General features: G+C 73.5%; 51 protein-coding genes (2 of these 51 running past the window's edge). 33 read left to right on the top strand and 18 right to left on the bottom strand.

The window, feature by feature from the left end; genetic code table 11:
* The 4 genes in view from SMD20_RS10135 to SMD20_RS10120 are tightly spaced (at most 37 nt apart) and all read left to right on the top strand, a layout consistent with a single transcriptional unit that may run on beyond the window.
* Positions 1-1,104 carry the 3' portion of an ABC transporter substrate-binding protein gene (locus SMD20_RS10135; RefSeq protein ID WP_329578145.1) on the top strand. It extends 498 nt beyond the left edge of the window, so only the last 1,104 of its 1,602 coding nucleotides appear in the window; its start codon lies beyond the left edge, outside the window; the stop codon is at positions 1,102-1,104.
* Positions 1,101-2,006, top strand: a complete 906-nt coding sequence (locus tag SMD20_RS10130; RefSeq protein WP_329578142.1) for an ABC transporter permease — start codon at positions 1,101-1,103, stop codon at positions 2,004-2,006. The genes SMD20_RS10135 and SMD20_RS10130 overlap by 4 nt, the downstream gene beginning before the upstream one ends.
* 37 nt (positions 2,007-2,043) lie before the next feature.
* Complete coding sequence (locus SMD20_RS10125) at positions 2,044-2,883, top strand: ABC transporter permease (protein ID WP_329578139.1); 840 nt, start codon at positions 2,044-2,046, stop codon at positions 2,881-2,883.
* The gene (locus SMD20_RS10120; protein WP_329578137.1) at positions 2,880-4,466 is read left to right on the top strand and encodes an ABC transporter ATP-binding protein; all 1,587 of its coding nucleotides are present in this window, start codon (positions 2,880-2,882) and stop codon (positions 4,464-4,466) included. Before SMD20_RS10125 ends, SMD20_RS10120 begins: the two co-directional genes overlap by 4 nt.
* 66 nt (positions 4,467-4,532) lie before the next feature.
* Here the strand turns inward: SMD20_RS10120 and SMD20_RS10115 are convergent, their stop codons facing one another.
* Positions 4,533-5,456, bottom strand: coding sequence for an NmrA/HSCARG family protein (locus tag SMD20_RS10115; protein WP_329578135.1), 924 nt, complete (start codon positions 5,454-5,456; stop codon positions 4,533-4,535).
* An 84-nt stretch (positions 5,457-5,540) separates the two neighbouring features.
* On the opposite strand from SMD20_RS10115, the gene SMD20_RS10110 reads away from it, so the two are divergent.
* Positions 5,541-6,299, top strand: coding sequence for a TetR/AcrR family transcriptional regulator (locus SMD20_RS10110; RefSeq protein ID WP_329578132.1), 759 nt, complete (start codon positions 5,541-5,543; stop codon positions 6,297-6,299).
* On the opposite strand, the gene SMD20_RS10105 is transcribed toward SMD20_RS10110, so the two are convergent.
* Positions 6,296-7,180 (bottom strand): alpha/beta hydrolase, encoded by an 885-nt coding sequence (locus tag SMD20_RS10105; protein WP_329578129.1) that lies wholly within the window; start codon positions 7,178-7,180, stop codon positions 6,296-6,298. The two genes, SMD20_RS10110 and SMD20_RS10105, sit on opposite strands and share 4 nt — an antisense overlap.
* 96 nt (positions 7,181-7,276) lie before the next feature.
* On the opposite strand from SMD20_RS10105, the gene SMD20_RS10100 reads away from it, so the two are divergent.
* Positions 7,277-7,723, top strand: a complete 447-nt coding sequence (locus tag SMD20_RS10100; protein ID WP_329578127.1) for a MarR family winged helix-turn-helix transcriptional regulator — start codon at positions 7,277-7,279, stop codon at positions 7,721-7,723.
* Between the two features lie 58 nt (positions 7,724-7,781).
* Entirely contained in the window at positions 7,782-7,985 is a 204-nt protein-coding gene (locus SMD20_RS10095; RefSeq protein WP_329578125.1) for a hypothetical protein, read from the top strand.
* An 11-nt stretch (positions 7,986-7,996) separates the two neighbouring features.
* Here the strand turns inward: SMD20_RS10095 and SMD20_RS10090 are convergent, their stop codons facing one another.
* Positions 7,997-8,521, bottom strand: a complete 525-nt coding sequence (locus SMD20_RS10090; RefSeq protein WP_329578123.1) for a hypothetical protein — start codon at positions 8,519-8,521, stop codon at positions 7,997-7,999.
* 159 nt (positions 8,522-8,680) lie between these two features.
* On the opposite strand from SMD20_RS10090, the gene SMD20_RS10085 reads away from it, so the two are divergent.
* The gene (locus SMD20_RS10085) at positions 8,681-8,929 is read left to right on the top strand and encodes an exonuclease domain-containing protein (protein ID WP_329578120.1); all 249 of its coding nucleotides are present in this window, start codon (positions 8,681-8,683) and stop codon (positions 8,927-8,929) included.
* A gap of 126 nt (positions 8,930-9,055) precedes the next feature.
* Here SMD20_RS10085 and SMD20_RS10080 read toward each other — a convergent pair whose 3' ends face one another.
* The 4 genes from SMD20_RS10080 to SMD20_RS10065 form a co-directional block, all read right to left on the bottom strand.
* Positions 9,056-9,349: a hypothetical protein gene (locus SMD20_RS10080; protein WP_329578118.1), complete on the bottom strand. Its 294-nt coding sequence runs from the start codon at positions 9,347-9,349 to the stop codon at positions 9,056-9,058.
* 172 nt (positions 9,350-9,521) lie between these two features.
* Complete coding sequence (locus SMD20_RS10075) at positions 9,522-9,752, bottom strand: hypothetical protein (protein ID WP_329578116.1); 231 nt, start codon at positions 9,750-9,752, stop codon at positions 9,522-9,524.
* A 141-nt stretch (positions 9,753-9,893) separates the two neighbouring features.
* Positions 9,894-10,100: a cold-shock protein gene (locus SMD20_RS10070; RefSeq protein WP_091085183.1), complete on the bottom strand. Its 207-nt coding sequence runs from the start codon at positions 10,098-10,100 to the stop codon at positions 9,894-9,896.
* 189 nt (positions 10,101-10,289) lie between these two features.
* Positions 10,290-11,426, bottom strand: coding sequence for an aromatic ring-hydroxylating oxygenase subunit alpha (locus tag SMD20_RS10065; protein WP_329578108.1), 1,137 nt, complete (start codon positions 11,424-11,426; stop codon positions 10,290-10,292).
* A gap of 184 nt (positions 11,427-11,610) precedes the next feature.
* Here SMD20_RS10065 and SMD20_RS10060 point away from each other — a divergent pair, with 184 nt between their 5' ends.
* Positions 11,611-13,452, top strand: coding sequence for a SpoIIE family protein phosphatase (locus SMD20_RS10060; RefSeq protein WP_329578105.1), 1,842 nt, complete (start codon positions 11,611-11,613; stop codon positions 13,450-13,452).
* A gap of 6 nt (positions 13,453-13,458) precedes the next feature.
* Here SMD20_RS10060 and SMD20_RS10055 read toward each other — a convergent pair whose 3' ends face one another.
* Entirely contained in the window at positions 13,459-14,955 is a 1,497-nt protein-coding gene (locus SMD20_RS10055) for a sialidase family protein (protein ID WP_329578103.1), read from the bottom strand.
* A 143-nt stretch (positions 14,956-15,098) separates the two neighbouring features.
* Positions 15,099-15,821, bottom strand: a complete 723-nt coding sequence (locus SMD20_RS10050) for a FadR/GntR family transcriptional regulator (protein ID WP_329578100.1) — start codon at positions 15,819-15,821, stop codon at positions 15,099-15,101.
* A 131-nt stretch (positions 15,822-15,952) separates the two neighbouring features.
* On the opposite strand from SMD20_RS10050, the gene SMD20_RS10045 reads away from it, so the two are divergent.
* The 12 genes from SMD20_RS10045 to SMD20_RS09990 all read left to right on the top strand — a co-directional run bounded on the left by SMD20_RS10045 (position 15,953) and on the right by SMD20_RS09990 (position 28,027).
* Complete coding sequence (locus SMD20_RS10045) at positions 15,953-17,542, top strand: ABC transporter substrate-binding protein (protein ID WP_329578098.1); 1,590 nt, start codon at positions 15,953-15,955, stop codon at positions 17,540-17,542.
* Positions 17,543-17,566: 24 nt separating this feature from the next.
* Positions 17,567-18,517, top strand: coding sequence for an ABC transporter permease (locus SMD20_RS10040; RefSeq protein ID WP_329578095.1), 951 nt, complete (start codon positions 17,567-17,569; stop codon positions 18,515-18,517).
* Positions 18,518-18,520: 3 nt separating this feature from the next.
* Entirely contained in the window at positions 18,521-20,464 is a 1,944-nt protein-coding gene (locus SMD20_RS10035; RefSeq protein ID WP_329578093.1) for a dipeptide/oligopeptide/nickel ABC transporter permease/ATP-binding protein, read from the top strand.
* A complete protein-coding gene (locus tag SMD20_RS10030) occupies positions 20,461-21,450 on the top strand; it encodes an ABC transporter ATP-binding protein (RefSeq protein WP_329578090.1) in 990 nt (329 codons plus the stop codon). The genes SMD20_RS10035 and SMD20_RS10030 overlap by 4 nt, the downstream gene beginning before the upstream one ends.
* Positions 21,447-22,376: a dihydrodipicolinate synthase family protein gene (locus SMD20_RS10025; protein WP_329578087.1), complete on the top strand. Its 930-nt coding sequence runs from the start codon at positions 21,447-21,449 to the stop codon at positions 22,374-22,376. The genes SMD20_RS10030 and SMD20_RS10025 overlap by 4 nt, the downstream gene beginning before the upstream one ends.
* On the top strand, positions 22,373-23,323 hold the full coding sequence (locus SMD20_RS10020; protein ID WP_329578083.1) for an ROK family protein: 951 nt from the start codon (positions 22,373-22,375) through the stop codon (positions 23,321-23,323). Before SMD20_RS10025 ends, SMD20_RS10020 begins: the two co-directional genes overlap by 4 nt.
* Positions 23,320-24,024 (top strand): N-acetylmannosamine-6-phosphate 2-epimerase, encoded by a 705-nt coding sequence (locus SMD20_RS10015; RefSeq protein WP_329578080.1) that lies wholly within the window; start codon positions 23,320-23,322, stop codon positions 24,022-24,024. The genes SMD20_RS10020 and SMD20_RS10015 overlap by 4 nt, the downstream gene beginning before the upstream one ends.
* A 45-nt stretch (positions 24,025-24,069) precedes the next feature.
* Positions 24,070-24,747: a DUF6461 domain-containing protein gene (locus SMD20_RS10010; RefSeq protein ID WP_329578077.1), complete on the top strand. Its 678-nt coding sequence runs from the start codon at positions 24,070-24,072 to the stop codon at positions 24,745-24,747.
* Positions 24,748-24,901: 154 nt separating this feature from the next.
* Positions 24,902-25,312 carry a TOBE domain-containing protein gene (locus SMD20_RS10005; protein ID WP_329578075.1) on the top strand — a complete coding sequence of 137 codons (411 nt, stop codon included), beginning with the start codon at positions 24,902-24,904 and terminating at the stop codon, positions 25,310-25,312.
* Positions 25,313-25,325: 13 nt separating this feature from the next.
* A complete protein-coding gene (modA, locus tag SMD20_RS10000) occupies positions 25,326-26,129 on the top strand; it encodes a molybdate ABC transporter substrate-binding protein (RefSeq protein WP_442942467.1) in 804 nt (267 codons plus the stop codon).
* A gap of 6 nt (positions 26,130-26,135) precedes the next feature.
* Complete coding sequence (locus SMD20_RS09995) at positions 26,136-26,999, top strand: ABC transporter permease (protein WP_442942466.1); 864 nt, start codon at positions 26,136-26,138, stop codon at positions 26,997-26,999.
* On the top strand, positions 26,996-28,027 hold the full coding sequence (locus SMD20_RS09990) for an ABC transporter ATP-binding protein (RefSeq protein ID WP_329578070.1): 1,032 nt from the start codon (positions 26,996-26,998) through the stop codon (positions 28,025-28,027). Before SMD20_RS09995 ends, SMD20_RS09990 begins: the two co-directional genes overlap by 4 nt.
* Before the next feature lie 11 nt (positions 28,028-28,038).
* Here the strand turns inward: SMD20_RS09990 and SMD20_RS09985 are convergent, their stop codons facing one another.
* The 3 genes from SMD20_RS09985 to SMD20_RS09975 all read right to left on the bottom strand — a co-directional run bounded on the left by SMD20_RS09985 (position 28,039) and on the right by SMD20_RS09975 (position 32,039).
* A complete protein-coding gene (locus SMD20_RS09985; RefSeq protein WP_329578067.1) occupies positions 28,039-30,264 on the bottom strand; it encodes a polysaccharide lyase 8 family protein in 2,226 nt (741 codons plus the stop codon).
* Positions 30,265-30,432: 168 nt separating this feature from the next.
* Positions 30,433-31,533 carry a hypothetical protein gene (locus SMD20_RS09980; protein WP_329578065.1) on the bottom strand — a complete coding sequence of 367 codons (1,101 nt, stop codon included), beginning with the start codon at positions 31,531-31,533 and terminating at the stop codon, positions 30,433-30,435.
* Positions 31,530-32,039: a SigE family RNA polymerase sigma factor gene (locus tag SMD20_RS09975; RefSeq protein WP_329578062.1), complete on the bottom strand. Its 510-nt coding sequence runs from the start codon at positions 32,037-32,039 to the stop codon at positions 31,530-31,532. Before SMD20_RS09975 ends, SMD20_RS09980 begins: the two co-directional genes overlap by 4 nt.
* 166 nt (positions 32,040-32,205) lie before the next feature.
* Here SMD20_RS09975 and SMD20_RS09970 point away from each other — a divergent pair, with 166 nt between their 5' ends.
* Positions 32,206-32,733: a hypothetical protein gene (locus SMD20_RS09970; protein ID WP_329578059.1), complete on the top strand. Its 528-nt coding sequence runs from the start codon at positions 32,206-32,208 to the stop codon at positions 32,731-32,733.
* 167 nt (positions 32,734-32,900) lie between these two features.
* On the opposite strand, the gene SMD20_RS09965 is transcribed toward SMD20_RS09970, so the two are convergent.
* Positions 32,901-33,845 carry an N-acetylglucosamine kinase gene (locus tag SMD20_RS09965; protein ID WP_329578056.1) on the bottom strand — a complete coding sequence of 315 codons (945 nt, stop codon included), beginning with the start codon at positions 33,843-33,845 and terminating at the stop codon, positions 32,901-32,903.
* Between the two features lie 364 nt (positions 33,846-34,209).
* Here SMD20_RS09965 and SMD20_RS09960 point away from each other — a divergent pair, with 364 nt between their 5' ends.
* From SMD20_RS09960 to SMD20_RS09945, 4 genes are all read left to right on the top strand, one after another.
* Positions 34,210-35,877 (top strand): ricin-type beta-trefoil lectin domain protein, encoded by a 1,668-nt coding sequence (locus SMD20_RS09960; protein WP_329592490.1) that lies wholly within the window; start codon positions 34,210-34,212, stop codon positions 35,875-35,877.
* Positions 35,874-37,535: a sigma-70 family RNA polymerase sigma factor gene (locus tag SMD20_RS09955; RefSeq protein WP_329578054.1), complete on the top strand. Its 1,662-nt coding sequence runs from the start codon at positions 35,874-35,876 to the stop codon at positions 37,533-37,535. The genes SMD20_RS09960 and SMD20_RS09955 overlap by 4 nt, the downstream gene beginning before the upstream one ends.
* A 98-nt stretch (positions 37,536-37,633) precedes the next feature.
* Positions 37,634-39,025 carry a sensor histidine kinase gene (locus SMD20_RS09950; protein ID WP_329578051.1) on the top strand — a complete coding sequence of 464 codons (1,392 nt, stop codon included), beginning with the start codon at positions 37,634-37,636 and terminating at the stop codon, positions 39,023-39,025.
* Positions 39,026-39,104: 79 nt separating this feature from the next.
* The gene (locus tag SMD20_RS09945; protein WP_329578049.1) at positions 39,105-40,748 is read left to right on the top strand and encodes a potassium/proton antiporter; all 1,644 of its coding nucleotides are present in this window, start codon (positions 39,105-39,107) and stop codon (positions 40,746-40,748) included.
* Positions 40,749-40,756: 8 nt separating this feature from the next.
* On the opposite strand, the gene SMD20_RS09940 is transcribed toward SMD20_RS09945, so the two are convergent.
* Together SMD20_RS09940 and SMD20_RS09935 are read right to left on the bottom strand one after the other, a co-directional pair.
* Positions 40,757-41,374, bottom strand: a complete 618-nt coding sequence (locus SMD20_RS09940; protein ID WP_329578047.1) for a TetR/AcrR family transcriptional regulator — start codon at positions 41,372-41,374, stop codon at positions 40,757-40,759.
* 146 nt (positions 41,375-41,520) lie between these two features.
* The gene (locus SMD20_RS09935) at positions 41,521-42,978 is read right to left on the bottom strand and encodes an MFS transporter (RefSeq protein WP_329578044.1); all 1,458 of its coding nucleotides are present in this window, start codon (positions 42,976-42,978) and stop codon (positions 41,521-41,523) included.
* A 301-nt stretch (positions 42,979-43,279) separates the two neighbouring features.
* Between SMD20_RS09935 and SMD20_RS09930 the strand changes: the two genes are divergently transcribed.
* Together SMD20_RS09930 and SMD20_RS09925 are read left to right on the top strand one after the other, a co-directional pair.
* The gene (locus SMD20_RS09930; RefSeq protein WP_329578041.1) at positions 43,280-44,722 is read left to right on the top strand and encodes an MFS transporter; all 1,443 of its coding nucleotides are present in this window, start codon (positions 43,280-43,282) and stop codon (positions 44,720-44,722) included.
* A 60-nt stretch (positions 44,723-44,782) separates the two neighbouring features.
* The gene (locus SMD20_RS09925) at positions 44,783-45,601 is read left to right on the top strand and encodes a VOC family protein (RefSeq protein ID WP_329578039.1); all 819 of its coding nucleotides are present in this window, start codon (positions 44,783-44,785) and stop codon (positions 45,599-45,601) included.
* A gap of 65 nt (positions 45,602-45,666) precedes the next feature.
* Here the strand turns inward: SMD20_RS09925 and SMD20_RS09920 are convergent, their stop codons facing one another.
* The 3 genes from SMD20_RS09920 to SMD20_RS09910 are packed head-to-tail and all read right to left on the bottom strand — an operon-like array spanning position 45,667 to position 50,730.
* The gene (locus SMD20_RS09920; protein WP_329578036.1) at positions 45,667-47,064 is read right to left on the bottom strand and encodes an ABC transporter substrate-binding protein; all 1,398 of its coding nucleotides are present in this window, start codon (positions 47,062-47,064) and stop codon (positions 45,667-45,669) included.
* A 35-nt stretch (positions 47,065-47,099) separates the two neighbouring features.
* On the bottom strand, positions 47,100-49,898 hold the full coding sequence (locus tag SMD20_RS09915; protein ID WP_329578033.1) for an ABC transporter permease subunit: 2,799 nt from the start codon (positions 49,896-49,898) through the stop codon (positions 47,100-47,102).
* 22 nt (positions 49,899-49,920) lie between these two features.
* Positions 49,921-50,730: an ABC transporter ATP-binding protein gene (locus tag SMD20_RS09910; RefSeq protein ID WP_329578030.1), complete on the bottom strand. Its 810-nt coding sequence runs from the start codon at positions 50,728-50,730 to the stop codon at positions 49,921-49,923.
* 267 nt (positions 50,731-50,997) lie between these two features.
* Here SMD20_RS09910 and SMD20_RS09905 point away from each other — a divergent pair, with 267 nt between their 5' ends.
* From SMD20_RS09905 to SMD20_RS09885, 5 genes are all read left to right on the top strand, one after another.
* Positions 50,998-52,194 carry an acyl-CoA dehydrogenase family protein gene (locus tag SMD20_RS09905; RefSeq protein ID WP_329578027.1) on the top strand — a complete coding sequence of 399 codons (1,197 nt, stop codon included), beginning with the start codon at positions 50,998-51,000 and terminating at the stop codon, positions 52,192-52,194.
* A gap of 24 nt (positions 52,195-52,218) precedes the next feature.
* Positions 52,219-53,328, top strand: coding sequence for an acyl-CoA dehydrogenase family protein (locus tag SMD20_RS09900; protein ID WP_329578024.1), 1,110 nt, complete (start codon positions 52,219-52,221; stop codon positions 53,326-53,328).
* Positions 53,329-53,389: 61 nt separating this feature from the next.
* On the top strand, positions 53,390-54,484 hold the full coding sequence (locus SMD20_RS09895; protein WP_329578022.1) for an NAD(P)H-dependent flavin oxidoreductase: 1,095 nt from the start codon (positions 53,390-53,392) through the stop codon (positions 54,482-54,484).
* Positions 54,481-55,692 (top strand): CaiB/BaiF CoA transferase family protein, encoded by a 1,212-nt coding sequence (locus SMD20_RS09890; protein WP_329578018.1) that lies wholly within the window; start codon positions 54,481-54,483, stop codon positions 55,690-55,692. Before SMD20_RS09895 ends, SMD20_RS09890 begins: the two co-directional genes overlap by 4 nt.
* A protein-coding gene (locus SMD20_RS09885) for a CaiB/BaiF CoA transferase family protein (RefSeq protein WP_329578015.1) crosses the window boundary here: on the top strand, positions 55,692-56,602 show its 5' portion. Its footprint extends 319 nt past the window's final position; only the first 911 of its 1,230 coding nucleotides appear in the window; the start codon lies at positions 55,692-55,694; its stop codon lies beyond the right edge, outside the window. Before SMD20_RS09890 ends, SMD20_RS09885 begins: the two co-directional genes overlap by 1 nt.

Below are 56,602 nucleotides of genomic sequence, written 5' to 3'. Positions count from 1 at the left end.
ATCTCGCCGAAGTCGCTCAAGAGCGCCAAGGACCTCAAGTTCGGCGGGCCCGACCTGGTCGGGACCGGGCCGTTCATCCTCGACCGGTACGTCCAGGGCCAGGAGATCCACTACCGCCGCAACCCCGCCTACCGCTGGCCGCCCGCCGGAGCCGCGCACCAGGGCCCCGCCCACCTGGCCGAGATCACCTACCGGTTCCTGCCCGAGGCCGCCGTGCGGGTCGGCGCGCTCACCTCCGGCCAGGTCCAGGTCATCGAGGGGGTGCCCGCCACCGAGGTCGCCCTGATCGAGAAGGACCCGTCCCTGGCGCTGCACACGTCGCTCAACTCCGGCACCTCCTACTCCTACTACTTCAACACCTCGCACCCGCCCTTCGACGACAAGCGGGTGCGCGAGGCGTTCCGCGAGGCCGTGGACGTGGACGCCGTGCTGCGCTCCGTCTACCGGGGCACCGCCACCAGGGCGTGGAGCGTCGTCGGCCGGCGCAGCCCCTTCTACGACGCCTCGCTGGAGGGCTCCTTCGGCGGCGACGTCGCCAAGGCCAACGCCCTGCTCGACGCCGCCGGCTGGACCGGCCGCGACGCCGAGGGCTTCCGCGTCAAGGACGGCAAGCGGCTCACCGTGCGCGAGGTCGCCTCCGCCCCGTACATTCGCGACCGCAGGGACGTCCTCGCCCAGGCGATCCAGGCCCAGGTCAAGCAGAACGCGGGCATCGACTTCCAGGTGCGGATCGTCGACCAGGGCAGCGCGCAGAAGGCCCTGGATGAGGACGCGTACGAGCTGTTCGGCAACTCCCGCGGCGACGCCGACGCCGGGGCCGCGCTCAACCTCATCCTGCCGGCGAAGGCCGCCATCAACCGCACCCACTTCTCCGACCCGCGGGTGGACAAGTGGCTGGCCGCCGCCTCGGCCACGTCCGAGCAGGCCGCGCGGAAGAAGCTCTACGCCCAGGTGCAGCGGGCCGCCGTGAAGGAGCACGCCGTGGTGTTCCCGATCTACGTCCCGGCCGACCAGCTCGCGGCCAGCCGCAACGTGCAGGGGCTCGGCTTCGAGCCCGCCTCCGGCACGCCCGCGAGCGCGTACGACGTCCGGATCGGCACATGATCAGACGGCTCGGCGCGGGGCTCGCGGTGCTCTGGGCCGCCGCCACCGCCTCGTACGTCGCCCTGCTGCTCGCGCCGGGCGACACCGTGGACATCCTGGTCGGCGACGGCCCCGACACGCCGGAGATCCGGGCCGGGATCATCGCCGAGTGGGGGCTCGACCGGCCCGAGATCGTCCAGTACCTGTCCTACCTGTGGCGGCTGCTGCACGGCGACCTCGGCCGCTCCTACCAGGCGCAGCGCGGCGTCGGCGAGATCCTGGCGGGCCAGGTGGGGCCGACCGCGCAGCTCACCCTCGCCGCGGCGGGCATCGGGGTGCTGCTGGCCGGGGTCATCGCGCTCGCCACGGCGGGCCGGGGCAGGTGGGCGCGCGGCGCGGCCTCGGCCGCCGAGCTGGTGGCGGTGTCGGTGCCGCCGTTCCTCATCGGGATCGTGCTGCTGTCGATGTTCTCCTTCACACTCGGCTGGTTCCCGGTCTCGGGTGCGCAGGGGCCGCGGGCGCTGGTGCTGCCGGCGCTCGCGCTCGGCCTGCCCATCGCCGGCGTGCTCGGCCAGGTGCTGCGCGGCGGGCTGGAACGGGCGCTGGAGCAGCCCTTCGCGGTGACGGCCAGGGCGCGCGGCCTCACCGAGCGCGCCCTGGTCGCCCGGCACGCGCTGCGGCACGCGCTCATCCCTGCCGTGACGCTGGCCGGCTGGTTCACCGGCACGCTGCTGGGCGGCGCGGTGATCACCGAGATCCTGTTCGGGCGGCCGGGGCTCGGCCAGGTGGCCATGCAGGCGGTGACCGGCCGCGACATGCCCGTCGTGATGGCCGTGGTGCTGCTGTCGGCCGTCGTGTACGTGACCATCAGCACCCTGCTCGACCTGGCCTACCGGGCCATCGACCCGAGGATCCGGGCATGAGCGCCCTCACCCGGGACGCGCACCTGGAGGTCCGGCCATGAGCGTGCTCACCCGGAACGCGCCGCCCCTGCGGATCCCGCCCGCCGCGGCGCTCCTGCCGGTGGCGTTCCTGGCCCTGCTCGCCGTGGCCGTGGCCGCGCCCGGCCTGCTCACCGCGGCCGACCCGCTGGCCGCCGACCCGCTGGCCGCGCTTGCCCCGCCCGGCGGCGCCCACTGGCTCGGCACCGACCACCTCGGCCGCGACGTGCTGGCCAGGGTCGTCCACGGCGCCCGGCACTCCATCAGCATCGGCGTGGCCGCGACCGCGCTCGCCGTCACCGGCGGCGTGCTGCTCGGCCTGGCCGCCGGGCTGTCGCCGCGATGGCTGGAGGAGACGCTGACCCGCGCGTTCGACGTGCTGTCCACGCTGCCGGAGCTGCTGCTCGCGCTGCTCGTCGTGGCGATCACCGGCCCCGGCACGGGCAACGTCATCCTGGCCATCGCCGTCGCCCAGATCCCCACCTACGCCCGCGTGATCCGCGCCCAGACCTTCGTCGTCCGCCGCTCCGGCTACGTCGAGCAGGCCGTCACCTTCGGCCGCCCCCGTACCGCGATCATCGCCGGGCACGTGCTGCCCAACGTGCTCGGCCCCATACCCGTGCTGGCCACGATCGGGCTCGGCACGGCGATCATCGCCGGCTCCGGCCTCAGCTTCCTCGGCATGGGGCCGCAGCCGCCCGCCGCCGAGTGGGGCGCGATGCTCTCCGAAGCCCGCAACTACCTGCGGGTCGCCTGGTGGGAGGCGGTCTTCCCGGGCCTCGCGATCACGCTCACCGTCGTCTGCCTGACCGTCGCAGGGCGCCGCCTGCAGCGCCGTTTCGAAGGGAGAACCCCATGACGTCACCGCTGGTGGACGTACGGGACCTGCGGGTGGGCTTCGGCCCGGCCGAGGTCGTCCGCGGCGTCTCCCTGTCCGTGGAGCCGGGCGAGTGCGTGGCGATCGTCGGCGAGTCGGGCTCCGGCAAGAGCGTCACCGCCCGCGCCCTGCTCGGCCTGGCCGGGCCGGGCTCCGCCGTGCGCGCCGCGTCGTTCCGCGTCGCCGGGCGCGACGCGCTCGCCTTCACCCCGGCCGACTGGCGGCGGCTGCGCGGCGGGTTCGCCGGGCTCGTCCTGCAGGACGCGCTGGTCTCCCTCGACCCGCTGCGCACGGCGGCGGCCGAGATCGCCGAGGTGCTCGCCGTCCACGACGTCGTGCCCCGCGCCCGCCGCGCCGAGCGGGTGCTGGAGCTGCTCGACGCCGTGGGCGTGCCCGAGCCCGCGCTGCGCGCCGGGCAGCGCCCCCACCAGCTCTCCGGCGGGCTGCGGCAGCGCGTGCTCATCGCCTCCGCCATCGCCGCCGACCCCGCCCTGATCATCGCCGACGAGCCCACCACCGCGCTCGACGTCACCGTGCAGGCCCAGATCCTGCGCCTGCTCGCCGACCGCAAGGCCGCGGGCACGGCGCTGCTGCTGATCAGCCACGACCTGGCCGTGGTCGCCGCCGTCGCCGACCGCATCCTCGTCATGAAGGACGGCCTCGTCGTGGAGGAGGGCCCGGCCCGGCAGGTGCTGGCCGCGCCCGCGCACGACTACACCAGGACGCTGCTGGCCGCCGTGCCCTCCGCGGCCTCCCGAGGCACCCGGCTCACCACCGGCACGCCGCGCACCCGCCCCGCCCCGAACCCGTCCGCGCAGGTCCTCGCCGCGACCGCGCTCAGCCACTCCTACGACCGGCGCCCCGCCGTGGCCGAGGTCTCCTTCACCCTCCACGAGGGGGAGACGCTCGGCGTCGTCGGCGAGTCAGGCTCGGGGAAGAGCACGCTGGCCCGCCTCGCCCTCGCCCTCCTCGAACCCGCGCACGGCCGCGTCGCCCTGCACCAGCGGCAGTGGAGCCACGTGCCGGAACGCGCCCGCCGCCCCCTCCGGCACCGCGTCCAGCTCATCTCCCAGAACCCGCTCGACTCCTTCGACCCCCGCCACACCGTCGGCCGCCTCATCGCCGAGCCGCTGCGCCTGCCCGCGAGGGAACGCCGCGAACGGGTGCTCGACCTCCTGGATCGCGTCGGCCTGCCGCCCCGGACGGCCGACCGCCATCCGCGCGAGCTGTCCGGCGGCCAGCGCCAGCGCGTCGCCATCGCCCGCGCCCTCGGGCCGCGCCCCGACGTGCTGGTGTGCGACGAGCCGGTCTCGGCGCTGGACGTCTCCGTCCAGGCGCAGGTCCTCGACCTGCTCGCCGACCTCCAGGCCGAGTACGGCACCGCGATGGTCTTCATCTCGCACGACCTGGGCGTGGTGCACCACGTCGCGGACCGGGTGCTGGTCATGAAGGACGGCCGGGTGGTGGAGGAGGGGGACGTCGAGGACGTCTTCACCCGGCCGCGCCACCCGTACACGCGGGCCCTGGTCGCGGCGGTGCCCCGGCTGGAGGTGCCGGCGGCGTGAGAGCCCCGCCCGGCCGAGGGGCGGCCTCCGCCACCGTGAGCGGCGACCCCGGCCCGGCGGGCCGACTCACTGGGCCGGGGTGCGGGTGAGGTGGGCGCGGAGCGCGGCGGCGCCGGACTCGGCGAGCCAGCCGGCGAAGGTGCGCAGCCCTGGATGGACCACGCGCAGCGCCTCGATGTCGGCGTGCCAGCGGTGACCGGCCTGCCAGCGCCTGCCGGTCTCGGCGATCTCCGGACCGAGCCGGGCGAGCTCGTCGGCGGTGAGCTGCTCGTACCGGACCGGGACGCCGGTGGCCTCGCTGATCGCGGCGGCGGCGGCCACCGGCGTGGGATCGTCGCCCGCCAGTTCGAGGGTCCGGCCGGCGAACCTGGCGGGGTCGGCGAACGCGAGCGCGGCGAACTCGGCGACGTCCTCCAGAGCGATGACCTGCATGGGCTCGTCCGGCGGGAAGAGGTGCCGGTGCACGCCGCCGGAGATGCCGTCGATCCCGGCGATCCCGGCGGCGAGATAGTTCGTCATGAACCGGACCGGGCGCAGCACGGTGGGCAGCGCGACGCGGTCGCGCAGGTACTCCTCGATCAGCGCCTTGCCCGCCGACCCCCGCGACACGGCCGACGCCGAGGCTACTGTGCTGAACACGACCTGCTCGACCCCCGCTTCGGCCGCCGCGTCGATCAGCGCCCGGCCGCGGGCCACCTCGAGAGCCGTGTCGTGCCCGTCCGGCCCGAAGGCCACCGGCGGCACGCCGAACACGGCGGCCACGCCGTCGAGCGCGGGCGGCAGGCTCGCCGGGTCGTCGAAGTCGCCGCGTACGAGCTCGGCACCCGCCGCGGCCAGCGCAGTGGCGGCCGGCGCGGTCAGGTCGCGCACCAGCGCGCGGACCCGCCGGCCGCCGGCGAGCAGGCGGCGCGCGGTGGCACCGCCCTGCTTGCCGGTGGCGCCGGTGACGAGGATGGGGGCGTCGGTGGTGTTCGGTGTCGCGGTGGTCATGGTGCCCTTTCCATAGAGCGCGGGATACTGGCGCGGTCCGGAATGCTCCACCCGTTTCGCCGACACAGACAAGGTTTTCGTGACATGACAGCAGCACCGGCCGCCGGGCGCGCCGACGCCCGCCGCAACCGGGAGCTCGTGCTCCGTGCGGCGACGCGGGTCTTCACCGAGGAGGGGACCGGCGCGTCGCTCGGCCGCGTCGCGCGGCGCGCAGGGGTGGGCGCGGGGACCGTCTACCGGCACTTCCCGAGCAAGGAGATCCTGATCGAGGCCGTCCTCGCCGAACACGTCGAGGACCTGGTGTCCGCCGCCGGCCGCTGGCGGGCCCGCGCCACGCCCGGTGACGCGCTGTTCGGGTTCCTGCTGGAGGTGATCGACCGCTCGGCGGGGCGCCGGCACGTCTGCGACGCCCTCACCGACCACGGCTGGCCGCGCGCCGTTCTGGCCGCCGGGGCTCAGCGCTTCCGCGAGGCCATGGAGCGCCTGCTGCGCGAGGCGAAGCAGGCCGGCGCGATACGCGCCGACCTGCGGGGGGACGACCTGGCGGCGCTCGCCGTCGGCGGTGTCGCCCTGCGCTCGGCGCACCAGGACGCGGAGCGGGGCGCGCGGCTGGTGCGGCTGATGCTGGACGGCCTGCGCGCTCGTGCCGTCACGGAACCCGAGCCGTTCCGTGACCAGGCCGCGCCCGCGCGTCACGGAACCACCGGGCCACGGCACTGCGCGGAGTGCGGCGAGGTCCTGCGGGTGCACGCCACCGGACGGCCGCCCCGCTACTGCGGCCCGCCCTGCCGCCCGCGCGCCCACCGCCGCCGCCGCGCCACGGAACCCGCAGTCCCGGACTAGACGCTGGGGAAGAGGAATCGCGCCGCGTCGTCGAGAGCCTCCCCCGCCTCATCGACGAGCGCCGTGTGGTGCTGGAAGACGTGCGGCAGCCCGCCCCAGACCCGCAGCGTCACGTCCACGTCGGCCGCTGCCGCACGGGCGGCGAGGCGGACCGCGTCGTCCAGCAGGAGCTCGTTCGAGCCCGCCTGGATGAGCAGGGGCGGCAGCCCGGTGAGGTCGGCCAGCGCGGGGCTGGCCGTCGGCGCGGACGGGTCCTGCTCTCCCAGGTAGTGCGTGCGGTATCCCTCCAGATCGGACCGGACGAAGATGGGGTCGATCCCGAGCTTGGTCTCGATGCTCGCGCCGCTGAGCGTCAGATCGGTCCAGGGGGAGAACGTCACGACCGCCGCGGGCATGGGCAGCCCCTCCTCGCGCGCCGCCAGCAGCGTCGCGATCGCCAGCCCGCCGCCCGCGGAGTCGCCGGCCAGGGCGACGTGGGCCGGGCTCTCGGCCTGCCCGAGCAGCTCGCGGTAGGCGGCGAGCCCGTCCTCGACCGCCGCGGGGAACGGATGCTCGGGGGCGAGCCGGTAGTCGGGCGAGACCAGCCGGGTACGGGCGCGGGCCGCGAGCTCACCCGCCAGGGCGCGATGCGTGCGCGGGGAGCCGACCACGTACCCGCCGCCGTGCAGGTAGAGCACCACGGTCCCGGCGGCCGCGTCCCCAGGCTCGAACTCCAGCGCGGGACGCCCCCCGAGGGCGACGTCGCGGACGGTGACGCCCTCCGGCGCCGGCGCCTGGAACATCTCGTCGAACCCCGCCCGCGCCTCCGCGACCGTGGCGTCCGGGCTCTTGGGCGCGTTGCGGAGCAGGGCGTCCAGGGCTTGCCGCTGGTGACGGCTCATGAGCGACCTCCAGGTCACATCCGATAGATTCCTTGGAATGCACCCTGCAACAAGATTCCGCGGAATCCAATTCCCGCGATCGGAAGGGAAGTTCTCATGGCCGGAGAGCTGTTCGTGGACCTCGTTCGCGCCGAGACCCGGCTCTGGAACGCCGTGGACGCCCGGCTGCGGGCCGAGCACGGCATCCGGCTGGGCCAGTACGACCTGCTGACGGTCATCTCCAGCCGTCCCGAGTGCCGGGTGCTCGACCTCGTGCACGAGGTCGCCATCACGGTCGGCGCGGCGAGCAAGTCGGTGGACCGGCTGGTGGCGGCCGGCTGGTGCCGCCGCGTCGCGAACCCCGCCGACGGCCGCTCGTCCTTCCTCGAACTCACGCCCTCCGGCGTGCGGACCCTGAGCGGGGCGCGGCTGACGTACGAGGAGGAGATCGCGCGCTGGACCTCCCGCCTGCTGCCCCCCGGCACGCTGGAGGAACTGGCGAACAGCCTGCGCACGATCCGGACCGCACTCGAAGCCGCACAACGACCCGGCTGCGCCCCCTGACTGGGCGTCGCGCGGCCCGTACGGCAGGATCGAGCGAAAGCGCGTGAGGAGCGTTCACATGGTCAAGGCACGGATCTTTCTCGTCCTCGGCGTCCTGCTGGCCCTGACCGGGCTCGTGTGGACCCTGCAGGGGCTGGGCATCGTCGGCGGCAGCGTGATGAGCGGCGTCACGACCTGGGCGATCATCGGCCCGATCGTCCTCGTGGTGGCCCTGGTGCTCGTCTTCCTCGGCCTGCGCCGGCTGACCGGCCGCGACCGCTGAGCCCGCGCCCGTCAGCTGGTGCAGGAGGCGGAGACCGTCACGTCGTAGACGTACCAGCTGCTGTCGGGCGCCGCCCACACCAGGGCCGACGTGGTGGCCCAGCCCGTGCAGGAGCCGCCTGCCGCGAGGATCGCCGAGCGGGCCGCCTGGGAGCCGGCCTGGACGGCGGCCGACGGGGTGGATCCGCCCGCCTGGCGGGTCTCGCTGCGCGGCACCGGGTAGCTCGGCTGCGAGGGCTGGGTGACGCAGGTGCCGGACGCGGTGGCCTGGTAGACGTACGCCGACCCGTCGGGTGCCGTGTACACCAGGCTGGACGAGACGGACACGCTCGGGCACACCTCGCCCGCCTGGGCGGCCTGCCGGTTCAGCTCGGCCCGGGCGTTGGCCTCGGCGTTGGCGGCTCCGGCGGCCCTGGTTGCTCCGGAGCCGGTGGACGTGGCGGTGCGATAGGTGTCGGCGTACGCGGCCACCGGGACGGCCACGGCGGCCGACAGCAGGAGGGCGGCGGGCAGGACGGTACGTCGGAGGAAGGCCATGGGGGTCTCTCTCGCGAGCCGGGGGAGCGGGGATCGTCACGATAGGCCCGTTCGCCGGCCCGGCACCAGCGCCGGACTCCAGGCGACCTCGTCCGGGCACGTCATGACTGAAACGTTCACATCGCGGGCCGCGTCGCCGGGCAGCGGCGGCACTGCCCCGTGCTGGCGGGCATCCCGCTGCTGTGCACGGTCAAGCTCGCCCGCCTCGCCTATCCCGAGCTGCCCAGGCACAACCTGGACGCGCTGCTGCGGCACCTGCGCATCCCCAGGCCCGCCGACCGGCACCGCGCCCTGCCGGACGTGCTGGTCACCGTGGCCGTGCTGCGGGCGATCCTGCGTACGGGGGCCGAGGCGGGCGCGTGGACGACGCTGCGGAAGCCGAGCGCGTCCTGGAACGCCCGCCGGTAGGGGTCCTGCAGCCGCGTGGCCAGGACCTCGCGCAGGCCCGGGTCGCTGACGGCGTCGCTGAACACGCCCGCGAACGCGCCCCCCACCCCCAATTCGATCCCCGCCTCTGATCCAGGGCGGGGACGTTCAGGACCGGACGGCGCGCACTTCCGTCACGGTGAAGTCGTCGACGACGCTCCGGTTCGCGACGAGGAACCCGATCAGCCCCGCCACCGCCTCGACCGCCTGAGCCGCCCGGGCCTGCCCGCTCAGCAGGAACACCAGGGGCGTCGAGGGCTGGTCGAGCAGGAATTGGCGGCCGTGGCGGTGCACGTCATGCAGAACCTTGATCGGAATCGGCTTCGGCGAGGTGAACCACGCCACGGCGTCCCACAGCGGCAGCGCCGGGTCGGCCTCGGCCGCGGCGTGGTAGCAGGTCACACAGCCCTGGCCGACGTGCTGCCCATGGGGGCAGGTCCAGTGGGCGGCCTCGGGGCCGGACCGGTCGCGGGCGCTGAAGATGGCGCTTTCGACTATGCGACGGCGTACGGGGTGACCTGGTGGGTCGCTGATGGTGCGTCCTCCGGATCGTCGGACGGCCTGCCGAAGATCGTCACAGCTTCACGAGTTTGGCGTTCGGTGCGGGAACGCGGTAGGTCGCGGTGCCGAAATCAATGAGAACGGCGACATCCTGCTCGACCGCGAGCACCCGGCCGAGGCCGTACTTGTCGTGGCTGACCCGGTCGCCGACCGCGTATTCCTCGACCGGCGGAGCCGGGATTTCCGGAGTGCTGAAGGGGCTGCCGGGCGGCCGCCGCCGGACTGTGGGCGCAGTACGTCTCATTTGCACAAGTATGCGCTCATCCTGCGCGTAAAGCGAGCCAGCAGGGAAAACGCGCCGGACGTCGCCGGCGGTGATCCGGGCGTGGCGAGCCGCCGGGCCCGCGCGTCGAGGCGCGGGCGCCGGCGGCGGAATGCGCCGGGGTCAGGCGGTGACGATGTTCTCCGCCTGCAGGCCCTTCTGGCCCTGCACGACGTCGAAGGAAACCTTCTGCCCCTCGACCAGCTCACGGTAGCCGCCGTTGGAGACGATGCTGGAGTAGTGAGCGAAGACGTCGGCACCGCCGCCGTCCTGCGCGATGAAGCCGAAGCCCTTTTCCGAGTTGAACCACTTGACGGTACCGGTGGCCATGTCGATCTCCTTCTGACAGTGCCGTTTACTGAGAATTCACACCTCGTGAATCTCGTGCCGCCGCAATGAACCCCCCCGGAGAAACCGGCCAACAAAAAACGCGCCCGAAGATCACTCTGTCAGGCGCGCATAAGTCCTATGGGTACCATAACTGCAACCCCCTCAGGCTAACACACTCGCACCACCCGCTCACGCACCGGCACGCCGGTACGCGTCGAGGACCAGGCCGTGGAAGTGGTGCACGGCGTGCTCCGACAGGCCGGACCCGTCCGGGTCGTACACGATCTTCCCCTGGGTGAAGGCGGGGGTGCGCATGCCGCGCTGGACGCTCTCCACCAGGGCGATGTCCTCCACCTGGAGGACCTCGTCGATGTAGCGGATGCTGTCCAGCTCCGCCTCGTCGGGCTCGGCGGTCTCCAGGTAGAAGTCCCAGGTCTCACGGGTGCGCCCGGGCCCGTCGGGGATGATCTGCAGCACCATGAAGTTCCCGCGGCCGGGGTAGCGCAGCAGGCAGGTGTTGGGCCACAGCCACCAGACCGCGTGCTCGGTGACCGTCGCGCCCGACACGTCGTAGGCGGAGTTCGCGGACGTGCCGGCGCTGGCCATGTGGCTGGAGTGGATCCCGTACGTGGTGACCTTGTAGGTGCTCATGTCCACCAGGGACACGAAGTCCTTGTGCGCCACGTGGCAGTGGTAGCACTCGAGGAAGTTGTCGACGACGTTCTTCCAGTTGGAGGCGATGTCGTAGGTGAGCCGGCGGGCGAGGGTCAGCTCGGCTACGTCGGGGGCGCGGGCCAGGATGTCCGCCTCCAGGCCGGCCGCCTGCTCCGCCAGCGGCGCCGCCGCCGGGTCGAGGTTGACGTAGACCATGCCGGCGAACTCCGTCACCTGGATCCGGTCCAGGCACACCGCGGAGGCGTCGAAGCCCGGCATGCCGCCGGTGTTGCGCGCCCGCCGCAGCCGGCCGGTCAGGTCGAAGGTCCAGGCGTGGTACGGGCACACGATGCTGCGCCGCACCCCCGAGCCCGACAGCAGCTCGTGCGCCCGGTGCTTGCACACGTTGTAGAACGCCCGCAGCGTTCCGGTCTCGTCGCGGACGGCCACGATCGGCATGCCGGCCACCGTGGCCGTCGCGTAGCCGCCCGGCTCGCGCAGCTTCTCCCCGTGGCACAGCCACTGCCAGGTGCGCGCGAAGATCTCCCGCTGGTCGACGGCGAACCACGCGGGATCGGTGTAGGCGTCGGCGTGCAGGGACATCGACAGCGCGGGATCGGGGTCGTACCCGGCGGCGATGCGCGCGAAGTCGGGGGGTGTGTCCGGGCTCACCGGGCCTCCAAGTGCGGGCACGTGCGCGGATCACCGAGACTAATGATCGGGACGGCGGCGGATCAAGACCCGCCTTCCGCCTCACCTCCGCATAACCCATGTGACCTGCGGTTTCGGGCGAATTTCGATCGGGTCGGCGGGGTTCGGGGTAGGACGGCGTTGTCCTGATGGTACGGAGATCGAGATGAGAACCGAACGGGGGGAAATGCGCAATTCGGCCACTCGGGCGGCCGGCGTGGCACCGGTCCCCGACGCGGGGATGGAGCGGTTCGCCCGGCTCGCGGCGAGCGTCATGGGCGTGCCCGTGGCGCTGGTGGCGCTGGCGGGGTCGGGCCGGCTGACACTGCCCGGCCTGGTCGGGCTCAAGGAGGGGCGGGACGCCCTGCGCCGGCTGCCGCTGTCGCGCTCGCTGTGCGGCCGGGTGACGGCGACCGGCGAGCCGCTGATCGTGACCGACGTGCGGGACGACGCCCGCTTCGCCGCGCAGCCGCCGGTCGCCGAGCGGCAATGGGGCCTGGTCGCCTACGCCGGGATGCCGCTGATCGTCGCCGGCCAGGTGCTGGGCGTGTTGTGCGCGGCCGGCCCCGCCGCGCGGCCGTGGACCGACGCGCAGCTGGCGGACCTTGCGGATCTGGCCGCGGCCTGCTCGGCGGAGCTGCGGTCGCGGGCCGCCGCCAGGAGCGCGCTGATGGCGCAGCAGGACGCCGAGCGGGACCACCGCGTCGCGGAGCAGGCCAGGATGGCGGCCGAGCAGGCGGGCGTGCGGGCCCAGGCCGGATGGGACGCCGCCGAGCTGCTGCTGCGCGCCTCGCAGGAACTGGCGGGCGCGGCCACGCTGGACGACGTGCAGCACCTGCTGCGCAACCTGGTCAGCGATCCGCTCAAGCCTGTGCGCACGAGCCTCAGCCTGCTCCAGGACGGCCGGCTCCGCCCCATGCCGGTGACGGAGACGGAGCCGGTGCCGCCCGGCGCCGGGCCCGCGCTCTCCTGCGCGCTGGACGAGAACCACCCGCTGGCCCACGCGGCGCGGGAACGGCGGCTGGTCTCCGCCGGCGACCCCGGCGAGCTGGCCCGCGCGTACGGCGAGGCCGTCGCGGGCGCGTTCGCCCTGCTGGACGTCCACGCGCTGGTGTGCGTGCCGCTGGCGCACGCCGGCGAGGTGCACGGGGTGCTGCTGATCGGCTGGGGCGAGCCGCACCATGCCGGCCCCTCGGAACGGGCGGTGCTCACCGCGATCGCCGGCTACGTCAGCCAGGCGGTGCAGCGGGCCAGCGTGCTGGACGAGCGGGTCAGCGTCGCCCGCCAGCTGCAGAGCGCGATGCTGACCGACCTGCCGGCCGCCCCGGGCCTGGACCTCGCCGCGCTCTACCTGGCCGCGGCGACCGACGACCTCGTGGGCGGCGACTGGTACGACGCCTTCCCACTACCCGGCCAGACCCCGGCGGCCGCCGCGCTGACCGTCGCGGTCGGGGACATCACCGGCCACGACATGCAGGCCGCCACCGTCATGGGGCAGACCCGCGCCATGCTGCGCCAGGCCGTGCTCGACCATCCGGGGCTGGGGCCCGCGGCCGCCGTCACCGCGCTCCAGCAAGCCTGCACGGTGCTGGACCTGCACCTGAGTGGAACGCTCCTCCTCGGTCACCTGGCCCCGGCCGCCAGGTCCGGGAGCTGGAGTTTCACCTGGACCAATGCGGGACATCCGCCGCCGCTGCTGGCGCGTCCCGGCGCGCCGGCCGAGTGCCTGGAGGAGCACGGCATCCTGCTGTTCCCCGGCCTGGACCCCGGCCCGCGCCACGACCACCAGCGGTTCCTCAAGCCGGGCGCCGTCCTGCTGCTCTACACCGACGGGCTCGTGGACCGGCCGGGCACCACCATCGACGAGGCGACGGCCGAGGTCATCGCCGTCCTGGGCGCCTGCCGGGACATGCCGCTGCCCGACCTGCTGAACGCCGTGGCCGCGGTGGCCGGGCCACACCCGGACGACGACATCGCGCTGCTCGCCATCCGGGTGCCGCACGGGTGATGCGCGTCAGGCGGTCCGCAGCCAGTCGAGCGTGAAGCGGGCGAAGACGATGCCGCCGGTGTCGCCGATCTCGTAGAGCACGCCGACCTGGCCGTTCGCGAGCACGGCCATGGTGGAGTAGCCGGCCGTGCCGGTTTTGATCAGCGCCCGGGTGGGCCAGGTGGCGCCGTCGTCGGTGGACAGGCGTACGGTCAGGTCGCTGCGCGCGCTCGGGTGGGCGTTGCCGCTGTAGAGGGCCGTCGCGGTGCGGACGGGCGCGCCGTTCGAGCCGCGCTGCGCGGGCGTGAGGTAGGACAGTTCGTCGGCGTTGCACAGCGGGTCGTTGAGCACGGCGCTGGCCGTGGCCGCGCCGAACGTCACGCCGCCGTCGGTGGAGGTGGCGAGGTAGCGGGAGCGGACGGAGTTGTGCCGCATGTTCTGGGTGACGGCGCCGGTGGCGCGCTCGACGGCCTTGCTCTCATTCACGCCGCCGGCCGCGGAGGAGCCGCGCCGCCAGGTGACGCCGTGGTCGTCGCTGTAGATGTCGGCCGCGTGGCTGGTGCCCGCGGAGTCACGGTAGACGATGGGCTGCACGAGCCGGCCGGTGCTGGTCTGGATGCCGTGGCCGGAGGAGGCGAAGAGCTGCTGCCAGCCCGGATCCTTGACGGACGGGTTGAGCTCCACGGGCGCGCTCCACGTCACGCCGTGGTCGGTGCTCTTGATGTACTGGATGTGCAGGCTGTTGCGGTCGCCGGCGGCGTTGGAGCCGGACCCGGCGGACCAGAAGCTGATGCCGGGCCGGGGTGAGTAGGTGTAGAAGACGTAGGCGGCCCCGGTCGCCCGGTCGACCAGCACGCTGGGGTCGCCGACGCCCTCCGACGTGGTGGCCGCGTGGTGGATGACGCGCGGCGCCTGCCAGGTCAGGCCGCCGTCGGTGCTGCGCATCAGCGCGATCTGGATGTTGTTGGTGCCGCCGCCCAGGTCGTACGAGCCGTCCACGCGGGCGTCGGCGACGGCGAGGATCGTGCCGTTGCCGGTGACCGCCATGCCGGGGATGCGCACCGACTTCGCGGTTCCGTCGTACGTGCCGTTCGGGCCGTTGAGCCCGCTGATCGTGGTGCTGGTGCGCAGCAGCGTGGTCGAGTTGAGCTGCGGCGTGCCGGCGGCCAGGCCGCAGCGGGCGGTGCCGGAGCGGGTGGTGTCGAACCCGTCGGTCACGGTCCGCAGCGAGTAGGCCGTCCCCGCGGGCACCGTCCAGTAGAGCAGGGCGTTGCCGCCCGCGGCGATGGTGCGCGTCCACGGCGAGCCGCTGCGGCCCGGCCAGGTGACCGTGAACGTCCGCTGCGCGCCGGTGCGGTTCTCCAGGATGAGCTGGAGGCGGCTGTCGGTGCAGTCGAATTCGGCGGTCGCCGAGATGCCGGAGGCGTCCGCGGCGGCGGGTGCGGGGGAGAGGGCGGCCGTGGCCGCGAGGGACAGGACGAGGGCTAAAAGGCCGCGCAGCAGCCGTGCGGGCACGAACGTCATGATCGCTCCTTCGGTCGATGGGGGGTGGAAGAGCAACCGAGCATCAGACGTCAGACGTCCCGTACGCTAGATCGCCGACGGCGACCCGTCAACGCCCCCGATCATCCGGCGCGATCATCCGGCGCGATCATCCGGCCGGAGGGTCAGAGCCCGCGGTTCTCCTTCAGGTGCCGCCGCACCGGGGCGTAGTGGGCGGCGACCGCCTCGGTGAACCCGTCCAGGTCGCGGGCGAACAGCGCCTCGACGATCGCGTGGTGGGCCGCCACCGTCTCGCGCACCGACGCGGGCGTGGTGTGCAGCGCCGGCGCGACGATCGCGTGCACGTCCCAGAAAGCGGCGGTGAGCTGGGTGACCAGCTCGTTGCCGAGGGGCTTCATGAGCAGCAGGTGGAACTCCCTGTCCTGCTCGATGAACGTCTTGCCGGCCCGCGCCCGCTCGTCCATCTGGTCGGCGAGCCGCCCCAGCTCCATGTGCAGGTCCTGGTCGAGCGCGGTGGTGATGGCGGCGGCCAGCCCCTGCTCCAGCGTCTGGCGCACCTCGACCAGCTCGGCCAGCACGCGGAAGTCGTCGTCGCGGCTGAGCAGGCCGCGGAAGGTGAGGCTCTCGACGAGGGCGGCCAGCGACAGCGTGCCGACGTAGGTGCCGTAACCGTGCCTGACCTCGACGATGTCGAGCGCGGTGAGGATCCGGATCGCCTCGCGCACGCTGGACCGGCTCGCGCCGACGGCCGCGCACAGCTCCGCCTCGGTGGGCAGGGCGTCGCCGGGGCCGAGGCGGTTCTGCAGGATGTACTGCTTGATGCGCTCCGCCACCTCGCGCGGGCGTAGTTGCGCACTGCGAGCGGGTCGCGAGATGGGGTCGATCACGGCCAACATCTTGCCCTTTCGTTCATAAGTCGTCTACATTCGCGCAGACCGACGTTAGACGTCAGACATCGTATGCCCATGCGCCTCGGCGTGACATCCAGAACCCGCACCACCACCTGAGAGGGGACGCCATGCCCAACCCCCCCGCGTCCGTCAACCGCCGCGACTTCCTGCGGTTCGTGGGGGCCCTGAGCGCCGCCACCGCTTTCACGGGCTCGCTCGCCGCCTGCTCCGGCCCCGCCTCCACCGGCAGCGCGGCCCCCGCCGCCGGCGCCGACACGATCGAGGCGGGCATCTCGTACGCGCTGTCGACCGGGTTCGACCCGATGACCTCCTCCGGCGCCACCCCCGTCGCCGCGAACATGCACGTCTTCGAGGCGCTGTTCGACCTCGACCCGGTCACCCGCGAGTCGTACGCGGCCCTCGCGGTCGGCGAGCCGCAGCAGGTGGACGACACCACCGTGAAGATCGCCCTGCGCGACGGCGCCACCTTCCACGACGGCTCGCCGGTCACGGCCGCCGACGTGGCCTTCAGCTTCGCCCGCGTGCTGGACCCGGCCAACGCCTCCCTCATGGTGCAGTTCATCCCGTTCGTGTCGCAGGTCACCGCCGTGGACGACAAGACCGTGGAGATCAAGCTCAAGTACGCCTTCCCGCTGCTGAAGGAGCGGCTGGCGGTCGTCAAGGTCGTGCCGAAGGCGCTCGTGGAGAAGGACAAGGCCGGCTTCGACGCCAAGCCGGTGGGCTCGGGCCCGTACCGCGTGATCGAGGCCACCAAGGAAGACAAGATCGTCTTCGAGCGGTGGGACAAGTACAACGGCTCGCGGCCCGCGAAGGTCAAGAGCATGACCTGGCGGCTGCTGTCCGACCCGTCGGCGCGGGTGACCGCGCTGGAGTCCGGGCGCGTCGCCGCCATCGAGGACGTGCCCTACCTCGACGCGCAGAAGGTGGGCCAGAAGCACAAGATGGAGTCGGTCCAGTCCTTCGGCCTGCTCTTCCTCATGTTCAACTGCTCCCGCAAGCCCTTCGACGACAAGCGGGTGCGCCAGGCGCTGCACTACGCCATCGACAAGGACAAGGTCATCCAGACCGGCATGCTCGGCAACGGTGCCCCCGCCACCGGCTACGTCCAGGAGACGCACCCGGCCTACGCCCGCGCCGCCACCGTCTACGGCTACGACCCCGACAAGGCCAAGGCCCTGCTCAAGGAGGCCGGCGTCGACAAGCTGAACGTCACCATGGTCACCACGGACGCCGGCTGGGTGAAGGACATCGTCCCGATCATCAAGGAGTCCTGGGACGCCGTCGGCGTGTCCACCACCCTCGACATCGGCCAGTCCGGCGGCCAGTACACCAACAAGATCGACCCCGGCGAGTTCGAGATCCTGGTCGCGCCCGGCGACCCCTCGGTCTTCGGCAACGACATGGACCTGCTGCTGCGCTGGTTCTACGACGGCATCTGGCCTGCCAAGCGCTACCGCTGGGACGGCACCGCCGAGGCGAAGAAGGTGCTGGAGCTGCTCGACGCGGCGGTCAAGACCGACGACGCCGCCGAGCAGAAGAAGCTGTGGGCCGAGGCGGTGGACCTGGTCGCCGAGGAGGCGCCGCTCTACCCGATCCTGCACCGCAAGCTGCCGACCGCCTGGGACGACAAGGTGCTGTCCGGCTTCAAGCCCATCCCCACGACGGGCCTGTCCTTCCTCGACGTCGCGCGCGTCTGACCCCCGCTCCGACGAGAAAGCACCATGTTCGCATTCCTCCGGATGACCGCGAGACGGCTGGTGACGCTGCCGCCCATGCTGCTGGGCGTCACCCTGCTGGTCTTCGTGGTCCTCCAGTTCTCGCCCAACGACCCGGCCTACAACGCGCTGGGCGACGGCGCGAGCCCCGAGGCGCGGGCCGCGTACCGGGCCGAGCACGGCCTGGACGACCCGCTCCCGGTGCGCTACGTGCGCTTCCTCGGGCAGCTCGTCCAGGGCGACCTCGGCCACACCGCTCCGCCGGCCACCCCGGTGGTGGACCGGGTCGTCACGGCCTTCCCCCTCACCATGCAGCTCACCGTCCTCGGCCTGGTGCTCGCCGTCGCCGGCGCCCTGGCCTTCGGCGTCGTCGGCGCGCTGTACCGGGACCGGTGGCCGGACCAGCTCACCCGCGTGCTGTCCGTCGCCGGGGTGGCGGTGCCGTCGTTCTGGCTGGGCATCCTGCTCATCCAGGAGTTCGCGCTCGGCCTCGACGTCTTCCCGACCGGCGGCTACGTCAACCCGGCCGACTCCCCGGCGGGATGGCTGCAGTCGCTGACGCTGCCCGCGGTGGCGATCGCCGTTCCCGTCGCGGCCTCGCTGTCGCGCCTGGTGCGCACCTCGATGGTGGAGGAACTCGACAAGGACTACGTACGGACGGCGACCGGCAACGGCCTGCCCCGCGCCATCGTCGTCCGCGGAGCGCTGCGCAACGCGCTCATAACCCCGCTGACCGTGCTCGGCCTGCGGGTCGGCTACCTGCTGAGCGGCGCCGTCGTCATCGAGACGATCTTCGACCTGCCGGGCATGGGCAAGCTCATCCTCGAAGGCGTCACCAACGGCGACGTGGCGCTGGTGCAGGGCGCGGTGCTGACGATCGCGCTGGCGTTCCTCGTCGTCAACCTGGTGGTGGACCTGCTCTACCTCGTCGTCAACCCGCGGATCAGGGTGGTGTGAGACATGCTCAGAGCAGGACTGACCGCCCGGCTGTCCCGGGCCGGGATCGGCTTCCGCCGCCTCTCGCCGGTCGCCGCCATCTCCCTCGCCGTGCTGGTCGCCGTCGCGCTGTTCGCGGTGCTCGCGCCGCTGTTCGCCGGCGACCCGCTCGCGACCGGCACGCCCGCCGCCCCGCCGGGCGGCGACCACTGGCTCGGCACCGACCGGGCCGGGCGCGACGTGTTCGCCAGGATCGCGCACGGCGCCCGCTCCTCGCTGCTCATCGGCCTCGGCGCGACCGCGCTCGCCGTGCTGGCCGGCGCGGTGCTGGGCAGCCTCGCGGCCACCTCGCGCAAGGCCGTCAACGAGGGCATCATGCGCGTCCTGGACGTGATCATGGCCTTCCCCGGCATCGCGCTCGCCGCGGTGCTCGTCGCGGTCTTCGGCCGCCACCTGCCCGTCCTCATCATGACCATCGCCTTCCTGTACGTGCCGCAGCTCACCCGCGTCGTACGGGCCAACGTCCTCGCCCAGTACGGCGAGGACTACGTCGCCGCGGAACAGGTGCTCGGCGCGCCCCGCAGGCACATCCTGATCAGGCACGTCGCCGTCAACTGCGCCGCGCCGATCATGGTCTTCGCGACCGTCCTGGTGGCCGACGCGATCATCTTCGAGGCCAGCCTGTCCTTCATCGGCGCGGGCATCCAGGACCCGGCGCCGAGCTGGGGCAACGTCCTCGCCTACGGGCGGCAGATCGTGCTGTCCGGCGGCTGGTGGGCCACGTTCTTCCCCGGCCTGGCGATCCTCGTCACCGTGCTCGCGCTCAACCTGCTGGCCGAGGGGCTGACCGACGCCTGGGCCGCGCCGCGCTCGGCCCGCCGTACGGCGGCGGCCCGCGCCGAGGAGGAGACCGCGCCGCGGACCGCCCCCGCGCAGGCCGCCGAGGTGGACGACGCGCTCGCCCGGCTCGCCGTCCGGGTGCGCGAACGGGCGCCGCGCGTCCCGCCGCTGCCGCCCGAGGCCGCGCCCCTGCTGTCGGTCGAGGACCTCACGATCCGCTTCCCGCAGCGCTACGGCGACGTCCCCGTCGTCCAGGGGCTCTCCTTCGACGTCCGCGTCGGCGAGACGCTGGGCCTGGTGGGGGAGTCCGGCTGCGGCAAGAGCCTGACCAGCCTGGCCGTCATGGGCCTGCTGCCGCGCGGCGCCGAGACCAGCGGCCGCATCCTGTACGAGGGCCGCGACATCCTGAACCTGCCGCCCCGCGAGCGGCGGGCCATCTCCGGCCCGGAGATCGCCATGGTCTACCAGGACGCCATGTCGTCGCTGAACCCGTCCGTCCTCGTCGGCACCCAGCTGCGCCAGCTCACCAGGCGGGGCGGCACGCGTACGCCGGAGGAACTGCTCGAACTCGTCGGCCTCGACCCGCGCCGCACCCCGAGCAGCTACCCCCACGAGCTGTCCGGCGGTCAGCGCCAGCGGGTGCTGATCGCGATGGCGCTGTCCCGCAGCCCGCGCCTGCTGGTCGCCGACGAGCCGACCACCGCGCTCGACGTGACCGTGCAGGCCCAGGTGGTCGAGCTGCTGATCCGGCTGCGCGAGGAGCTCGGCTTCGCCATGGTGCTGGTCTCCCACGACCTCGGCCTGGTCGGGCAGCTCGTGCACCGCGTCGCCGTCATGTACGCGGGCCAGCTCGCCGAGGTCGGCGCCACCGCCTCGCTGCTGTCCGGCGCCCGCCACCACTACGCCCGCGGCCTGCTCGGCTCGGTGCTCACCCTCGAAGCAGGGGCCAAGCGGCTGCACCAGGTGGCCGGCATGGTGCCCGCCCCGCAGGACTTCGGGCCGGGCTGCCGCTTCGCCAACCGGTGCCCGGCGGCCGACGCGCTCTGCCGCGCCGAGGCGCCGCCGCTGGCCGGCGACCCACGCGAGCACGCGCGGGCCTGCTTCCACCCTGGAGGGGGACAGTCGTGACCGAACCCGTCGTCAGCCTCGAACACGTGCACGTCGTGCACACCGCGCGCAGCGGCGGACTGATCCACCGCGACAAGGTGCACGCGCTCAGCGACGCCACCGTGTCCGTACGCCGCGGCGAGATCCTCGGCGTGGTCGGCGAGTCGGGGTGCGGCAAGTCCACGCTGGCCAAGGTGGTGGTCGGCCTCCAGGCCCCCACCTCGGGGACGGTGCGCTTCCGCGGCGAGGACCTGTGGACGCTGCCGGCCAAGCGGCGCCGCCGCGAGGCCGGCGCCGCGGTCGCCATGGTGTTCCAGGACGCCTCCACCGCGCTGAACCCCCGCCTGCCCGTCCGCCGCATCCTGCGCGACCCGCTCGACGTGCACCGCCGGGGCACGCCCCGCCAGCGCGAGGAGCGGGTACGGGACCTGCTCGACCTCGTCGGGCTGCCCGGCCACGTCGCCGCGGCGCTGCCCGGCCAGCTGTCCGGCGGGCAGCGCCAGCGGGTCGCCGTAGCGCGCGCCCTGACCCTCGAACCCGACGTGATCGTCGCCGACGAGCCCACCAGCGCGCTCGACGTCTCCGTCCGCGCCCAGGTGCTCAACCTGCTGCTCGACCTGCGGACCGAGCTCGGGCTCGGGCTGGTGTTCATCTCCCACGACATCCAGACGGTGCGCTACCTGGCCGACCGGATCGCGGTGATGTACCTCGGCCGGGTGGTCGAGGAGGGCCCGACCGCCGAGGTGGCCGGGCACGCCCGCCACCCCTACACCCGGGCCCTGTTCTCCGCCACGCCCAGCCTGCTCGACGACGGCGAGCGGATCGTCCTCACCGGCCCGGTCCCGTCGGCCACCCACCCGCCGTCCGGCTGTCCCTTCCGCACCCGCTGCTGGAAGGCCACCGACGCGTGCGCGGCCGAGTTCCCGCCCGCGACCCACGCGGAACGTGACCACGCGCACGCCTGGCACTGCCTCCACCCCGAAACCCCTGTAAGGAGCGTCCTTTGAGTCCCCGCACACCCCGCTTCCGCGGCGTCGTCCCCCCGATCGTCACGCCCCTGACGACGGAGGGCGAGGTCGACGCGGCATCGCTGGAGCGGCTGGTCGAGTTCCTGATCGAGGCGGGTGTCGACGCGCTGTTCGCGCTCGGCAGCTCCGGCGAGAGCGCCTTCCTCACCGACTCCCGCCGGGACAGGGCGCTGGCGGTCGTGATCGGGACGGCGGCGGGCCGGGTGCCCGTGCTCGCCGGCTGCATCGAGACGACCACCCCCCGCGTGATCGAACGGGCCGAGATCGCCGCCAAGCTCGGCGCGGACGCCGTCGTGGTGACCCCGCCGTTCTACGCCCGCGTCCACCCCGTCGAGGTCGACCGGCACTTCCGCGCCGTCAAGGCGGCCGTCGAGGTGCCGCTCCTCGCCTACGATGTGCCGGTGTCGGTGCACACCAAGCTCACCGTCGAGCAGACCCTGACGCTGGCCGCCGACGGCGTCATCGACGGCGTCAAGGACTCCAGCGGAGACGACGTCGGCTTCCGCCAGGTCGTCCTGGGCACGTCCGGAATGCCGGGCTTCTCGGCGCTGACCGGGCACGAGGTCGTGGTCGACGCGATGATGCTGGCCGGAGCCGACGGCGCCGTGCCCGGCCTCGCCAACGTCGACCCGCACGGCTACGTACGGCTGCTGCGGGCCTGCGCCGAAGCCCGCTGGGCGGACGCCAGGGCCGAACAGGACCGCCTGGCCCGGCTGTTCCGCATCGTCGAGGCCGCCTCCCCGGACAGCGCCGGCGGCAGCACGCGGGGCGTCGGCGCGTTCAAGACCGCGCTCGCCCTGCGGAAGGTCATCGACCGGGCCGCCGTCGCCGCGCCCATGCGCGAGCTGACCGCCGAGGAGACCCGCACCGTGGCCGCCCGCCTGGAGGAGGCCGGGCTGCTGTGAGTCTCGTCGTCGGCGTCGACATCGGCGGGACGAAGACCGCCGCCGGCCTGGTCGACCCCTCCGGCGAGCTGCTGGAGACCGCGACCAGGCCCACCCCGGCCGCGGAGGGCCGCGAGGCGATCCTCGCCACCGCCGCCGGCCTCGTCCGCTCCCTTCTCCGGGAGGACGTCGCCGCCGTCGGCGTCGGCAGCGCGGGCGTCATCGACCCCGTACGCGGGGTGGTCGTCTCCGCCACCAGCGCACTCGCCGGCTGGGCCGGCACCGACCTGCGCGGCGAGCTGTCGCGCAGGCTCGGCCTGCCGGTGGCCGTCGACAACGACGTGCACGCGCACGCGCTCGGCGAGCAGTGGCGCGGCGCCGCCGCCGGCCACGCCGACGTCCTGCTCGTCGCCGTCGGCACCGGCGTCGGGGCCTCGCTCGTCCTTGGCGGGCGGGTCCGGCACGGCGCGCACGCGGTGGCCGGCCACGCGGGGCACGTCCCCGTGGCCGCGGCGGCCGGGCTGCCGTGCCCGTGCGGCGGCCACGGGCACGTGGAGGCGGTCGCGTCCGGGCCCGCGCTGCTGCGCGAGTACCGCCGCCGGGCCGGGACGGAGACCGCCGGCGGCCTCGCCGAGGTCGCCCGGCTGGCCGCGGCCGGCGATCCGGTGGCCGCCGAGGTCCTGGCCACCGGCGCGAGCGCGCTCGGCCAGGCGATCGGCGGGCTGATGAACGTCCTCGACCCCGAGATCGTGATCGTCGGCGGGGGCGTCGCCGGATGCGGCGACCCCTGGTGGGGACCGCTGCGCGCGGCCGTCGCCGCCGATGCGCTGCCCGCCCTGCGGGACGTCCCGGTACGGGCCGCCGCCCTCTCCTCCACCGCCGCCCTCCTCGGCGCCGCCCGCCTGGCCCTGACCACGGACGACGGCGGGCCGGGACTAGAACGCCCCCTCATCAGGAAGGACCCATGACTCCCACTGCCGCTCATCCCGTGCTGGAGGCGATCCGGGGACGGCTCGTGGTCTCGTGCCAGGCCTACCCCGGTGAGCCGATGCGCGACCCCGACACCATGCGCCGCGTCGCCGAGGCCGCCGCGGCGGGCGGCGCCGCCGGGATCCGCGCCCAGGGCGTCGAGGACCTCCGCCGCATCCGGGCCGCCCTGGACCTGCCGCTCATCGGCCTGTGGAAGGACGGTGACGGCGACGTCCACATCACCCCGACCCTGGAGCACGCCCTGGCCGTCGCCGAGGCGGGCGCCGACATCGTGGCCGTGGACGGCACCGGCCGCCCGCGGCCCGATGGCCTCAGCCTCGCCGCGACCGTGACGGCCGTGCACAAGCGGACCGGCCGGCTCGTCATGGCCGACGTCTCCACGCACGAGGAGGGCGTCGCCGCCGCCGAGGCCGGCGCGGACGTCGTCGGGACCACCCTGGCCGGGTACACGCCCTACTCCCGCAAAACGGACGGCCCCGATCTCGACCTGCTCGCCCGGCTCGCCGCCGACCTGCCCGTCCCGGTGGTCGCCGAGGGCCGCATCCACACGACGGAGCAGGCGGGGGCGGCCGTCGCGGCGGGCGCGTACGCCGTCGTCGTCGGCACCGCCATCACCCACCCCACGACCATCACCCGCTGGTTCGCCGAGCGCGTCACGAGCACCACCCCCCGCCCCTGACCAGAAGGCCCAGGACTGTCGGCGCGGTCTGCCACGATGACGCGCATGACGATGATCGATCCGTTGGCGCCGTTCCAGTGGCTGGCCGCGCCCGAGTGCCGGCCCAGCCCGCTGAACGTCATCTTCAGCGTGGCTTTCTTCCGCCGCCTCGACCCGGTGAAGGTGGTGCGGCGGTTCAGCAGGGGTGAGGACCTGGGGAAGGAGTCCGACTTCGCCGGGCTCGACGAGGCGGCCCAGGAGTTCGTCGACCGCGGTGACGGCGGCGACGGCGGTGGCCACGTCGGCGTCTTCCAGGAGGGGGAGTGGTCCGTCGCCGTCGAGCCGATTGGTTGGATGGTCACCCTCCACGAGGTGCTGCCCCGGCTGTCGCGCGGCTGCGAGGTCGTGGCGGTCACCCGGCACGACTACGCCGCCGAGCACAGCTTCGAGTACGCCGTCGACGGCGAGAGCGTCACCGGCTACCGGCTGCGGCACCCCCACGACCGCTACGGCTCCGACCCCGACCGCCTCAACGACCACATGCGCGAGCTCGGCATGGCGCTGGAGATGCCCGAGGGCGACGACGCCGCCTGTGACGCCGTCTGGCAGCTCAACTATGACACCGCCGTGCCCAGGGCGTTCGCGCTCGCGGCGCGGATCACCGGCGTATCCTTCACCCCTGACCTGCTCGACCGGCCGATGCTCGTGGGCCCCGTCGTGGACCCGTTCGGGCCACGCGAGTAGCGCTTCGCCGGATGGAGGATGGATCGGTGTCCGCTGCGGCGGCGGCGGACCTCGTCCGGCTCGTGGATGCCATGGCAAGGCCCAGGATCCGGCCGCTGTTGCGGCGGCAGCCCGATATTCAGGCTTGTATGTGCGGAAGGTATGGTGAGGGCTTGTGACGACGTTCCGGATCAGCGAGGCCGCGGCGCTGCTCGGGGTCAGCTCCGACACCGTACGGCGGTGGGTGGACGCGGGCCGGCTGGCCGCCGAGCGGGACGAGCACGGCCACCGGCAGTTGAACGGCGCCGACCTGGCCGCCTTCGCCCGCGCCCAGGTCGAAGAGGTGGACGGCGGCCGTTCGTCGGCGCGCAACCGGTTTCGCGGGATCGTCACCGAGGTGATCCGCGACGCGGTGATGGCGCAGGTGGAGATCGCCGCGGGGCCGTTCCGGGTGGTGTCGCTGATGAGCCGGCAGGCCGCCGACGAGCTGGGTCTGGAACCGGGGGTGGTGGCGGTCGCCGTGATCAAGTCCACCAACGTCGTCGTGGAGATCCCCGGTCACGAGCGCGTGGCCAGTACCTTGTGAGGAGCCCCCCTTGGTGTTCAGGCGTCCTTCCCGATGGGCGATCGTCCTGCCTGTCGCGCTCGCGCTGGCGGGCCTGTCAGGTTGCGGCTCCGGCGAGCCGGCCGCGACCCCCGCTACGGGCTCGTCCTCGGCCGCCGGTGGCGGGGCCGAGGAGGTGACGGTGTTCGCGGCGGCGTCGCTGACCGGGACGTTCATCGAGCTCGGCAAGACCTTCGAGGCCGCGCATCCGGGCACCACGGTGAGGTTCAACTTCGGCTCCAGCGCGACGCTGGCCCAGCAGATCGTCCAGGGGGCGCCGGCGGACGTGTTCGCCGCGGCGAGCCCGGCCACGATGAAGACCGTCACCGACGCGTCCCTGGCGGCCTCGCCGGTCACGTTCGTCCGCAACAAGCTGCAGATCGCCGTGCCGAAGGACAACCCGGCCAAGGTGGACGAGCTGAAGGACCTCACCGACGCCAAGGTGAAGGTGGCGCTCTGCGCGGAGCAGGTGCCGTGCGGCGCGGCGGCGGTCAAGGCGCTGGACGCGGCCGGGCTGAAGGTCACCCCGGTCACCCTGGAGCAGGACGTCAAGGCCACTCTCACCAAGGTCGAGCTGGGTGAGGTGGACGCGGCGCTGGTCTACCGGACCGACGTGATCGCCTCGGCGGGCAAGGTGACCGGCATCGAGTTCCCCGAGGCGGACCAGGCGATCAACGACTACCCGATCGCCACGCTGGCCAAGGCGCCCGCCGGTGACCTGGCCGGGCAGTTCGTGGACCTCGTGCTGTCGCAGCAGGGCAAGGACGTGCTGACCAAGGCCGGCTTCGAGGCTCCCTGATCGCCCATGAACCTCTCCGCACCGGAACAAGCCGGCCCGCCGGGCCCGTCAGCAGGGTCCCGGGGCCGGCGGGCCGCGGGCCGTGAGATCGCCGGGCGGCTGCCGTGGATGCTGGTGCTGCCCGCCGTCGCGGGCCTGGTCTTCCTGGTGCTGCCGCTGGCCGGGCTGCTGATCCGGGCTCCGTGGCCGACGCTGCTGGCCCGGCTGGCCGAGCCGCACGTGCTGGAGGCGCTGCGGCTGTCGCTGGTGTGCGCCACCGTCGCCACCGCCTTCTGCCTGCTGCTCGGGGTGCCGCTCGCCTGGCTGCTGGCCCGGGTGGAGTTCCCCGGGCGGAAGCTGGTGCGGGCGCTGGTCACCGTGCCGCTGGTGCTGCCGCCGGTCGTGGGCGGCGTGGCGCTGCTGCTCGTGCTCGGCCGGCGCGGGCTCGTCGGGCAGTGGCTGGAGTCGAGCTTCGGCGTCACGCTGCCGTTCACCACCGCCGGGGTGATCGTGGCCGAGGCGTTCGTGGCGATGCCGTTCCTGGTGATCAGCGTGGAGGGCGCGCTGCGCGGCGCCGACCAGCGCTTCGAGGAGGCCGCGGCGACGCTCGGCGCCTCCCGCTGGACCGTCTTCCGCCGGGTGACGCTGCCGATGGTCATGCCCGGGGTGGTGGCCGGGGCGGTGCTGTGCTGGGCGCGGGCGCTCGGCGAGTTCGGCGCGACCATCACCTTCGCCGGCAACTTCCCCGGCACCACCCGCACGATGCCGCTGGCCGTCTATCTCGCCCTGGAGACCGAGCCGGAGGCCGCCATCGTGCTCAGCCTCGTGCTGCTGGCCGTCTCGGTGATCATCCTGGCCAGCCTGCGCGACCGGTGGGTGAGCGCCGCATGACCCTCGACGCCCGCCTGGTGGTCACCCGCGCCGCGTTCACCCTCGATCTCGACCTGCACGTCGCCGCCGGCGAGGTGGTCGCGCTGCTCGGACCCAACGGCGCGGGCAAGACCACCGCGCTGCGCGCCCTCGCCGGGCTGACCGGGCTGTCGGGGGGCGAGATCGTCCTCGACGGCCGCCCGCTGCACACCCTGCCCGCCGAGCAGCGCCCGATCGGCATGGTGTTCCAGGACTACCTGCTGTTCCCCCACCTGTCGGCCCTCGACAACGTCGCCTTCGGGCCGCGCTGCCAGGGCGTGCCGAAGGCCGAGGCCCGCCGCGCCGCCGCCACCCTGCTGGAGCGGGTCGGGCTGGCCGACCGCGCCGCCGCCAGGCCCCGGCAGCTGTCCGGCGGGCAGGCCCAGCGGGTCGCGCTCGCCCGCGCGCTGGCCGTACGGCCGGAGCTGCTGCTGCTGGACGAGCCGCTCGCCGCGCTCGACGCCCACACCCGGCTGGAGATCCGCTCCCAGCTCCGCCGTCACCTGGCGGACTTCGACGGCGCCACCGTGCTGGTCACCCACGACCCCCTCGACGCGATGGTGCTGGCCGACCGGCTGATCGTCATCGAGCACGGCACGATCGTCCAGCAGGGCCCGCCGGCCGAGGTCGCCCGCCGCCCGCGCACCGACTACGTGGCCCGCCTGGTCGGGCTCAACCTCTACCGGGGCGTGGCGGAAGGGGCCCTGGTCAAGGTGGGAGAGTTGTCGCTGCACACCTCCGAGCACCTGGACGGGCCGGCGTTCGTCGCCTTCCCGCCGGCCGCCGTCGCGCTCTACCGCAGCCGCCCCGACGGCAGCCCGCGCAACCTGTGGCAGGCCACGATCGGCGGCATCGAACGGCACGGCGACAACGTACGGGTGCACCTCGACGGCCCCGTCACCGCCTTCGCCGACATCACCCCCGCCGCCGTCGCCGACCTCGACCTGACCCCGGGCCAGCGCATCTGGGCGTCGGTCAAGGCCACCGAGACCCACGCCTACCCGGCGTGAACGAGCGCGGGTCAGACGCGGACGACGGCGGTGTGGGTGCTCCCGCGGCTGCCGCCGACCTCCACCTTGATCGACTTCTTGGATCTGCGCACGCTGCGGCCGCCCTTCACGACCGAGCGCACCGCCCAGGGCAGCCTGATCCGCACCTCGTCGGCGGTCCTGGACGGGTCGGAGACGGCGATCCGCACCCGCCCGCGGTCGCGGCGCAGCACCAGCGTGCACGGGCCGTCGGCGGAGAGCGTCCCGTGCGGGGTCTTGACGCGGCCCGCCCGCCAGAACACCGCGGCGATCAGGTCGCCCCGGGAGACGGCCTGCGCCGTCGCGTTGTTGGCCAGGACGTCCACCTGCCGCCGGTAGGCGGCGGTCCGCTCGGCGCAGGCCCCGGGCAGCACCGCGTAGGCGTAGCGCGCCTTGCGCGGATCGGCGCCGTGGTCGATCACGATCGTCGTGTAGTGCCTGGTGACGGGGGTCTTGTCGCCGCCCGTGGTGGCGCCCTTGTCGATGTCGCGCCAGCGTCCGGTGCGCTTCTCGCGGATCACCTTGACCTCGTCGCCGACCTCGGCGCCGTCCAGCAGCGCGTACCCGGCCACGCCGGACAGGTGGAGCCACCGCTCGCCCCTGGTCAGCGGCGGATGCTCGGCGTGGGTGTTGCGGTTCTCCACGACCGTCTCGATCCGGCGGCCGTCGGAGGCGGTGATGCCGGCGCCGAGCGCGATCACCGCGTCGTCGAGGAGGAACCACGCCTTCTTGGCGCGCAGCGACGAGCCGCCCGCGACCAGCTTCATGGCGGCGACGCCGTACTCGCCGTCGAGCGCCACCCCGCCCGCCCACGGGGTGGGCGGCAGGCGGCGCGTGCCGTGCGCGAGGTCGGCGCGCCTGCGGGTGTCGACCGTCGTGCCCGGCAGCCGGTACGGGTCGATCGTCGGCCAGAGGTCGTCGTTCCAGTGGGTGAGGTCGTCGGTGTAGAGGTACGTCATGCCGTCGCCGGTGTACCAGCCGTGCAGGTTCTCCTGGTTCATGGCCTCGGCCGCGCCGATGCGCTCCGAGCTCATCGCGATGGCGAAGGCCCAGCCGGGGCGGCGGTGCACGACGCGGTCCATGTCGGCGAAGACGTACGTGCCCGTCGTACGCGGCCCGACCGGCACCGCGTCGTCGGCCAGCAGCGCCTCGGCCCGCGCGAGGCTCGCCAGCGGCGCGTGCGTGCCGAAGGGGATCGCCTGGTTGCGGGTGAGCCAGCCCTTCACCAGCGGCCGCCAGCGCCGGGCGTGCCGCTCGGGCGCGCTGTCCAGCAGGGTGAGGACGGCCTCGACGGTCTTCTGCCCCGAATGGTGGTCGCGGTGGCCCTGCACCGAGATCTGCCGGCCGCGGACGCAGTCCATCATCAGCCCGTCGAAGACGAACGGCACGAACGAGCGGTCCACGATCTCGTACACGTTGCCGATCCGGGGGATCTCCCACGGCGAGCGCGCGAGCATGGCGATCAGCTTGGCCACGCTCTCCAGGTAGTCCACGCCGTAGCTGCCGGTGTACGGGTAGACGTCGTGCTGGATGAACGACCCGTCGCGGTAGAAGCCGTCGCCGGGCCCCTTCGTCCGCCGTAACAGGTCGGAGACCGCGTCCCTGGCCCGCTTGACCAGGCGCGCGTCGTGGGTGAGCAGCCCGCGCATCGCGACGGCCATGGCCTTGCCCGCCCGGTTCGCGCCCGTCTCGACCACGCCGGGATGGCTGATCCGCCGCTCCGGGTCGGGGCACCAGCGGCGCAACGGGCGCAGCCAGCGTTCGAGGTGGTCCTTCGGCAGGCCGTCGTAGAGCAGGGCGCAGGTGTCGGTGAGCGCGCGCGGCACGCCGATCTCCCACCAGTACCAGTTGCTGCCCCGCCGGTCGAGGCGCTCGTGGTAGGCGTGCTCGTACAGGAAGTCCAGCGCCCTGACCGCGGTCTCGGCGACCTGGGGGTTGCCGTGCATGGCGGTCCCCGGCGTGGCCCAGCCGAGCGCGAGCGTGCGCATGCGGTTGTAGGAGCGGTTGAAGTCGCCCGTACGCGGGTTGGCCAGCGGCAGGTCGGGCCACAGGCTCGGGCGGCGCGGGTCCGGCTTCAGCTTGCGCAGCACCGCGTTCGCCGAGCCCTCGATGGCCTGGATCTTGTCGGTGTGGCCGGGGTCGTACGCGCCGCCGGCCAGCAGGCTCACCCAGCGCTCCCGCGCGGCGTCGAACGCGGCGGTGCTCATGGTGGTGCTCACCGCCTCAGCCGGCCTTTCCCACAGGGCGGCACCGGCCACGGCCGAGGCGCCCAGCAAGGCGGACCGCCGGCTGAGGGGGTGCATCATGGCGGCCTTTCGGGCATGGGGGCTGATGGCAGATGAGAAGATCCTATGTCGGTAGAAGGACCACTCATCGCGCCATCGCCGTCACCACTCGGCCGGCAGTTTCACATCCTGGGAGTCGGCGAGGGACACCTTGTGCAGCAGCCGGGTCCGCCCCGTGTAGACGTTCAGCGCGTAGCTGCGCAGCTCCGTCTTCACCTGGTAGTCGAGCACCAGCTCGGACGCGCTCGCCCAGATCCGCACGGAGTCCGGCTGCGTCCTGGCCGGCACGCCCTTCACCGTCACCTTCCGCACCACCCGGCCGGTCTTGGCGTCGAGCAGCGTCACCTTCTTCTTCTGCATCTCGTCGAACTCGATCGCGGCCACCGTGCGCCCGTCCGGGGCGGGCTCGCTGAACATGATGTACGTGCCGGGGAAGCGCACCGGCTTGCCGCCGCCGGTGACCGGCATCAGCCACAGGTCGGTCTTGCGGTAGCGGATGAGCTCGACCAGCCCGTTCTTGATGCCGATCGCCTCGTACTTGCCGTTCAGCGTGGTCGTCTTACCGGTGCGCACGTCGATCAGCAGCCCCGGATACTTGCTCCCTTCGCGCGGGTCGAAGGCGAGGTGGCGCCCGTCCTCGGAGACGACCAGCATCGAGCCGCCGCCGATCTGCGACTCCTTCACCTTGGCCCGCGAGACGACCTGGGTGCCGGCCACCAGGTCGCGGACCACGTGCGCCCCCTCCTTCCTGCTGTAGTAGGCGAACATCCGCCCGTCCCTGCTGATCGCGACCGGCGGCCGCGGATCGCCGGCGGTGGTGGCGAGCGCCTGCGGCACCCGGTAGGTCCTGCCCGTGCGGGTGACGACCCGCCACTCGACCTCGGAACAGTCGAAAGACGGCGGCGTCTGCGACTTGTCCACCTCGCAGGCCGTCAGGTACGCGTGGCTGAGCTCGCCCACCTTGCCCGAGGGCAGGTCGGGCACCGACGACGTGGCGGGGGCGGCTTGGCCGGACCCGGTCAGCGTCACGCCCGCCGTCACCGCACCGACGATCGCCACCGTCGTCAAAAAGGCCGTTGCCATAGTGATATGTCTCCTGTGTCGTTGATGGTTCGCCACCGCGAGCGCCGCCAGGTCCGTCGTGGACGCCACGTCCGGCGCCTCCTGGGCCAGCTCTTCGAGTGCCGCGCGCAGCCTGCTCATCTGGACACCTCCTCGGCCTCGAAGTCCTCGCTCAGCTCCGGCGCCAGCGCGCGCAGCCGCGCCAGCGCGTGATGGGTCTGGCTCTTGACGTTGCCGATCGAGCAGCCCAGCGCCTCCGCGGTCTGGGCCTCCGTCAGGTCCTCCCAGAACCGCAGTACGATCACCGCGCGCTGCTTGCGCGTCAGCTTGGCCAGCGCCCGCCGCAGCACGACGCGGTCGAGCGCCGCCTCGTCGTAGGAGACGCCCTGCTCGGGCGGCTCCGCGCTCGGCACCTCGAAGCGCGGTCTGCGCCGCCACGAGATGTACTGGTTCACCAGCGCCCTGCGGGTGTACGCCTCCGCGTTCCCGCCCGCCGCCAGCTTGTGCCAGTGCCTGGCGACGTTCGTCAACGTGCTCTGCAACAGGTCCTCGGCGAGGTGACGGTCGCCCACGAGCAGGTACGCGGTCCGCATCAACGCCTGTTGCCGGGCGAGCACGAACTCGCGGAAGCCCTCGTGACGATCCAATGTGATCTCCTCTCGCCCGTTGCCAACGCGGCCCGGCGGGCGAAAGGTTGCAGGCGCGGGATGGGCGGTGCGAGAAAAGCCATCACGGGGTCAATCATGTTGCCCGGCCGTCCTTCCTGGCCGTTGAATGGGAGCTGTGATCTCTTGCAGCGCCAGGGTCCGCCGCGTGCCCTCCATCGAGCTGAGCATCGGGGTGGGGTTCTTCGCGGCGGTGGCGGCCTGCGCGATCACCGCCCTGCTGGTGCCCATCGGCCAGCTTGAGGTGCGCTTCGCCGTCATGGGGCTGGCCGGGTGCTGCTACGCCGCCTTCGCGGCCGACCTGCGGGCCGCCGCCGTCATGGGCCTCGTCGTCTGGACCCTCGCCACCGGCTTCCTCATCCAGCCCGCCGGTGAGCTCATCGTGACCGGCGTGCCCGACGTGCTCAGGTTCGTCGTGGTCGTGGGCATGTGTCTGTCCGGCGGCCTCTACGGCATCGTGCGCCGCCACGCCCGCCGCTCCGGCGGGAAGCGCGAGAACCGGCCGCGCGGCACCCCGCCGTCGGCGGCCCGGCCGGCGCTGCGGCGCGTCCCTCCTCGCCGCTACGCGCCGGTGGGCTCGTGCCCCAAAGGGCCGGTGGCGCGCCCGCCCGGCGGCCGTTCCGGCCGGACCGTGGCCGGGTGCCGGTGCCGGGGCCCGGCCGGCCCGCCGCGCTGAGCCGGTCGTCATCTCAGGTGCAGGCGCACGGGAGCCCCGCGACCGCCGTACGGTGACCCGTGGGGGGTACTCAAGGCCGTCCGTGAAGGAGCCGGTGAAGGCGATGTCAAGGAGAACCATGCATCTGAACAGCTGAGTCCGATCGTCGAAGGGTGAGCGGGCCCTGGTCAGGGCCGTGGGAACCAGGCGGTGTGCGGCGCCTCCGCTCCGGCCGCCAGCCAGGCGGCCGCGGCGGCGGTGTCGCCGGCGACGGAGATCGGCGCGGACCAGCGGTCCGCGCACCGCCGCAGGACGTGCTCGCGGACCGGGCCGTCCGCCGTCAGGACGCCGCCGGCGAGGACGATCGGCGTCGTCTCGCCCGGCGCGCGCACCCCGGCCAGCGTGCCGAGCAGCCGGTCGGCGGCGGCTTCCGCGATCCCGGCGGCGGCCGGGTCGCCCGCCTCGGCGGCCCGCGCGACGAGTGGGGCGAGCGGGGCCAGCGTGGGCACGGGCGCGGCCTGCGCCCGGATGATGACGATCTCCCCGGTTCGCGGCGTCAGGGCCGCGCCCGGCCCGGCGACCGCCTCGGTGACCAGCCGGGCCAGCTCGCCCGGGGTCCCCGCCGTGAGCTGGCGGACCGCGGCCCGCGCCGCCGCCCGGCCGAGCCAGAACCCGGAGCCCTCGTCGCCGAGCAGCCAGCCGAGTGCGTCGCCGACGCGGGTGACCCGCCGGTCCTCGACGCGCAGCGCGCCCGCGCCCGTACCGGCGAGCAGGACGTGCCCGGACGGCTCCGGGGTGCCCGCGACGAAGGCGAGCAGGGGGTCCTCGACCGCGCGCACCGGGAAGCGCAGGCCGCACGCGGCCCACGCGCGCCCGAACGCCGCGTGGACGGCCGGGTCCTCCAGCGCTCCGAGCCCGGCCAGCCCGATGACCCCGTCCGCCACCCGGCGCGGGTCCACGTCGCCGAGCGCCTGCCGTACGGCGGCGGTGATCTCGGCGAGCGCGGCCTCGACGCCGTGCGCGGCCGGGTTCCCGCCGCCGGCGAGGCCCTGACCGGCGCGTTCGCCGGTGAGTGTGGCGAGCAGGGCGCGGGTGGAGGTGCCGCCGGCGTCGATGCCTAGGAACAGTTCCATGGATCACTTCCTCCGAGGGGCGGGATGGCGGGCGCCCGGATCTGCTGTGATGAAGTTCTGCTGTACCTGGCGAATCATAAAAAACTCACGACCCGGGGGAAGAGCTCATGTCATCGACAGGTCCCGGACTACCTGGCCGTCGTCCCGCCGGGAGATCGACCTCGGCCGCGAGATCGGCCCGCAGGACCCGGCGCAGCGCACCTTCCACCGCACCACCGAGGCGTTCGACCTCACGGTGCGGGCCGTGGAGTCGCACGAACTCTGACTCGGTGCAGACTTCCGGGAAAATTTCGCGAAGTCGCGTAATCAAGGCGAGCAGCCGGACTCCTCCCTTGTGAAAGGAAAGGAGCTCTGCTTGAGCACGATGAGATCGATCTTCATGACGCTGCTGCTGTCGATGGTGGCGGCGGTTCTGGTGGTTCCCTCGCCCGCCGTCGTCGCGGCGGCGGCCGCGCCGGCGGCCCGCTCGCCGTTCGCCTGCGACCGCGCGGACGCCGGCGACAAGGGCTGGGTGCTGCCGATCTATGTCCACCAGCCGGGGCAGGACGCCTGGGCGGCCGACAGCGCCGCGCTGCTCAACACCCTCTGGGAGACCGACCAGACGGTGGACTCCAGCGCCGAGCGGTTCGGGATCTCCCGGCGGCTGCGGGTCGTGCAGGACGCCGGCTGCCGCCCGGTGGTGGCGAAGCTGCCGTTCACCAAGGGCCGCAACCGGGCCGAGATGGGCAAGGCGATGGAGGAGAACCTCGACGCGCAGCCGGCGCAGGTGCGCACCCTCTGGAAGGCCAACCGGGTCAAGCCGCTGTACTTCGTCAGGGACAACGAGATCACCGACTCCTGCACGGGCGGCGGCGCGAACGCCGGGATGAGCGGCGGCAACGTCATCCTGCCGCGCTGGTGCTGGAGCGAGGCCGGGCTCACCCACGAGCTGATTCACAGCTTCGGGCTCTCCCACTGCGACGGCGGCGGGGTGAACGGCAACGACCCGGTCTGCCGCGACATGGGCAACCGCAAGGAGTGCACGAGCGACCTCGCGGCCAACTACCACCTCGACTCGTGCCGGATCGACGACTTCCGCTACTTCGAGCCGACCCCGGTCAGGCAGCCGGCCCTGGAGAAGATCAGGAACGTGGCGTTCAGCCCGTACCTCATCCAGGACCAGCCAAGCCCGGTGTGGCAGTTCCGCGTCAAGGCGGTCGACGGCGGCAGGTGCCTCGACGGGAGCGCGGCCCAGGTCGTGCAGCGCACCTGCGCGAACGGCGCCGCGCAGACCTGGCAGCGCGCCATCGACGACGACGGCTACCTGACGATCCGCAACGCGGCCACCGGCCGTTGCCTCGCCATGGCCGAGACCGTCGTGACCGCCGCGTGCGTGAAGAAGGACAAGTCCCAGCAGTGGCTGCCGCAGGCCGGCCAGGACAAGACCAACTTCGCCAACCGGGCGGGCGGCAAGAAGCTTTCCATCAAGGACAACCGGGACGGCGGGGCGGTGGTGGCCGACGGCAAGGGCGAGTTCGTGGCCGAACTGCTCGACGGCCTCGACCCCGCGCCCGCCCAGCCGGGCACCTCGGCCCCGACGGCCAAGCCCACGCCCACGTCGAGCTCGACGTCCCGGCCGACCGCAGCCCCGACGGCTGGGCCTACCTCTGAGCCGGACGTCGCCGCGCCGGGCAAGGTCCGGTTCAGGAGCTCGTACGGCACCTGCCTGACCGTGTCCGGCACGCGGGTACGCCTCGGCTCCTGCGGCGCCACGTGGGACGTCGTCAATGCCGGCAAGCACGTGCAGTTGCGCCAGAAGAACCGCTGCCTGGCGCTCGGCAGGATCAGCGGCGGCAAGCGTGCGGTCGTCATGACCGCGTGCAGCGGCGGCGCCAAGGGACAGCGCTGGCTGCTGGAGAGGACCGGCGGCTCGGTCACGCTGAAGAGCGCGACGACCAGGGCCACCCGGATCGTCGCCGGCGCCGGCAGGTCCGCCGCCGTCTATGCCAAGGCCGCATATCCGAAGAACTCGGTCAAATTCCTGCTCAAGTGACGGACGATCAGAAAGGCGAGGACGCGGCCCTGACCCGCCTGGTCAGGGCCGGGGACGAGCGTGCCGTCTCCGAGCTGTACGAGCGGCACTATCCCGCCGTCCTCGCCTTCGCCCGCCGCCTGTGCCAGGACCCGCACACCGCCGAGGACCTCGCCAGCGAGTCCTTCGCGCGGACCCTGCGCACCGTGCGCCACGGCTCGGGCGGCCCGAGCGACGCGTGGCGGCCCTACCTGTACGCGGTCGCCCGCAACACGGCGATCGAGTGGGCCCGCTCCCAGCAGCGGATCGTGCTGACGGAGGAGTTCCGCGAGGACGAGCTCACCACGTCGCCGCCCGAGCCGCCCGACGATCTTGTGACGCGGGCCTACCGGTCGCTGCCGCCGCGCTGGCAGACCGTGCTGTGGCACACGCTCATCGAGGAGGAGGAGCCGGAACGGGTCGCGCAGATCCTCGGCGTCACGCCGGGCAACGTGGGGGTGCTCGCCTTCCGGGCTCGGGAAGGGCTGCGCAAGGCGTACCTGGCGGCGCACGTGGCGGGGGCGTCGCCGCGCTGCCTGCAGTACGCCGAGCCGCTGGCGGCGGTCGTACGCAAGCGCAGCGACCGGCTGCCGCGAGGGCTGCGTACACACCTGAGCGACTGCGCGAGCTGCGCGAGGGCGCACGCGGAACTGCGCGACCTCAACGCCACGCTCCGCGCGGCGGTCCCCGTCGCGCTGCTCCCTCTCGCACTGAAGGCGGGCGAGTGGACCGCCACGACGGCGACGTCCCTGGCCCCGGCCGCCTCCGCGACCACGAAGGCAGCCGCCGCCTCCAAGGGCGCGGTCGCTGGGAAGGGTGCGGTCGGTGGGAAGGGGGCGGTCGCCTCCGAAGGCGCCGTCGCCGGGAAGGGGGGTGCTCTTTTCCCGGGGGTGCCGGGGTGGGCGATTCCGGTGGTGGGGGCGGCGGTGGTCGTCGCGGTGGCCGTGGTCGGCGTGGCCCTGGGGCCCGCGCCTGCCCCGGCGCCGCCGGTCGCCGCTCCCACGGCCGGCCCGCCCTCGGCCGCGAGCCCGCCGGCCGACGCGGCGACGCCGACGCGGACCCGGAAGCCGGCATCGACGAGGACGCCGGCGGTCACGTCCACGGCCGGGCCGACGGCCACGTCCACGCCCAGAGCGACGGCCGGCCGGTCGCGGACCTCGGTGCCGGCCCGCAGGAGCGCCGGCACCCCCACCGGGCGCGCGACCCCGTCCGCCGCCGCGCAGGCGGGCGTCCGGCTCGTGCACGCGGGCCGGTGCGTCGGCGTGGCGGGCGCGGAGGTGGCGGCGCTGCCGTGCGCCGACCCCCGCACGGCCTGGCGTACCAGGGGCTCCGCCCAGCAGTTCCAGCTCGTCAACGTGGTCACCGGCCGCTGCCTGGCCGCCGGCGAGCAGTACGACACCACCGCGTTCAACGGCGGCGGCATGTTCGCCGTCCGCCTCCGGCCCTGCGCCTCCGTCCCGGCCCAGCGCTGGCACCGCCCGGCCTTCAGCGACGGCGTGCGCCGCCTGGTGAGCGTCCCTTCCGGCAAGGCCCTGTCCATCGGCAAGGAGTTCGTCGGCAAACGCCCGCCGACGGCGTTCATCCTGTACGGCCCCTACACCGGCTCGGCCGACCAGAGCATCACCTTCGCGAACGGCTGACGCGCCCGGCGAGCCGTCATGGCAGGTCTTTTGCCGACCGTTGTCATCGCGGGTGAAACAGTCGGTTCATGATGTGGGGCCGGTCCATCAGAGCGCGGATGACGGTCGCGACGGTGACGCTGTTCGGGGTGATCCTGTTCGCGGGGGTCTTCGTGATCTCGTCGCTCTTCCTGGCGCAGGCGCGTGACGACCTTCAGAAGCGGGCGGAGGCCGCGGCCCGCCGCCTGACCGTGCTCATCGACCGGTCCCGTTTCACGGGCCGGATCCCGAAGCTGGACGACGTGAGATTCCTGCAGGTCGTGGACGGCGCGGGCCGGGTGGTGGCGGCCAGTGCCGAGCTCGCCGGCGCGCCGCCGCTCACCCGCGCCCGGCCCGGACCGGGGGAGTCGCTCGTGAACGAGCGGGTGTGCGGCGAGGAGACGCCCGCGGACGCCGTGCCGCCCGGCACGTGCATGGTCGTGGTGGGGCTGTTCGACCAGACCAGCGCGTACGGCCCGGTCATGGCCTACGCCGCGGTCCGGGAGCCGAGCGAGCTGCGCTCGCCGTTCCTGTTCGTCCTGCTGTACGGGTCGGCGGCGCTGCTGCTGGCCCTGATGGCCTGGGGCACCTGGTACGGCGTCGGCCGCGTCCTCGCCCCCGTCGAGCGCATCCGCCGCGGCCTGGAGCGGATCAACGCCGAGGACCTGAGCCGGCGCGTCGAGGTGCCCGCCACCGACGACGAGGTCGCCGAGCTGGCCGTCACCGTCAACGACACGCTGGAGCGGCTGCAGAACGCGGTGGACCGGCACCGCAGGTTCGTCTCCGACGCCTCGCACGAGCTGCGCAGCCCGATCACGGCCATGACGGTGCGGCTGGAGGCGGGGATGGCCGAGCGGCGGGACGAGGACTGGGCGGCGGCGCTGGGGGACGCGTACCGGCTGTCCGCCATCGTGCAGGACCTGCTGATGCTGGCCCGCCTGGACGCCGCGCCCTCGGTACGCAACGAGCGCATCGACCTCGGGGCGCTGGTCGGTGAGGAGATCAGCCGCCGGGGCGAGACCCGGCTGCCGGTGACGACGTCCATCCAGCCCGGCGTGATCGTCCGGGGGCACCGGCTGCGGCTGGCCCGGGTGCTGACGAACCTGCTGTCGAACGCCGACCGGTACGGCGACACCCGCGTGCACGTCACCGTGCGCGCGGCCGGGGAGCTGGCCGAGGTCGAGGTGCTGGACGACGGGCCCGGCATCCCGCCGGACAAGCGTGAGCAGGTCTTCGAGCGTTTCACCCGCCTGGACGCGACCCGCTCGCGCGACACCGGAGGCAGCGGCCTGGGCCTGGCGATCGCCCGCGACATCGCGCAGGCGCACGGAGGGACACTGCTGGTGGGCGAGGGGCCGGGCGGCCGGCTGATCCTGCGCCTGCTGCGCGACCAGAGCGACCCGGGCGTGGGAGACCCGCCCGGGGAGGGGCCGGGCGTGGGGGACACGGACCCTAAGGGATCGCCCCGATAGTGATCTAACTGGTAGGAATCGGACCCGTAAGAACGTGCTGGGGCCCGGCTTGAGCGTTGACGTGATGTGAGGATTCAGGATGAGTTTGCACCAGTTGTACGCAGTCCTGCTGGCCGGCGGCCTGGTGTTACTCGCCAGCATCGCCGCCGCCCGCACGGCCACCAAGCTCGGACTGCCCGGCCTGCTGCTGTTCCTGGCGCTCGGCGTGCTGCTCGGCGAGGACGTGCTCGGCATCGACTTCGACGACGCCCAGCTGGCCCAGCTCCTCGGGACGACGGCGCTGGCGATCATCCTGGTGGAGGGCGGCCTCAGCACCCGCTGGAGCGACATCAGGCGGCTGATGCTGCCTTCGGCGCTGCTGTCGGTGCTCGGCGTCGCGGTCAGCGTGGCGATCACCGCGTCAGGGGCGCACCTGCTGCTCGGCCTGGACTGGCAGCTCTCGCTGCTGCTGGGCGCGATCGTCTCCTCCACCGACGCCGCGGCCGTCTTCTCGGTCCTGCGCGCGTTGCCCCTGCCGCGCCGCGTCGCGGGACTGGTGGAGGCCGAGTCCGGTTTCAACGACGCGCCCACCGTCATCCTGGTGATCGTCTTCTCCACCGGCGTCACCGACCTGCCTGACCCGCTCTCCATCGCCGCGGAGATCGGCTTCGAGCTGGTGGCCGGAGCCGCGATCGGGCTGGCGATCGGCTGGGCGGGCACGGCGGCGCTGCGGTTCGTGGCGCTGCCGGCCAGCGGCCTGTACCCGCTGGCCACCGTCGGCCTGGGCGTCATCGCCTTCGCCGCCGCAGGGGCCGTGCACGCCTCCGGGTTCCTGGCCGCCTACCTGGCCGGGCTCCTGCTGGGCAACGCCGTGCTGCCGCACCGCGCCGCGACGCGGTCCTTCGCCGAGGGGATCGGCTGGCTGGCGCAGATCGGCCTGTTCGTCATGCTCGGCCTGCTGGTCACGCCGCGCGAGCTGCCTTCCGCGCTGCTGCCCGCGGTCATCATCGGCCTGGTGCTGCTGCTCGTGGCCCGGCCCGTCTCGGTGGCCGCCTGCCTCACCCCGTTCGGTATGGGGTGGCGGCACCAGGCCTTCATCTCGTGGGCGGGGCTGCGCGGCGCGGTCCCCATCGTGCTGGCCACCTATCCCATCGTCGCCGCGGTCCCCGGCAGCCATCAGCTGCTGAACATCGTCTTCGTCCTGGTCGTCATCTTCACCCTGATCCAGGGGCCGACCCTGCCGCTGATCGCCCGGCTGCTGCGCATCACCCAGCCGCACCAGGCCCGTGAGGTGGAGATCGAGGCGGCGCCGCTGAACGTGCTGGCCGCCGACCTGCTCACGCTCACCATCCCGCCGGGTTCGCGGATGAACGGCGTGGAGATCTTCGAGCTGCGGCTGCCGAAGCCGTCCATCGTCACGTTGATCATCCGTGACGGCGACACCCTCGTCCCCGAGCCCGACACCCCGCTCCGCGAGGGCGACGAGGTGCTCATCGTCACCACGCCCGCCACCCGCGCCGAGGTCGAGAACCGGCTGCGCGCCGTGGGCCGCGGCGGGCGGCTGGCCCAGTGGCACGACGGGCGCGGCGAGGCCGGGCCGGCCCCCAGGCGGGCCGGGCGGGAGCCGCTGCCGCTGTCCGGCGCGAGCCGCACCGCCGTCCCGGCCCTCGTCCGCGCGCGTGAGGCCGTCGCCGCCTGGTGGGCCGGGATCACCCCCAAGGGCCTGCAGCGCGACGAGCCGTAACCCCAGGGTCAGGCGGGCTCGCGGTAGCCGATGGACGACAGGACGAAGTCCACGATGGTCTCGGCGTAGCGCGGGGCGTCCTCCACCAGCGCCGGCATCTTGTCCAGCGGCGTGGACAGGACGTGGTTGACGAGGATGCCGTTGACCGCGTCGAGGACCAGGGCGGGTGAGGTGCCCTTGGGGATCTCGCCGCGCTCGATGGCGAGCAGGACGAGGCTGCGGAAGATGGTCCGCCACTGCCTGCCCAGGTCCTCCATGGCCTGGCCGAACAGCTCGGGATAGAACTTGGCCTCGATCTGCGCCCGGATGCCGACCAGCCCGTCACGGCTCTGCTGCGCCCGGAGGGTCCGGATGGCCATGGCCAGCAGGTCCTCGCGCAGCGAGCCGGTGGACTCGGCCATCACCGGGGTGGTGAGCGAGGCGAGCGCCGCCACGATGAGCTTCTCCTTGCTCTGCCAGCGGCGGTAGAGCGCGGCCTTGCCCACGCGGGCCCGGCGCGCCACGGCGTCCATGGTGAAGCCGGCCCAGCCCACCTCGGCGTAGATGTGCAGCGTCGCGTCGAGCACGCGCGGCTCGATGTCGGGGTCCGGCGGCCGTCCCGGCCGTGGCGCGGCAGCGCTCGTCATGAGGACCAGTTTGCCAGGAGAGGGCATCAGCGTCAGCGATCTTCGTCAAGGTTGCGGACAATGATCGTCCCTTTTATGGGGGAGGCCGCCCGGCCGCCTCCCGCAGGTCGGGGTCCGGCGGGAGGCGCGCACGGCCGTCCTCCGGCTCAGGAGGTACCGGCCGCGCGGGCGGCGCGGGCCGCCTCCACCTTGAGCGCGTCGCGTTCGGGGTTGGCCAGCAGGGCGAACAGCGCGCCGCCGATCAGCACGATGACGCCGGCCAGCAGGAACGCGCTGGTGTAGCCGTCGGCAGGGGAGCCGCTGGAAGCCTTGGCGGCGTCGAGGACCATGCCCGCGAGCACCGGGCCGGGAACGCCGATCAGACCGCTCAGGGCCAGGCCGAGCGACAGGACGCCGGTGCGCTGCGCGGGCGGGGTGATCTGGGCGAGCGTCGGGTTGGCGATCGCGTAGATGCTGGTGCTCAGGCCGTAGCCGAGCATCAGCAGCGCCATGGGCAGCGCCACGCCGTCCGCGAGGGGGAGCGCCATGAGTGACACGCCGCCGGCCATCGCCAGTCCGCCGCCGATGAGGGTGCGCACCACTCGGGCCGGGACGCCCCGCTTGAGCGCCCGGTCGCCCCACGCGCCGTAGGCGAACAGGAAGATCACCGAGGTGATGCTCGGCACCCCGAACAGCGACCCCGCGGTCACGGCCGAGAAGCCGAGGCCCGCCTCGAAGTACGACGGCAGCCAGGTGAGGACGATCATCACGAGCATGCCGACCGAGGAGAACAGCGCGAGGTAGCCGATGAAGGTGCCGGTCAGCAGGATCGAGCGGAGCGGGGCCTTGGTGCCCGCCGTCGGGTCCTCGGGCGCGTCGTCCGCGGCGGTCTCCTTGGCGGGCTTCTTCGGCGGGCGCGGCGTCACCGGCTCGGCGTACGGGCCGGTCTTGCCGACGAACGCCCAGCCGACGCACCAGACGAAGCCCATGATCGCGACGCTGAGGAAGCCGTACTGCCAGCCGAGCGCGGCGATCACCACGACCAGGACCGGCGCGAAGATCAGCTTGCCGAACGAGGCCCCGGTGGTGAGCAGCGCGGCAGGCAGGCCGCGCCGCTCGTTCGGCCACCAGGAGTAGGCCATCGAGTGCATCACCGAGTTGGAGGGCGCGTCCGCCGCGCCGAGCAGCAGCCGGGTCACGACGAGCATGCCGGCCGAGGCGACGAAGAAGATCGGTAGCTGGATCAGCGACCAGAGCAGGACGAGGGTGAACAGCGTGCCCTTGAGCGGCAGCCGGTCGGCCACGGTGGCGAACAGCAGCGTCACGGCGGGACCGAGCAGGCTGGCGGCGGTGCTGATGGTGCCGAACTGGGTGGCGGTCAGGCCGAGGTCGGCCATCACGGGCTGGGCGACCAGGCCGAGGATCGCCTTGTCCAGATAGGCGATCAGCGTGCTGGCGAGCAGCATGAGGGTGATCACCCAGGCTTTGACCATGCTGGGCTTCGACGGCGGGGCGGCCGTCGTGGAGATCGCTGGTTCGCTGTGCGGGGGAACGCGCTCGCTGACCATGGTGGGGGGCTCCTTGGTGAGGACGTGGCCGGCCAGGGGGTTCGGGGCAGGGTTCATCGGCTCCGCGACGTCGGCGTGGAGCGAGCGGATGTGCGGGGGGCGGGGAGACGCGGAAGGGTGCGGGAAGGAGCGCCGGCGGGGAACGCGGGCGCGGGGCGGCAGGCGTCCGGGAGGGCTGCTTCGCCCTGGAAAACGGAGTTTGAGCTGCGCTTTTAATATGGACGAAACATGTCTGCAAAACAGAAGCTAGGTCAGCGTTCTCGGCGATGTCAAGAGTGCCCGCCTATTTACAGACAAAGCACGTCCGGATTAGGGTGCGGGCATCGTCCCCAGCAGAAGGAGTACGGTGGCGCCACCCGTGTCCGGTCGCGCGTCGCATCTCGTGACCGCCGCGCTGGCCTTCAGCGGCATGGTCGTGGCGATGATGCTCACCCTGGTCGTGCCGATCATCCCCAACCTGCCGCGCCTGGTGTCCGCCTCCGTGGACGACGCGTCCTGGGTCATCACCGCCACGCTGCTGTCCTCCGCCGTGTTCACCCCGGTCAGCGGACGCCTGGGCGACATGTACGGCAAGCGGCGCATGATGCTCGTCAGCCTCGCGCTCATGTGCGCCGGGTCGCTGATCTGCGCGGCGTCGAGCTGGCTGCCCGCCGTCGTGGCCGGCCGCGCGCTGCAGGGCTGCGCGGTCGGCGCGATCCCGCTCGGCATCAGCCTCATGCGCGACCTGCTGCCGCCCGGACGGCTCGGCTCGGCCATGGCGCTGATGAGCGCGACCATGGGCGCCGGAGGCGCGATCGGGCTGCCCCTGGGCGCCCTGGTCGCGCAGTTCGCCGACTGGCACATGCTCTTCCTGGTGGCCGCCGCCATGGGCGCGATCGGCCTGGTGCTGACCCGCGTCCTCGTGCCGGACTCGCCGCTGCGGACCGGGGGCCGGTTCGACTTCCCCGGCGCGGCCGGTCTGTCGGCAGGGCTGGTGTGCTTCCTGCTGCCCATCACCAAGGGCGCCGCCTGGGGCTGGACGAGCCCGCTCACCCTGGGGCTGTTCGCCGCCGCGGCGGTGATCTTCCTGGTCTGGGGGCTCGTGGAGCTGCGGACCCGCGACGCGCTGGTCGACCTGCGCATGACCGTCCGGCGCGAGGTGCTGATCACGAACGCGGCGTCCGTCGCGTTCGGGTTCGGCATGTTCGGTTCGAGCCTCGTCTTCCCCCAGCTCCTGCAGGCGCCGGCCGCCACGGGCTACGGCCTGGGGCTGTCCATGCTGGAGGCCGGGCTGTGGATGGCGGTGGGCGGCGTGATGATGATCGTGCTGTCGCCGGTCTCGGCCCGCCTCACGGGCGCGTACGGGCCCAAGGTGACGCTCGTGGTCGGCGGCCTGCTCAGCGCCGCCGGCTACGGCGGCGCGCTGTTCCTGATGGACGAGGTGTGGCACGTCGTGGTCGCCTCGACCGTGGTCTCGGCCGGCGCCGGCCTCGGCTACGCCGCCATGCCCGCCTCGATCATGAACGCCGTCCCGCAGTCGGAGACGGCCGCCGCCAACGGCATCAACTCGCTCATGCGCTCCATCGGCACGTCGCTGGCCAGCGCGGTGATCAGCGCCGTGCTGGCCGTCCAGACCGTCCAGCTGGGCGCCGCCGTGCTGCCCTCCCGCACCGGCCTCCAGCAGGCGCTGGCCGTGGCCGCCGCCGCGGTGAGCGCCGCCGTCCTCCTGAGCGTCCTGCTGCCCCGCCGCCGGGGCCGGGGCGCGGGGCCCACGCCACTGCCGGGCGGCGTCCAGGCGGAGCCCGCCACCAGTTCGGGCTGACCGACGGCCCGGTGCTCCGCCTTGCGATCCTTGTCCTGACGCTCCACGGAAAGGTGTCACATGACGGCGTACTCCCTTGACCATGTCGCCCTCGCGGTGCGGCGCTGGGCCCAGGCCGGGCCCGTGCTCGCGGGGCGGTTCGGCGGGCGCTGGACCGGCGGCCACACCCAGCCCACCTTCAGACCGGCCCAGCTCCGGTACGCGGGCGGCATGGGCGTCGAGCTCCTGGAACCCGGCAGCGAGCCGGGGACGTTCGTCCAGCGCTTCCTCGACGGCGCGCGGGCGGCGGCCCGGCCGCACCACCTCACCTTCAAGGTGCGCGACATCCGGGCCGTCCTCGCCGCGGCCGGGTCGCTGGGCTTCGAGCCGATCCTCGTCAACCTGGGCAACCCGATCTGGCAGGAGGCGTTCCTGCACCCCAAGGCCACCGGGCTCGGCTTCCTCGTCCAGGTGGCCCAGTCGGAAGGGCTGCCCCCGGAGCTGCTCGAGGACCTGCCGGGCGCGCAGCGGGCCCCCTGGCCGGAGCCCGCGGCCGAGGCGGCCGCGCTGCCGGTCGTCGTCGGACGGGTCTCGGACGAGGACAAGGCGCGCCTGGTGCTCCGCGACCTGCTCGGCGGCGCCGAGACCACGTGGGGACCGGGGATCTCCTCCTACCGCTGGGACGGCGGGTCGGACCTGCTGCTCGCCGCCGACCCCGACGAGCCGCCCGGGCTCCGGCTCCTTGGCTTCCGCCAGGACGGGGCGGCGGCGTGGGAGCCGTCCGGCGCGCTGCGGGCGGCCGAGGACGAGCCCGTCGTCCCCGAGCTCGGCATCCGGGTCGCCGACCTCGCGGGGGAGAGCCGCGACCGCCGCACGGACCCCGTCCCCGCGACCCGCTGACCGCCCGGGACGCGTGATCCCCGCCCCCGCCGGACCGGCCGGTGGGGGCGGGGATCACCGGGCCGTCACCGGCCGTCGACGATGAAGTAGCCGCCCACGTCCGCCAGCGGCGTCAGCGGCGTCAGCTTCTTGGCTGCGGCGTCGTACTTCACCACGCCCGCGCAGGCCGGGGTGAGCACCCGGCCGGCCGGCCAGGACTGCGAGCAGGTGACGCCGGGGATGGCCTCATAGGTGAACGAGCCGCCGTTGAGCACCGTGGCCAGCTTCTCCGCCGTGGGCTCGCCCTCGATCTTGGCGAACGCCTGCAGGAAGAGGTCGGCCGCCCAGTAGGTCGTCACCGTGCCGATGCCGTCCGGCGGCGCGTCCGACCCGATGGCCTTGAGGTCCTCCCTGACCTGGGCGAACTTGTCCTCGCCGAACGCCAGGGCGCCCTGGGTCGTGGTGCCGTACATGCCGTCCACCGTCTGCGCGGTGCCGGCGTTGTCGAGCAGCGCCTGCGCCGCCTGGCCGTAGAGCATGTCGCCGGTCCAGCCGAGCGACTTCAGCGCGCCGAGCACGCCCAGCAGCGCGGGCGCGGTGACGTTGGCCGACACGACGTCGGCGCCGGACGACATGATGCGCGAGGCGATGGGGGTGTAGTCGGACAGCGGGGGCTCGGTGGCGCTCGGCAGGTCCGCCTCCGCGTACACGACGTCGATGCCGAGGTTGGCGGCGATGGCCTTGGCCGAGATGACGCCGGCCTTGCCGTACGGGTCCGACGAGGCGAAGACGCCGAACTTGATCGACGACGGGTCCTTGCCCGACGCCTTCAGATACTGCTCCAGCGACGACGACGAGCCGACGACCTTGCCGGGCAGCGCCTCCGCGCACGACGCCTGGCCCGAGGTGCTGAACATCCACGGGTTCTTGTCCCAGGCGCAGAAGTCCTGCCCCAGCCAGCCGAACGTCGGCACCTTGTTCTTGACGATGTAGTCGCCGTTCACGCCGGACGCCGGCACGTACGGCACCAGGGCGAAGACCTTCTCGGACTCGACCAGGCTCTGCGTGGCGTGCTGGGAGGCGGCCGGCTGCCCGTTGTCGTCCTGGAAGCCCGCGTACGCGAAGGTGTAGCCGTTGACGCCGCCCTCGCGGTTGGCACGCTCCAGACGGGCCTTCGCGCCGACGTCGAGGCCGGGCAGCGTGTGCTGGCCCGCCTTGGTGTTGGTCCCGGTCCCGCCGACGGTGACGACCTTGCCGTTGACGCCGCGTACGGTGTCGCCGGTGAGCTCGGGCAGCTCGCCGAGGATCTTGACGATCTCCTCGCCGGCCTGCTGCGCGGTCAGCGGCTTGGCCGTGACGGCCGGGCGGGAAGCCGGTTCGGGGGAGCCGGAGGAGCCGCCGCCGCACGCCGTGAGCGACAGGGCGGCCGTCACGGCGACCAGGGTGTTGACCCGCCGGAGCCGGCGGGTGCGCGCAGAGGTCATGCTGTTTGCCTTTCGGAGGTTCTGTGGCTGGGAGGTCAGTGCACGACGGCGGACATGCCGAGGTAGGCGGCGGCGACGCGCTGCTCGTCGACGTCGGCCCGTTCGCTCACCCAGCGGAGGTGGCCGGTCTGCAGCGCGCCGACCTGGCCGGCGACGGTCAGGACGTCCCGGGCCTTCTCCTCGACGAGCACCACGGTGGTGCCCTCCTGCTGGAGGCGCTGGAACGCGGCCATGATCTCGGCGGTGACGAGCTGGGCCAGGCCGAGTGACGGCTCGTCGCTGATGAGCAGGCGCGGGCGGCGGACGAGGAAGGGGGCCAGGCTGAGCATCTGCTGCTCGCCGCCGGACAGGTTGCCCGCCGGCTGCCCGGCCCGCCGGGCCAGGGACTCGAACTGCTCGTAGACCTTGGCGCGGTCGGCCTTCGACGGGAGCCAGATGCTGAGGTTCTCGTCGACGGTGATGGACGGGAAGACGCCACGGGACTCGGGGACGAGGACGAGGCCGCGTTCGACGCGCCGCAGCGTGTCCAGTGCGGTGATGTCCTCGCCGTCGAACACGATGCGGCCGCTCGTCACCGGCACCAGGCCGGCGATGGTGGCGCAGAGCGTCGTCTTGCCGGAGCCGTTGGCGCCCAGCAGGGCCAGTATGGCGCCCTCCCGCACGGTCAGGTCGATGCCGTGCAGCACCTCGACCTCCCCGTACGCGGCGTGCACGCCGTGCAGCTCCAGCAGGCCGGGCGAGCGGTCGGCCGCCGGGGCCGATCCAACGGGCGCCGCCGGCTCGCTGACCTCGATCGCGGGCTCGGGCGAGGCCGGGGGCGCGGCCTGAGGGGCGGCCTGCGCGGCGAGCTTGGCGCGCCTGCGGTCGCGCCGGTGCCGGGCGGCCATGGACTGCGTGGCGAGCAGGCCGTTCGGCTGGGCGGCGAGCTGGATGGCGCCGAGCCCGAACAGCACCTGCGGGATGAGGTCGTTGCTGGTGCCGCCCCAGCTGATCGGCCCGAGGTCGAAGCCGTGGGCCATGATCCAGGGCAGGACGGCGCTGATGATGCCGGCCTCGATGGCGCCGCCGGGGCTGCGTACGCCGACGATGACGACGATCGCCAGCCACAGGAACGTGGCCTGCGGCGGGTTCGCCGTGTTGAGTACCGTGCCGTAGACCGTGACGGCGAGGACGCCGCCCAGCCCCGCGACGGCGGCGGAGATGACGAAGATGAGGAGCTTGGTGACCGGCGGGGAGACGGCCGACGCGGACGCGGCCGGCTCGGCCGTGCGCACGGCGATCATCGCGCGGCCCGCCGCCGAGTCGGTGAGGTTGTTCGCCATCCGGACCAGCAGCAGCACGACGAGGAAGACGACGATCAGCAGCACCCGGTCGTCGCCGAGGTCGATCGGCCCGAACCGGGGCCGCGGGATCGACCAGCCGGCCGTGCCGTTGGAGAACCACTCCATCTTGAACAGCACGTTCGTCGCCAGCAGTGCCAGCGCCAGGGTGGCGAAGGTGAGGCTGAGCCCGGACAATCGCAGGGCCGGCAGCGCGGTCAGCGCGCCGAGCGCGGCGGCGACCAGCACGCCGACCACGGTGGCGGGCACGTAGTGCCAGCCGTTGGCCAGCAGCAGGCCGACGGTGAGTCCGGCCGCCGTGGCGAACGCGCCCTGCGCGAGGCTCACCATGCCGCCGAGCCCGGTCACGATGGTGAACGACAGCAGGATGATGCCGAGCGCGAACCCGTAGATGAACAACTGCCGCCAGATGCCGTTGGCCAGGAACAGCGCGGGCACCAGGATGACGGCCGACTTGATGATCCAGGGCAGGGCCTTCTTGAACGGGCTGAGGTCGTCCCGGTAGTCGGGGGTGGGCTTGGCCGCCGTCGCGGCGGTGCCGGCCTTGCGCCGCCTGCGGTCGTGGCCGAGCAGGATCAGCGCGATGAACAGCACGGCGTACGGGACGGACGCGGTCAGGCCGTACACCTTGGCGGCCCAGGCGCCGAACGCGCCGAGGTAGTCCGCGTTGACGTACGCCACGACGATGTTGCGCACGGCGCCGATGAGCAGCCCGGCGAGGAACGCGAGCGGGACGGAGCGCAGCCCCGCCACGACGGCCGCCGTGGTGGCGACGAACAGCGCCAGGGTGTAGTTGTCGTTGACCAGCCCGAACGGGCCGGGGAACGGCGCGGCCAGCACGCCCGCGACGGCGGCGAGGAAGAAGCTGATCACCCACGAGAGGGTCGAGACCCTGCCCGTGTTGATGCCCCGCAGCCGGGCGAGCACCGGGCTGTCCACCGCGGTCCGCATGTGCAGGCCGAGGGGCGTGAAGCGGAGGAAGGCCCACATCGTGACGAACAGCAGGACGCTGGCGCCCAGGGCGACGAGCTGGTTGTTGCTGAGGACCAGGCCCGCGGCGATCTGGTGCTGCTGGGCCGGCAGCACGCCGGGCACCTGGTAGACCTCGGCCACGTCCTGGAAGGGGATTCCGAGGGTGTCCCGCAGGATCGCGCACACCAGCAGGACGAACGCCGGCACGACGATGAGCACCCCGACCCCGGCGACGATCTTCGTCGACTCCTCGGCGTCGGCCAGGCGGCGGAACACCAGGCGGTCCCACGCCCAGCCCATGAGCGGGGCGAACAGGGCGACGATCACCAGGAGCGTCAGCCACTTGTTCCAGCCGAGCGCGACGTGGAACTGGTGGTAGAGGTAGGCCGCGGCGAAGGCGGTGGCCGCGTGGCCGAAGTTGAAGATGCGCGAGGTCGAGTGCGACAGGACGAGCCCGATCGCGAGCAGCGCGTAGATGGCGCCCGACACCGCCCCGCTGATCGTGATGCTGAAGAACTGCAACGAAGACTCCTAAGAGGGGGTGTCAGCTGCCGAGATAGGCGGCGATGACCTCGGGGTTCTTGCGGATCTCGGCGGGCGGCCCGTCGGCCAGCACGCTCCCCTGGACGAGGCAGACGATGCGGTCGGCGAGGCCCATCACGAAGTCGATGTCGTGCTCCACGAGGACGACCGTCAGCTCGTGCCGCTGGACCAGCCCGAGCAGGACCTCGCGCAGCAGCTCGGTCTCCCGCGGCCCCAGCCCCGACGTCGGCTCGTCGAGCAGGAGCAGCCGGGGCGCGTCCACGATGGCGCGGGCGAACTCCAGCAGCCGCAGCCGGCCGATCGGCAAGGTCGCCGCGCTCACGTCCCGCACCGCCGACAGCCCGCACAGCTCGATGACCTCGTCGGCCCGCTCCAGCAGGGCCGCGGTCTCGCGCCGGCGATGCGGCAGGCCCAGCACGTCCCCGAGCAGGCCGCGCCCGCGGGTCCGCCACTCCAGCGGGACGAGCACGTTCTGCCGCACGCTCAGCCAGCCGAACGCCTGGTGCCGCTGGAAGGTGCGGCGGACGCCGTGCCGGGAGAGCCAGGAGGCCGACCGGGAGGTGACGTCCGCGCCGTCGAGGGCGACGCGGCCCTCGGTGGGGGTGCGCAGCCCCGAGATCGCGTCCAGAAGGGTGGTCTTGCCGGCGCCGTTGGGCCCGATGAGGCCCACCACCTGCCCGCGCGGCACGTCGAGCGTGACGCCGTCGACCGCGGTGATCCCCCCGAAGCGCACCGTCACGTCCGCCAGCCGGAGAACGGTCCCGGTGTCCGGTCCTCCAGGGGTGGCGGGGGTGGCTTGTGCAACATCCATGGTGTGCTCACTTCCTGAGGAGGGGGCGTCCCCGACCGCGGCGCCGAACGTCCTCCGACACAAAAGGAACCCGTTTCCGTTGTAGGGAGCGTGACCAGACGCGTCGCCATTGTCAATATCAAAGCTGTAGACAAGGTGTCTTCCTGCTCTTGACATCCGCTCCCGAACAGAAGAGCCTTCGCTAAACAGAACGTGTTTTCAAACGGCGGCCGGCGTGGGTCCACGCGCGCGCCCGCCCCCGCTTCTCCCGTCACGAGAGGAACGCCTATGACCTCCACCGACGAGTTCCGCGCCAGAGCCCGCGCCTGGCTGGAGCAGAACGCCAAACCCTTCGACGAGGCGGCCGACTACGACCTCGAGGGCACCGCCGTGCCGCTGGAGGAGTCCAAGCGGTTCCAGAAGGCGCTGTGGGAGGCGGGCTTCGCCGGCATCACCTGGCCCAAGGAGTACGGCGGCCAGGGCCTCGGCGCGGCCGAGCTGATCGCCTTCTCGGAGGAGGCGGCGGACTTCGAGCTGCCCACCGGGCCGTTCGTCATCGGCCTCGGCATGCCCGGCCCCACCATCCTGGAGCTCGGCACCGAGGAGCAGAAGAAGCGCTACCTGCCGCCGCTGCTCAAGGGCGAGGAGATCTGGTGCCAGCTCTTCTCCGAGCCCTCCGCCGGCTCGGACGTCGCCGGCCTGCAGACCACCGCGACCCGCACCGAGACCGGCTGGATCATCAACGGCCAGAAGGTGTGGACCTCAGGCGCCCAGCACAGCGACTACGGCGCCATCATCGCCCGCACCGACCCGAGCATGCCCAAGCACAGCGGCATCACGATGTTCATCGTCGACATGAGCCACCCGGGCGTCACCGTCAGGCCGCTCGTCGTGGCGACCGGGCACGCGCCGTTCAACGAGGTGTTCTTCGACGACGTCGAGGTCTCCGACGACGCGGTCATCGGGCGGGTCGGCGAGGGCTGGGCCGCGGCCGTGGTGATGCTCCGCCACGAGCGGGTCACCATCGGCACCGGCACGCGCGCCCGCTCCAACCCGCTCGGTTTCGACGCGCTCCTGGAGCTGGCCCGCGCCCGCGGCCTGGACCGCGACCCCGCCGTCCGGCGGCGGCTGGCGCTGCTGTACGCCCGCGAGTCGGCGCTCGGCGCCTACGGCCACGTGCTGCACGAGGAGTCGATCGCCGGCATCCCGATCGGCGCCCGCGGCTCCGCCGCCAAACTGGCCGGCGCCGAGCAGGCCCTGTGGGCCGCCGACCTGGCGCAGGACGTCCTCGGCGCCGACCTCGCGCTGGGCGGGGCCGACCTGGAGCGGGTGGTGATGGCCATCGTGGCCGCGCCCGGCGGCGCCGTCGCCGGGGGGACCAACGAGATCCAGCGCAACATCATCGGCGAGCGGGTGCTGGGGCTCGCCAAGGATCCCGGCGTCGACCGCAACACCCCGTTCAACCAGTTGAAGCTCTCGCGCTGACCGTCCCACCCTCCAGGAGCTGATGTGTCTCTCATCTTCACCGACGACCAGAAGAGCCTCGCTCAGACGGTCAAGCGCTTCGTCGCCGAGCGCAGCCCGATGCCGCGGGTCCGCGAGGTCATCGGCGGCGAGCACGCCTACGACGCGGAGGTCTGGTCGCGCCTGGCCGGGGACCTCGGCCTGGCCGGCCTGATCATCCCGGAGGAGTACGGCGGCGCCGGCGCCACCCACGCCGACCTGTCGGCGGCGCTGCGGGAGCTGGGCGCCGGCCTCGTGCCCTCGCCGCTGCTGGCCTGCGTGCTCACGGCCGGAGCCCTCCTCGCCCTGGACGACGAGCCGGCCAAGCACGACCTCCTGCCGCGGCTCGCCGAGGGCGGCCTGGTCGGCGCGCTCGCCGTCAGCGAGCCGGGAGAGCGCCGCTGGATCCCCGAGGCGCCCGCCACCGCCGCGACCGGCTCCGGCGACGCCGTCACCCTGTCGGGCACCAAGATCGCCGTGCTGAACGGCGCGGAGGCCGGCGTGCTGCTCGTCCAGGCCGCCGGACCCGGCGGCGCGGGGCTGTACCTGGTCGAGGGCGACGCCGCCGGCCTGACCGTGAGCAGGGACGCCGTGGTCGACCCGACCCGCAGCACGGCGACCGTGACGTTCGACGGCACCCCGGCCCGGCCGCTCGCGGGCGACGCCGCCGCCGCACTCGACCGCGTGGCCGACCTCGCGAACCTGGCGATCGCCGCCGAGCAGTCCGGCGCCATGCTGGCCTGCCTCACCATGACCACCGAGTACGCCAAGGTCCGCTACACCTTCGGCCAGCCCATCGGCGCCTACCAGGGCGTCAAGCACAAGCTCGCCGACATGTACACCCGGTGGGCGCTGTCGGACGCCGCGCTGCGCGAGGCCACCAGGGCGGCCGACGAGGAGCCCGCCAGGCTCGGCGCGGCCGCCGCCGCCGCGCGGGCGCTCACCTCCTCCGGCTACCTCGCCGCGGCGAAGGACACGATGCTGCTGCACGGCGGCATCGGCTTCACCTGGGAGCACGACGCGCACTTCTACTACAAGAACGCGATCGCCGGCAACGTCCTGGCGGGCGACGGCGACTACCAGCTCGACCGGCTCGCCGACAAGCTCGGCGTGTGACCTCGGTGGCGGGCGTCCCTCCCCGGGGTGCCCGCCGCGGCTCTACCTCCTGAGGTGATCCATGACCGCTGACCTGCCACAGGACCGCCGTGCCCTGCTGAGGCGCGCCCGGCTGCCGCTCGTCGCCGCGCCCATGCTGCTCGTCTCCGGCCCCGAGCTGGTGATCGCCGCCTGCCGGGCGGGCGTCTTCGGCAGCTTCCCGACGGCGAACTGCCGGGCCGAGGGCGAGCTCGACGAGTGGCTGCACCGCATCGCCGCCGCCTGCGGCCCCGACGCCGCGCCCTGCGTGCCCAACCTCATCGTGCACCGCTCGAACCCCCGCCTGGACCAGGACCTCGACGTCATCCTGCGGCACCGCCCGGCCGCGGTGATCACCTCCGTCGGCTCGCCCGCCGCCGTCGCCCCCGCCCTGCGGGCGGCCGGGATCCAGGTCTGGTGCGACGTGGCGACCGTGCGCCACGCGGAGCGGGCCATCGACGCCGGGGCGGACGGCCTGATCCTGCTCACCGCCGGCGCGGGCGGGCAGACCGGCAACGCCAACCCGTTCGCGTTCGTGCGGGCGGTGCGGCGGCGCTTCGACGGCATCGTCGCCCTGGCCGGCGGGCAGGCCGACGGGCACGCCCTGCTCGCCGCGCGGGCCCTGGGATGCGACCTCGGCTACATGGGCACCCGCTTCATCGCCACCCGCGAGGCCCGCGCCGACGAGCGGTACAAAAGCTTCGTCGTCGAGAGCGAGCTCGACGACATCCACCTCACCAACGCCCTCTCGGGGCTGGAGACCAACCTGCTGCGGCGGTCGCTGCTGGCCCAGGGGCTCGACCCGGCCGAGTTCGGGCTCGGGCCGAAGCGCTTCTCCATGACGGCGCTGGAAGGCCGCGAAGGGGGCGCGCCCAAGAGGTGGCGCGACATCTGGAGCGCCGGCCACTCCGTCTCCGGCGTCCGCGACGTCCCTTCCGTCGCCGCACTGGTGGACCGGCTGGCCGCCGAGTACGCCGAAGCCGCCCGCACCACCCACGCCCTGACCGCCGAGCCCGCGCGGGCGGCCGGTCCCGCGCGGGCGGCCGGTCCCGCTCAGGCCGCGGGGATCGCTCAGGCTGCTGAGACCCCAGGTGCCCTGACCGCCGAGCCCGGCTCGGCGCCGGGCGTGGCGCGGTGAGCGGGGCGCTGGCGGGTCTGCGGGTGCTCGATCTGACCACCGAGCGGGCCTGGCTGAGCGGGCGGGTGCTGGCCGACCTCGGCGCGCAGGTCACCCTGGTCGAGCCGCCCGGAGGCGATCCCGCCCGGCTCGACCGGCGGGCCGGCGCGCCTCCCGGCCGGACCAACCCGGCGTGGCCGGCCTTCAACCGGGGCAAGCGCTCGGTGACGCTGGACCTGGCCAGGCCGGGCGCCCGCGAGCTGTTCCTGCGGCTGGCCCGCGCCGCCGACGTCGTCATCGAGTCGTACGAGCGCGAGACGCTCCACGGACGGGGGCTCGGCCACGCCGCCCTGTCAGCCGTGAACCCGCGCCTGGTGCTGGTCAGCGTCACCCCGTTCGGCCGGACCGGCCCCTACGCCGGTCACGCCGCCGCCGACCTCGTCGTCGCCGCGACGGGCGGCGCGGTGTGGACCAACGGCGACCCCGACCGCCCGCCCGTCCGCATCAGCTCCGGCCAGTACTTCCTGCACGCCGCGGCCGAGGCGGTCGTGCACACCCTCGTCGCGGTGCGCCACGCCCGGCGCACCGGCCGGGGCCAGCACGTGGACGTCTCGGCGCAGCTCGCCACGATCCGCACCCTGATGAACGCGGTGCCCGGCCCCTACACCGACGGCTCGGTGGTGGACCGGGCCTCCTTCGGCGCGCCCGGGCCCGGCCAGCCCTACCGCCACCTGTTCGGCTGCCGCGACGGGCACGTCCTCGCCACCGTCCCCTTCGGCCCCGGCCCCGCCGGGTACGTCGGCTGGCTGCGCGACGAGGGATTCCTGCCGCCCGCGCTGGCGGCGTACGACGCCGGGCGGCTCGGCTCGCCTGCTCTCGCCGCGGACGACCCGTCGTTCCCCGAGCTGCTGACCGGCGCGCTGGCGGGGTACTTCCTGACCGAGACCAAGGTGGAGCTGACCCGCAAGGCGCTGGCGCGCCGGCTCATGGTGGCGCCGGTCAACACGGTGGCGGACCTGATGGCGGACGAGCAGCTGGCCGCGCGCGACTACTTCCTGACCGCCGGGGACCTGCGCGTCCCCGGCGTCTGGGCCCGGCTGCCGGCCAGCCCCCTGGCGAGCGCCGGCCACGTCGCCGGGCCCGGCGCGGACAACGAGACGGTGTGGCGGGACGAAGCGGGCCTGTCCGCCGAGGAGCTGTCCCGCCACCGCGGCGAAGGGACGATCTGATGGGCGGACCGCTCGACGGCGTCAAGGTGTGGGACGCGTCCTGGGTGGGCGTCGGCCCGCTGACGGCGCGCTACCTGGCCGAGTACGGCGCCACGGTGGTGCGCACCGAGAGCACCCGCTCCGTGGACGTGCTGCGCAAAGCGCCGCCGTTCAAGGACGGCGTGCCGGGACTCAACCGCTCGCAGTTCTTCGCCGACTACAACGCCTCCAAGCTCGGCCTCGGCGTCAACCTGTCCACCGACGGCGGCAGACGGGTCGCGGCCCGCCTGACGGCCTGGGCCGACGTGGTCATCGAGGCGTTCACGCCGGGTGTGATGGACCGGCTCGGGCTCGGTTACGACCGGCTGCGCGCGGTCAACCCCTCCCTGATCATGCTTTCGACGTCCATGAACGGGCAGACCGGCCCGCGCAGGGGTTTCGCGGGGTTCGGCACGGTGCTCGCCGCCATGTCCGGGTTCTGCGAGCTGACCGGCTGGCCCGACCGTGATCCCGGCTCCCCGTACGGGGCGTACACGGACTTCATCGGGCAGCGCTTCGCCGCCGTGGCCGTGCTCGCGGCCCTGGAGCACCGCGACCGCACCGGCGAGGGCCAGCACATCGACCTGTCCCAGATGGAGACCGGCCTGATGTTCCTCGCGCCGGAACTCGTGGACCACCAGCTCACCGGCCACGTCGCGACCCGCGACGGCAACCGCGACCGCGCGGCCGCCCCGCACGGCGTCTTCCCGTGCCTGCCGGAGGGCGGCAGGGAGCGGTGGGTTGCTATTGCGGTGACCGGCGACGACCAGTGGACGGCCCTGCGCCGCGCCCTGGGGGAGCCCGCGTGGGCGGCCGATCCCCGGCTCGCCACGCTGTCCGGGCGCAAGGAGCAGGAGGACCGCCTGGAGCGGGCCCTCGCCGCGTGGACGTC

Origin of the sequence: Nonomuraea sp. LP-02, assembly GCF_036289125.1 — a bacterium.
GTDB classification, from domain to species: domain Bacteria; phylum Actinomycetota; class Actinomycetes; order Streptosporangiales; family Streptosporangiaceae; genus Nonomuraea; species Nonomuraea bangladeshensis.
Note: the sequence above shows the minus strand (reverse complement) of the source record. Positions and strands in the feature narration are given on the sequence as shown.

Excerpts from the sequence above, each read along its gene's own strand:
- SMD20_RS09895 (WP_329578022.1), top strand. The coding sequence starts at position 53,390 with ATGACCGCTGACCTGCCACAGGACCGCCGTGCCCTGCTGAGGCGCGCC.
- SMD20_RS10075 (WP_329578116.1), bottom strand. The coding sequence starts at position 9,752 with ATGAGACGTACTGCGCCCACAGTCCGGCGGCGGCCGCCCGGCAGCCCC.
- SMD20_RS09980 (WP_329578065.1), bottom strand. The coding sequence starts at position 31,533 with ATGAGCAGGCTGCGCGCGGCACTCGAAGAGCTGGCCCAGGAGGCGCCG.
- SMD20_RS09940 (WP_329578047.1), bottom strand. The coding sequence starts at position 41,374 with ATGACGAGCGCTGCCGCGCCACGGCCGGGACGGCCGCCGGACCCCGAC.
- SMD20_RS10055 (WP_329578103.1), bottom strand. The coding sequence starts at position 14,955 with ATGACGTTCGTGCCCGCACGGCTGCTGCGCGGCCTTTTAGCCCTCGTC.
- SMD20_RS10120 (WP_329578137.1), top strand. The coding sequence starts at position 2,880 with ATGACGTCACCGCTGGTGGACGTACGGGACCTGCGGGTGGGCTTCGGC.
- SMD20_RS09920 (WP_329578036.1), bottom strand. The coding sequence starts at position 47,064 with ATGACCTCTGCGCGCACCCGCCGGCTCCGGCGGGTCAACACCCTGGTC.
- SMD20_RS10105 (WP_329578129.1), bottom strand. The coding sequence starts at position 7,180 with ATGAGCCGTCACCAGCGGCAAGCCCTGGACGCCCTGCTCCGCAACGCG.
- SMD20_RS10045 (WP_329578098.1), top strand. The coding sequence starts at position 15,953 with ATGCCCAACCCCCCCGCGTCCGTCAACCGCCGCGACTTCCTGCGGTTC.
- SMD20_RS09925 (WP_329578039.1), top strand. The coding sequence starts at position 44,783 with ATGACGGCGTACTCCCTTGACCATGTCGCCCTCGCGGTGCGGCGCTGG.
- SMD20_RS09960 (WP_329592490.1), top strand. The coding sequence starts at position 34,210 with ATGAGATCGATCTTCATGACGCTGCTGCTGTCGATGGTGGCGGCGGTT.
- SMD20_RS09950 (WP_329578051.1), top strand. The coding sequence starts at position 37,634 with ATGACGGTCGCGACGGTGACGCTGTTCGGGGTGATCCTGTTCGCGGGG.
- SMD20_RS10110 (WP_329578132.1), top strand. The coding sequence starts at position 5,541 with ATGACAGCAGCACCGGCCGCCGGGCGCGCCGACGCCCGCCGCAACCGG.
- SMD20_RS09965 (WP_329578056.1), bottom strand. The coding sequence starts at position 33,845 with ATGGAACTGTTCCTAGGCATCGACGCCGGCGGCACCTCCACCCGCGCC.
- SMD20_RS10010 (WP_329578077.1), top strand. The coding sequence starts at position 24,070 with ATGACGATGATCGATCCGTTGGCGCCGTTCCAGTGGCTGGCCGCGCCC.
- SMD20_RS10090 (WP_329578123.1), bottom strand. The coding sequence starts at position 8,521 with ATGGCCTTCCTCCGACGTACCGTCCTGCCCGCCGCCCTCCTGCTGTCG.
- SMD20_RS10060 (WP_329578105.1), top strand. The coding sequence starts at position 11,611 with ATGAGAACCGAACGGGGGGAAATGCGCAATTCGGCCACTCGGGCGGCC.
- SMD20_RS09990 (WP_329578070.1), top strand. The coding sequence starts at position 26,996 with ATGACCCTCGACGCCCGCCTGGTGGTCACCCGCGCCGCGTTCACCCTC.
- SMD20_RS09945 (WP_329578049.1), top strand. The coding sequence starts at position 39,105 with ATGAGTTTGCACCAGTTGTACGCAGTCCTGCTGGCCGGCGGCCTGGTG.
- SMD20_RS09935 (WP_329578044.1), bottom strand. The coding sequence starts at position 42,978 with ATGAACCCTGCCCCGAACCCCCTGGCCGGCCACGTCCTCACCAAGGAG.
- SMD20_RS09905 (WP_329578027.1), top strand. The coding sequence starts at position 50,998 with ATGACCTCCACCGACGAGTTCCGCGCCAGAGCCCGCGCCTGGCTGGAG.
- SMD20_RS10035 (WP_329578093.1), top strand. The coding sequence starts at position 18,521 with ATGCTCAGAGCAGGACTGACCGCCCGGCTGTCCCGGGCCGGGATCGGC.
- SMD20_RS10115 (WP_329578135.1), bottom strand. The coding sequence starts at position 5,456 with ATGACCACCGCGACACCGAACACCACCGACGCCCCCATCCTCGTCACC.
- SMD20_RS10100 (WP_329578127.1), top strand. The coding sequence starts at position 7,277 with ATGGCCGGAGAGCTGTTCGTGGACCTCGTTCGCGCCGAGACCCGGCTC.
- SMD20_RS10040 (WP_329578095.1), top strand. The coding sequence starts at position 17,567 with ATGTTCGCATTCCTCCGGATGACCGCGAGACGGCTGGTGACGCTGCCG.
- SMD20_RS10015 (WP_329578080.1), top strand. The coding sequence starts at position 23,320 with ATGACTCCCACTGCCGCTCATCCCGTGCTGGAGGCGATCCGGGGACGG.
- SMD20_RS10070 (WP_091085183.1), bottom strand. The coding sequence starts at position 10,100 with ATGGCCACCGGTACCGTCAAGTGGTTCAACTCGGAAAAGGGCTTCGGC.
- SMD20_RS09910 (WP_329578030.1), bottom strand. The coding sequence starts at position 50,730 with ATGGATGTTGCACAAGCCACCCCCGCCACCCCTGGAGGACCGGACACC.
- SMD20_RS10095 (WP_329578125.1), top strand. The coding sequence starts at position 7,782 with ATGGTCAAGGCACGGATCTTTCTCGTCCTCGGCGTCCTGCTGGCCCTG.
- SMD20_RS09995 (WP_442942466.1), top strand. The coding sequence starts at position 26,136 with ATGAACCTCTCCGCACCGGAACAAGCCGGCCCGCCGGGCCCGTCAGCA.
- SMD20_RS10130 (WP_329578142.1), top strand. The coding sequence starts at position 1,101 with ATGATCAGACGGCTCGGCGCGGGGCTCGCGGTGCTCTGGGCCGCCGCC.
- SMD20_RS10125 (WP_329578139.1), top strand. The coding sequence starts at position 2,044 with ATGAGCGTGCTCACCCGGAACGCGCCGCCCCTGCGGATCCCGCCCGCC.